Consider the following 57,671-nt stretch of genomic DNA (forward strand, 5'->3'; position numbering starts at 1 on the left):
TTTACAAAAGCTTAATCTAAACGACATATAGCCTTAATAAACCGTGTTTAATATTGTTAAACAATTAAATGGTGGAAGATTTTACCAGCTAACCAAAATTGTGGATAACTTTTTTGTTATAAAATTGTTAGTGATTATAAACTTTTGTTTAATTTAACTAAATAATTGCAGGGTTTGTGGTTAAATGTTCGGTTAGTGGTTTGCAGCTTGCTTTTGGAGAAATACCAATAACTATAATAAATAGAACTAACTAATAAAAATTATGAGACTGATCCCTAAACCGGGTGGAAAAGTCCTGCTTTTCCTTCTTATATCTATTGGTGCAGCAATGAGCGTACTGGCTCAGGATTCTCTGAGAGTAGACAGCATGATCTTATCCAACCGAAGCGGGCTGGAGAACATTTTACAGGGAAACATAGCCGGATTAAGGGTAAAGAACTGGTCGGGTACGCCGGGCGTCCAATCCACGCTTAATCTTCGCGGATTAAGCCTTGATCCAACTGATCAATCCACAATGCCCCTTATCCTTATTAATGGAATCCCTGTCATTGCCAGCCCTTCAAATGTAACAGGTATCAACCCCCTTAGTTATTTTTCGCCCGAACAGGTAGATCGCATCGAAATTATCAAAGATATTGACCGCCTGGCGGCTTATGGAGTGCAGGCGCCTAACGGGGCGCTCAATATTATTATGAAGGAGGGGCAGCCCGGATCTATTCATGTACGCGGTAGCGCATTTGCCGGCGTTAATTTTCTGCAGAATATGGACTACCGGAAGGATGCCTTTTACAACTTTAATACCAGGGGCCGCAGGGAGGTGTATGGCAGCGGAGCAATGATTCACGAACAAAATGTGATGGTTGATGGCGCCGGTACTTACGGCTCATACCTGTTTGGGTTAACGAATCACGGAGATAAAGGCATCATAAAAAATACAGGATTTGGCCGCCAATCTTTGTTTCTGAATGCCACATATAATATTACCGAACGGTTATCAGCACATTTCTATAATAACCTGGCGCTCGCAAACCGGAACGGGCGCTATGCCGGAGAGTATAGCCGGGATATTACCCTTCCGGTTATTGCCGATGAAAGTTTCTTTATGGACAAGAACCGGAATATCGGGCTTGTTTCATCCATGGGTCTTACCTACCAGCTCGGATCCGGCTTCAAAATCAGCTCTGTTGCCGGCTTGTCTTATGAAGGTGCAAGCCGCGATGTATATATTCCTTCAGACGTGCTGGACGGAAATATTTATGCATCAAGTGCAGCCTATAAAAGACAACTGATTACAGTAAATACCTCCTTAAATTATTTGCGTGATTTTTCAGACGCATTGCAATTAGATATGACGCTTGGCAATGAGCTTAGAAATACAGATGACAGGCTGACCTCGGTGAGTGGGCAACGCAGTATGGAAAACGGAGGATCGAACTATGTAAAAGTGGTTACAGGGTATAATGCTAATCAAACTGATGCTTTATCAGATCATGAAAAGGAAAAGCTGCTATCTTTTTACGGCATCTGGAAATGGAAGTATAAGAAAGATCTTGGGGTAAATATGGTGCTTCGCGCAGATGGAAGTTCATTGTACAAAAATAAATGGGCGTTTTACCCGGCATTAGGTGTTCATTATGAGCTGAAAAACAGCCTGAAAATACCGGTAACAGTTAATGCTTCCATCGGAAGAACGGGTGTGTTAAGCAGACCGGAAGTTTACCGCGGGGTATTAGACGCTTATGGAGATTATTATGGTGGGAATTACCTGGGTGTAGGACAGCTTTATCCTGCCTTTGGCGGTGCAAAAAGCATTGGCGTTACCCAGATAGATGCAGGATTGTCTTTTGCTATTCTTCCCTCGCTGAATCTTTCTGTTGATTACTTCAATAAAACGTACAGGAATTTCACCTATCAAAGATTCCTGCCCAATATTAGCGGCATTGGCTACGAATATGAAACCGGAGGAGCACTTGGGCTGTCGGGGGTTGAAATAAGCCTCGATGCAACCTGGGTTCAAACAAAACACTTTACCTGGACAGGTAACCTGAATATGGCGCTCTACAAAAATAAAGTGAAGGAACTGCCTGATGATGTTGAAAATACCAGCCTTGCATACCTCGGTTCGCTTTCAAAAGGAACGGCTGTAACATCGCTAATTGCCTGGGAAGGCAAGCAGCCAAAAGTTATAGGGAACAGTGAGCCTAAGGCTTTTGGAGGTTTGAGTAACACCTTTAGATACAGGAATATTTCTGCCAGCATAATCCTGACCTATGCCTGGGGAGCGAATATTGTAGCGGAGTCTTTCAGCAGCAGGTATTATGCAGACAGGGTAGGAAATGATTTCCCGCTTAAGAGTGCAGAAACCCCTTATTACCTGGTAAGTGCCGATGCCGATGGTCGCACCGTTTACCAGGGTATCAGAACCGTTGAAGATGGAAGTTTTCTCCGGCTGAGCCGGGCCAGTGTTTCCTGGCATTTGAATTCGGTATTCAAAAAACTGGCGCAGCTGAGCGATATAGAAGTGTTTGCTCGTGGCGACAACCTGCTCACGCTTTCCAAATACAGCGGCATTAACCCGGAGGAAAATATTACGGGTGTGCGCAGGTATGATCTGAGTTATACGGGAACACCCTTGCCTTCTTCGGTTGCGCTGGGATTAAAACTGGTTTTTTAGAATGATGATGCAAAAAATGAACAACATGAAATTTCCGAAGTTCATACTACTCGTAGCAATGACCCTCCTTTTTTCGTGCAGCAAAACCCTGACGATTGAACCGGAAAACAGAACGGTTCCGGAGGGATATTATAATTCGGCTCAACGGATCCAGCAGGCAGTTATCGGGGGATATGTAGATCTCAGGAGGGCGCTGCTGACCAATTATGCGTGGATGATGTATGGTGAGGCGCGTGTTGGGGATCTGAATGTTGTTGTTCCTTACCAGGAAATGGTGGCAAGCCAGGAACTGATGGCAGACAACCGTTACCTGGCAGAGCTTTCCGACTGGGGATATTTTTATGATGTTATCAGGGATGCCAATGATATACTGGATATTGTAGCCCAGGCAGATGATGAGGCCCTGAGTACTTATCAGGGTAATCTGTTCAAAGGCGAAGCGCTGGCGCTCAAGTCAATGGCATATTTCTATCTTGCCCGCATCTGGGGAGCCATCCCGTCTGCTGAAAAAAATGACTTTGGAAAGCGACTGAGCAGCGAAGAAGCGGTAACGCAGGCCGCTTTATGGGCAGCCGAGGCCAAAGAGCTGGTACCCTGGATACTGACCAATGATGATGGTATTGAAAGTGTTGCTTTAACGGCAGTAAGGTTTAACAAAACAGCCGTTACCTCACTTCTTGCCCAGGAACAACTGTGGCTGGGTAAGGGACAAGATGCTTACGACCTGCTGAGCAATGCGTTTACAGCGGGTACTGCTGATAGCCTGTCTGGTTTTGGTTTATCCAACGGAGAAGACAGGCGTACCGATATTCCCGCGGCCCCGCTGAACGGCAGTGTTGTGCGTATGTCTTTAGACAGGCTGAATGCAATTTATCCAACAGGGGATGCACGCCGTGCAAGTATGTTTAATATCTCAACAAGTGAAAATATAGCTACGCTGATCATCAAAGACGCCAGTGTGTTAGAGTTGTTGCCGCAACGTGAAATAAACCTGCTTTTTGCAGAGGCTGCCTGGCGGTCGCAACGGCTGGAGGAGGCTAAAGAATACCTCAGCAGTGCTGCAACGGGTGCAACAGAAGATTATGCTGCTTTAACAGAAGATACATTCGGGGCTGCGCTCCTGCTTGAACGGCAACGTATGCTGGTAGGTACAGGGCAGCGTGTTTTTGACCTGATAAGATTTGGTGAAGTGAGTTCATATATACCCGGGTTTACTGAAGATGACGTAGAGAAAGGGGCGGCCTATTGGCCGCTTTCAGCAAGCAGTATGAAGGGCAATGCATTGAGCCAGAACAGTTTTTGGTCGAATCCTTAATAGCGTGTATAAAAAGTTGAATCGAAAAAAACAAATATAATGAAGGCATTAATGAGAGGAGCTTGTTTCCTTTTTGCAGTACTGATGATCTCCGTAACCGGAACTGCTCAATCGGTAATGACCGGTAAGGTAAACGATTCGGATGGTAATCCGGTGGCCGGGGCATCTATTAATATAAAAGGGAAAAATACAGGCACTACTACAGATACGACCGGTAGGTTTCGCCTGCGGCTTCAAACCGGAGATACCCTGCTTTGCTCATCTGTTGGTTTTGATTCCCGTCAGATCGTATTCAGAAAAGCCTCCGATCTCACGATCACTCTTAAAGGAGATAGCAAAACGCTGGGCGATGTGGTGGTTACCGGTTATAAAAGCCAGATCAGGCAGGAAATAACAGGCTCTGTTACGATGGTGAAAATGGACAAGATAACAGAAGGCCAGGCAGCAGAATCTTTCGGCTCATTATTACAGGGTAAAGTAGCCGGAGTAAACATCCAGTTGAACTCGGGGGAACCCGGCGCCACGCCTGCTATCATCATCAGGGGGCTGGCTGCGGTAACCCGTGGTGATGCCTCGGCTATTTCCGAGCCGCTGTATGTAATTGACGGGGTTCCCATCATTTCAAAAACGAGCAGTGATTTTGCCATCACCAGCACCAATGTGCTGGCAGACCTCAATCCCAGCGACATTGAAGACCTTGTGGTATTAAAGGATGCATCGGCAGCAGCCATTTACGGCTCAAGAGCTGCCAACGGGGTGATCCTGATTACTACCAAGAAAGGAAAAAGAGGCAAGCCTCAAATCAATCTTAATATTCGCACGGGGGTCAACTTTGTTCCGCAATTACAGGATGTGGCCGGTGGGGCCAAAGAACGGGAACAGGTGCAACGTCTTTATGATCTTTATGCTCCGTACGGCGTGTATATGCCTGCTATGTACACGGATGTAACCAATCCGTTCTATAATAATTCATCCGACTGGCAGGACTACATGTATAGAACATCACTCACCCAGGACTATAATGGTTCTATCCGGGGAGCAGGCGACTTTGGTCAGTATAGCATCAGCATGGGTTATATGGATAGTAAGGGGATTTTGTTTAATACCGGGTTCAAACGCTATAGTATTATGGCCAATACCAGCTTAAATGCTTTAAAGAATGCTTTGGTCATTAATAATACACTGGCTATTTCCCGAACAGACCAAAATAGAAATCCGGATGCCCTTTCCACCAATAATTCTACCCTGCTGCCGCTTCCCGGTGATCCGCTTGTAAAAGGTGCGGAAGTATTTCAGCCTGGTAATTATTCCAACCTCAATGACCGGATACGTTTCAGCTCCGAGGCTGCATTAAATATTACCAGAAATCTAAGTTATAAGGCCAGCTTAAGTCTTGAATACCTGCGGAGCATGGCGGATTCTTTGGTTGAATCAAGACGAACGCTGCGTGCGTCTAACAAGAGTGGCGCCGGTGAAAACCGAAACGTGCTTTTACAGAATACACTCACCTATACGCCAAAGTTTGGAAACGGGAACAGCTTAAGCGTGCTGCTCGGCCAAAGCATGGAGAAAACAGAGTCAAAAATAACCACGGTGAATAGTGTTAGCGCTGCACCTACCCTGTCGCAAACGGTGAACTGGCCAAAGGGCAACAGCATTGGCTCCAGCAACTATACCGCCAGTAGCATGTTGTCGTATTTCAGTCGTATAGATTATTCCTTTCAGCAAAAGTACCTGCTGGGCGCATCTATACGTACCGACGGATCATCAAAGTTCGGAAAGGCAAACCGCTGGGGAGTATTCCCCTCCATCTCGGCAGGCTGGAATTTTTATAAAGAAGACTTCTTTTCTAATGCAGGCTGGCTAACGAATGGTAAGATACGGGGTAGTTATGGATTGTCCGGAACAACCTGGGATAATAACTATCTCGCACTGGGCATTATGGACGGGGGGTCGTTGGACCAGTATAGTTCCCTGGTACAGATTGCTTACGGCGGCGTAGCCGGTTTTACCCCAACCTGGCTCAATGGCTTTAAGAATGATAACCTTACCTGGGTAAAAACCTCGATGGCCAATATTGGTTTAGACTTAAGTTTGTTTGGGGGAAAGGTAGAGGTTATTGTGGATGCGTATGAAAAATTAACCAAAGGCTTGCTGTTATCAACTTCCCTGCCCACTACTTCGGGGTATAACGAAGTATACCGCAATGCAGCGGATGTGCTTAACCGTGGATTGGAATTTACAGTAAGCACCAACCTGAATTTTGGCAACAGTTTTTCCTGGAATACCAACCTGAACTTTGCTTATAACAAGAACCGGGTGATCAGGCTACCCGATGGCAATGCCGATATTGTTAAAGTAAGCACTTCCGGGCAGGACTTTGGGTCTATTGTACGTACAGGCGCCCCGCTGAACGGGTTTTTCTTCTATGAATCGCAGGGTATTTACCAGGCAGAAAGCCAGATACCGGTAGATCCCAAAACAGGAAAAAAGCTGGTAGGGCTGCAAAACAAGAACCTGCAGGTGGGAGACCGTAACTTCAAAGATCAAAACGGCGATTACCGTATAGATGTTAGAGACCGTGTATATTCCGGGGATCCCAATTCAAAATGGACCGGAGGATGGACGAACGATTTCGTTTATAAAGGATTTAGCCTGAACCTGGTTTCAACTTTTGTTATTGGCAGAAGCATCGTCAATACAGTATTGCTTGAACGGCTCCAGTTGGGTAAGGGTTTTGCCGGTGGCTCCTCTTTACCCAACTTCGATAATTATGCAATCTGGGAACAGAGTGGTGATAATGCCAGGTACCCTACATTAAACCCCTGGGGCGATGCCTCACAAATCATTACATATGATTCGGAGTATATAGAAGACGGCTCTTATTTCAAGATCAAATCAGCGACTTTGTCTTACACTTTTAACAAAAGGATAATACCGCGTCTTCCATTTGAAAGAATGCGGGTGTATTGCACGGCAGACAACCTGGTTACTTTCCAGAAGTATAGCGGGCCGGATGCAGAGCTGGTTACCATTGATGGTTTTGACCTGTCCAAAGGTTACCCGATGCGCAGGATGTTGTTGTTTGGAGTTTCTTTAGCGTTATAATTCATAAAAATGATTAAGTGAATTAATATGAAAAATAAAACAATCCTTGCTGTTTGCTTAGTTGCCATAACCCTTACCGGGGAATCCTGTAAGAAGTGGCTGGATGAGTTGCCCATTAATACGGTAACAGAAGACCAGGCATGGAAGACGGGAAGTGATGCTGAGGGTGCGGTAGCGGCGGCTTTCGCTATTTTCCGCAGGGCGCTGTCGGGGTTAACCAAAGACGACACACCGGCAACTACCCGTTACGGTTCCTGGGGAGATTATTATTTCTGGGGTGATTCCCGTTCCGGAGACTGGATCACTCCCAATAATGATGGAGACTGGCAGGCAGGCTTTCAAAACCATTTGATCCAGCGAACCGAGCTGGAACCAATGACCAATTGGCGGCTTTATTACAGGACTATTGAGCAGTGTAATCTTGTGATGGAGAAAATTCTTGACATCACCACCGGGCTTACTGAAGAAAGGAAAAAGCAATTGATGGCAGAAGCACGTTTTTTAAGAGCAATGTCACACTTTTATGCTGCAAGGATCTGGGGCGATGTTCCTATTAACCTTGAAGCGCGGAATGTTGCGCCGCTGGGCAGGGAACCGCTCAATTCGGTGATGCAGATGGTGGTTGAGGAAGTTAATATGGCTATACCTGACCTGCCCTGGCAATATGAGGGAACAAGAAAAGAATCTATGTCAAGGGGTACCAAAGGTGCAGCCCTGGCACTGAAAGCCCACGCATCTATGTGGTTGAAAGATTACCAGGGTGCTTCGGATGCTATTAAAGAAATCATCAATTCCCATATTTTTAAGCTTGTGCCCATAAGTGAGTTCCGGATTTTATTTGATACCGGCTTGTCGGAAGAGATGATATTCCACATGTATTATGATATAAAGAAAGGGGAATTTGCAGATTACTATGGACACATTATGACCTATTATCTCACCAATCCTTATACAGACAGAGGAAACCTGTCGCTGGCGGTACCCAAATCAAAAATACTGGAGATCTATCCTGATTATGCAAGGGACGGATCCGACAAAAGAGTGCCGGAATTTTTTCAAAGCATAGATTTTTCTGTGAGCAGCAGTGAGCTGAGACCCATATTCCCGGATCCGCTGCAGAACGGGGAAAGAGAAATTATGTTTGCCAAATTCAGGAAGGTAAAAGACCGGAGCTATAACCTGATGGAAGGACCGGTTCCGGTTTTCAGATATGCCGATTTGTTACTTTTAAAAGCTGAGGCCGATGCAAGACTGGGCAATGTGGGTGATGCGCTGGAAAATCTGAATGCAGTTCGTGCCCGCGCAGGTATTCCGCTTTTCACAAGAGACGATCAGCCAACAGTAATTGAAGAAGTGCTGGAAGAAAGGCGGAGAGAGCTGATTGGCGAGTTTCACCGTGTGTATGACCTGGTTCGCCTGGGGCGTCTTCACGAGTTCAATCCTTACATTACAGCGCAGGGAGAAAAGGATGGCGCGGGATTTTTCCCGGTAAGTGATGAGGCTTTTGCAAACAATCCCAATATGGAACAAACTTATTACTGGCAGTTTAATCAATAAAAGGCATGCGAATGAAATTCATTAAAATAATAGGGATAGTAGCTGTTCTCTTTACTTCAGGATGCAGCCGTGATTATTTTGCCGATGGTGGTACTTTGAATATGGAGGAAACAAGTGTATTAGGCGTATCTACAATGGATTACCTGAAAAGCCGCCCTGAAGTGTTTGATACACTAACCGCGCTGATCACGCTGAGCGGGCTGGAACCGGTGGTTAATGCAAGCGGATCAACTTTTCTGGCTCCGCAGAATTATTCCATACGTAATTATTTTAACCTGGTATTTCCGGATCCGGAGAAAAGGCCGGCAACATTTGGCGACATTCCCCAGGATGAGATGGATAAGATCACAGAGATCCTAAAAAATTATATTATTCCCGATCAGGAGATCGTTCGTGCCGGATTAGCTACAACCTATAGTTATGCAACAACTTACGGTGATAAAAAAGCACGCTTTAATCTGGTACAGGGTGATTACTTAGGCAATGTAAATATGGGAGCTAAGTACATTATCTTTTCCCTGAACATGAGTGAACCGGGTCAAAAGGAGCAATATCAGTCTGTACAGATAATATCCTCAGATCTGCGGTCTACCAACGGGATCGTTCAGGTGCTGAATGCTGACACACATATTTTTGGATTTAATTAGGCTATGAAGATGAAATACAACAGAAATATTTGCTGGTTTTTAACGGCAGTTTTTGCGTGCGCAACGCTCCTGATGGGTGGCTGCACCAAAATACCCCAGGAAGGGAGCATCGCCCCGGATATTAATTACAAAAACAGGAAGCAGTATGCTATTTCGGGGTTGGGCCAAAATATTGGCGACTTTAACGCATCAACTTCAACGCTACCCCTGAAGTTCGAAATTGTTAACATCCGGGAGCCCAACGGAAAAACCGTGGCGGCTTTAAATAACGAGTTGCCGGTTATTCGTTATAAAGAAGCGATCGTAGGCAACGAGAGCACGGAAGAGCTTCTTCTGAAGTCAGATACGGTGATGGTTCCGGCCGTGAGCATCAATGAGCATACCGGTAAGCTGGAAATACTGGAAGGAAACCTCATTCCTGCCGGGGAATATCATTTTGACATCCAGGTATCGAACCTGTCGGGAAGCAAGTTGCTGACAGACGCTCTTGTTGTGGAATTTAAAGAGTTTGATGTAACGGAATGGTCATCGGGAATGGCCAAACAACCGGAAATAGAGCGTGTTGGCGATGCGCCCAATCAAATTCGTTTTGTGGGATACTTAGATGATCAACCCCTCTCCGGTGATTTTATAGATTTTACCAAAAACCGTTCTGCAGGATTCAAAGGCACCTTTGTGAATGATACCGATGACGGAGAAATCTGGAGTGTAAAGTTCCCCGTAAAAGAATCGGATACGTATTGCACCTGGAAAATAGTGGAAATGGTAAACGGAGTAGAGGAGGTAAGCTATGAATCATTCAATTTCAAATTTGTTATTGGACTTCCCGGCAGCTATGTGGTTCGATTATATAAATAAAAAAATACGTGAATGAAACACTTTTTTAAATATCTCTGTCTGGCTTCGGCTTTATTAATGATGATGGGTCAGGTTGCTGCACAAAATGAAAAAAGCAAAAAGGTGCTGCTGATAGGTGTTGACGGCATTATTAATACCGCTATAGATTATGCTTCCACACCGGGCATAGACAGGCTCAAGGCAAATGCCTCTTATAGTATGAATGGTTACGGAGGCGTTCCGGCATATTCAAGCTCAGGCTGGTCAACCATGCTCACCGGTGTTTCGGCGGATAAGCATGGTGTAACGGCAAATAAATCTTTTTCGGGAAACAATTTTATGCAATATCCATCCGTGGTAAGCCGTATCAAGTCTGCCATTCCTTCTATCAAGATGGCATCCGTTGTGCGTACTCCGGAAGTCAATACACTCCTGAACCAGTCTGCAGACTATACGTTTCAGTATGCTTCCGATGAAGAAGTGTATAATAAGTCGGTAGAGCTCCTTAATCAAACCGATATGGGAGCGGTATTTGTGCAATTCAGCAGTCCGGCCGAAGTGGGGGAAGATGTAGGATTCCAGCTTCGCCAGGCACAGTACGTGCTGGCTATTCAAAAGATTGATCAATATGTTGCAGGCTTACAGGCAGCTATTCAGTCACGCGCAGGTTATGCTGATGAAGACTGGAATATCTTCCTGGCTTCCACGCATGGAGGAACAGAGTCTGGTATTCCACAGAGCACAACACCGGAAGAGTTTAATGTGCCCGTTATTTTGTCGGGAGCTGAAATGGATAAAAAAGAGCTGATTGGTACAGCTCTGGCTCCCAGGGAAAATTCGGACAATATTTTAACGATCAATAAAGCGTCCTCGGGCGATAAAACATACGTACGTATTCCCGTCAATGGAACAGCTTTACAGGGGATGCGAAAATACACCATTGAGTTTTGGGTGAAAGCTGGTGATAACAGCAGTGATCCTGCTATCATGGGAGATAAGGACTGGGATTCGGGAGGCAATCCCGGTTTTGTAATCTGCAGAAGCGGTTCAACCTGGAAGATCAATTTTGCCAATGATAAACGTACACGTTACGATATCGGTTCAACCAAACCGCTGGAAGATGGTAACTGGCATCACCTGGCTATTACGTTTGATATGACAAAACAATGCAATGTTTATCAGGATGGAGAATTAGTAGCAGCATCGGCGCTGACTTATAAAGATGCAGACAACATGCTCTCGCCTTTTAATTACATCTGCCTGGCACAGGAGGGAACGCAGGGATATGGCGGCGGGGCGCCTAACTGGGCCGGTACTTTCAATGAAGTGAGGATATGGACGGATGTGCTGTCTGCCGGAACGATCCGGGACTATATGTACCTCCGCAATATTGAAAACAGCAGTCATCCTAACAAGGCGTCATTAAACCTTTATCTGAAAATGGATGAGGTAAGAGGTAACATAATAAAAGACTATAGTGGTAAAGGAAATGACGGGGAACTGGTTGGACCTGCCAGCGAGCGCCATCCATACTATCCGATTGGACTTACTGACGTGGCTGTTAATGTGCTGAGCCATTTTGGAATACGTGCAGACGGCAGCTGGGGGCTTGAAGGAAGCGTGTTGAAGTCGAATGTTCCATTCCGTTTGTTTAAAGTGCCCAACTAACAAAAAAATGATATGGTAATGAGATTGAATGTAAAATTTTTTTTAATCCTGCTTATTGCAGGTATTATGGGGATAGCTTCCTGTACAAAGGAAAAGTTGAAACGTGAGGTTCCTGATAAGGAACAGCTTATCTCGGGCCGGTTATCCGGTACCTGGGCAACCCCCGGTAATATTGTTACGCCCGAAAATGTGCCGGCAGAAGTGTTTGGTACGATGCGCCTGGTATTTACTACGGATGAAACCGGTAATCCATCGAAATTCCTGGCTCAGGGCTGCCCGATCATATTTGGTAATGCCGGCGCCGGCACATGGACGGTTGCCGGAACTGACGACAGCGCGAAGGTGAATTTGACAGGTGTTGATCCCGTGGATGAATTTAATGTCAGCGTTACATCATCTACCCTCACGATCTCCTTTTACATGGGATGGGAGAACACCGATACTAAAGCAACAGGAAAAGGGAACTTCCAGGTAACCCTCACCCGTCAATAAAAAAATCAAAAAATAAAGGGATGAAAAAAATTAATAGTAAGCTATTCGTTTTGCCGGTTTCGATGATTATGCTGGGCATAGTGCTGTTCATGTCGTGCAAAGAAAAATTCGACCATACCATTGATTCCACCAATCCGGTAATTGTCAGTTATAACCCTGCATCGGCAGTAGAAGGCATTGCCGTGAGCAGTGATCTGGTATTAACTTTTGACAAAAATATTAAGAAAGGAGTTGGGGATATTGTTATTATCAGTAAGTCAGATACCCAGCATATAGATGTTACCTCGGATGCTGTTGCTGTTGGACAGGACAAGCGGGTGCTGACCATTAACCCACCGGTTGATCTTGAGGCAGACGAAACGTATACCATTACACTGGAAAGAGGAGTTGTTACCGACCTGCTCGGAAACCAGTATATGGGAACGCCGGATGGATTTTCATGGACTTTTAAAACAGTTGGGGCAAGTGGTTTGGCTGTAACTTCCATTAACCCTATTCCGGGCAGCGCGGATGCATCCCTGTTTAAATTCGAACTGACTTTTGCCGTAAATGTAAAGAAGGGTACCGGAAATATTGCCGTGTATAAAACTTCCGGGGATGCAAAGGTAGCCGAAATACCGGTTTCAGGTCAGTCGGTAACAGTAGACGGTAAAAAGGTAACAGTGCGGCTGGGTACACCGCTGGAATTTGCCAGCGAATATTACGTGATAGCAGATGCGGGAACCATTGTGGATGATGCTGGTAAAGCATTCGAAGGATTTTTAACGCCTGCCTCCTGGAGTTTCACAACTACAAGCGGCAGCGGAAACAGCCTGCTTGTTTACCTGCCAATGGACAATGATCTGTATGATGTTAGCGGCAACCGGTTTGATGCCATGCAGGGTGAATTTGCTACGGCCGATGTTACTTTTGTAACCGATCCGCAACGTGGAAGAGTAGCTTTATTTAATGCAGGCTCCTATGCTGTACTTCCAAAACATGATTTATTAAGGCCGGGTCTTTCACAAAACTTCAGTTTTAGTTTCTGGACTAAACTGCCACCGATAGGTTCCGATCCTGTGCTATTCGCCAATTCTGACTGGGATAGTGGCGGTAATCCCGGATTTATTTTCTGTCTTGACGGAGCGCTCAGCTATACAGGGCCAGGGTCATCAGGCAGAGGCTGGTTACTTAAAATTGCTGATGGAGCAGAAGGAGGAAGTACCCGTTTTGACTGGAGGGCAAATGAAGCAACTCCTCAGGCGCCTGCTTTGGCTGATGAACAGTGGCACATGGTAACTGCTGTGGTTGACCAGACCGCCAAGCGGCTGAGGGTCTACCTTGATGGAGTGGAATATCCCAGAGGTACACCTTTTGACCTGAACCTTTTCAAGGCTTCATTGTGGGATAGAACCAATGATTATCCCTTCACAATATGGGAAGATGGCACCGGAAAGTACAATGCAGGAAGTGATACAAGAAAAGCGCTTAGCGGGTTTGTAGATGATCTGAGAGTTTACACTAAAGCATTGAGCGCTGAAGAAGTAAGCGGTATTTATATAGCCGATCAAAAATGATATGAGGGGGTAGCTGTTGCCGGCTGGATATATTGAATATAGTAAAACGAAAGGTTATCGAAATGGTTTCGGTAACCTTTTGTCGTGCCGGAGTCTGCCCGCCGATAAGAAACGCTGAGTAATATCCGGCGAGACAGAAACACTCCCAGGGAGGAAAATTATGAGTATTTTTATAATATGGAATTAAGAGAGCCTGCAGTAGCTTACGGTAAGCAAAAGTTTACTATCGAAGAATACCTGGCGATGGAAGAGGCTGCTGTTGAAAAGCATGAATATTACAGGGGAGAGATATTTGCTATGTCGGGAGCCAAACTGCCTCACAATACCATTTCCGGTAACCTGTTCGCCGAACTGGCTGTTAAACTGAAAGGGAAAAAGTGCAGACCTTATGGTAGCGATCAACGCATACATATTGAATCCAACACACTTTTCACTTACCCGGATATTTCGATTATTTGTGGCGAACCAATAACGCTTAACAATGATGAATGGAATGTTTTAAATCCTGCTGTAATAATAGAAATCCTTTCACCCTCTACTAAAAACTATGACCGTGGCGAAAAATTCATGCTTTACCGTCATATACCCACTTTGCAGGAATATATACTGGTTGATTCGGAAAGTATTCATATTGAGATATTCCGTCTGAACGCAGCTCATCGCTGGGAACTGGAAGAGCATAATTCAATAGAAGACCAGCTTCGTATAAAAGCAATTAATGAAACAATAGCTGTTGCAGATATATATGCCGGCGTGAGGATGGAGGAGTAGTGGATTGTTCCCGCTAACAATGCATGCATGCTGATTTTGCATACTTTATTTCAGTATACAATTTTTTCCCTAATTTACCTCCATGAATAACAACCCTTACACCGCTGTATGTTTTGGAGAAATTTTATGGGATATTCTTCCGGATGCCAGGCTGCCGGGTGGCGCTCCAATGAATGTAGCTTATCACCTTAACCAGTTGCAGGTGCCCACAGCTATGATCAGCAGAATTGGAAATGATCCCCTGGGGGAAGAGCTCCTGCAATTTATTTCGTCAAAAGGGGTGGATACATCCTTTATACAAAATGATGAAATATACGATACGGGAACGGTGCTCGCTACCCTGAACGGTAATAATGCGAGCTATGAGATCATTCAGCCGGTGGCCTGGGATTTCATCCAGTACAGCATGCAGGTACAAAAGCTGGTGTCGTTGGCGCAGTATTTTATTTTTGGCAGCCTCGTGGCCAGAAATGAAAAATCGGCACAAACCCTTTTTGAACTATTGGAAACCGCTCCATATAAAATTTTAGATATCAACCTGCGCAAACCGCATTACGAAAAAAAAGTGCTGGAATACCTCATGCAGCATGCCGACATGCTGAAGTTAAATACAGATGAGTTACAATTGCTGGGCGCCTGGTACGAGCTTTCAGGTAGTGAAAATGAGCAGATGCAGGCTTTGCAGCAAAAATTTCATTTAAATACGATCATTACCACCCGGGGTGACAAAGGAGCATCCATTTTACATGACGGAACCTATTTTGAGCATCCCGGTTTTAAAGTGCAGGTAGCCGATACCATTGGAAGCGGCGATGCTTTTTTAGCGGGATTCCTTTCCCGTTTCATTCTCCGGGCTGGTATACCGGAGGCGCTGGAATTTGCCTGCAAAATGGGCGCATTTGTGGCCGGCCGGCATGGAGCCTGTCCGCATTATAACGCTGCGGATGTGGGATTGCTGGCATAATTCTTATGGTATTACGTTCCTGTTCCAAAATCCCGGATCAATTTATTTTTGTATTTATAGCTCAGAATACTTGTTTGCCTGTTACAGTTTTATTATTTTAGTATTTATAAACAAAGGATACATTAGATAAACATGTATTGCTTTTCATGCCCGCAATACATAATGTGGCTCAAACAATAAAAAAATATACGTGCCGGCAATATTAAAAAAAGCAGATGTGTTGGTAATAGGAGGCGGCATATTTGGATGCGCCATTGCCTATTACTATACACGTAATCATCCCGGGAAAAAGATTATTGTACTTGAACGTAACGAAATATGTAACGCGGCTACCAGCAGGGCTGCCGCACTAATGACGATCGTAAGGCCAAAACAGGCTTATATACCGCTTACCCTCGAAACATACCAGGCGGTAGTGCAGATGGAAAAGCAGCTTGGGGAATCACTTAACATGAAGAAGGCAGGAATGATGCATGTTGCAGCAAGCGATGCCACGGTGAAGGATCTGGAGCAGCTAATGGATATTGCGCAAAAGTTCAATCAACCATACAGCTACCTCAGTAATAATGAGGCGCAACGCATGTGTCCCTGGCTCAATACAAACGAAGCCCTGCGCATCGGTTTCGTACCCGGCGAAGCTTACTGTGATCCCTACCTGCTGGGAACTTTTTTTGCACGGTGCGCAAAACAGCAGGGAGCTGAAATTCTCCAGGGTTGTGCGGTTACCGGAGTAATATTTGAAGAAGGCTCCGTAACGGGAGTAAACACCTCCCTCGGAACAATTGAAGCGGATGTGGTAATAGATGCTGCGGGAGCATGGGCGCCTATATGGGCCATGCACACCGGAACAGGAATTCCCATGGCTCCCGTAAGAAGCCAGTACTGGATTACAGATAAGGCTGCTATTTTTCCTGAACATGCACCTATGGTATTGTTGCCCGATGCACAGGCCTACGCGCGGCCGGAAGGAGGTGCGTTATTGTTTGGGGTACGTGAGCAAAAATTATTATACGCCTCACCAGACAAAATACCTGACGATATCAGTCATTTCGTTTTCAGTGAGGACAAGGGGATGAATGACCTTGCAGAAAATGGTGGGAGGCTCGCAAGATTTTTTCCTGCTTTTTACGAAACCGGTATTAAGTATTATGTAGCCGGGTTTTCGGGTTATACGCCGGATGGTCAACTGGTAATGGGTAAAGTGCCGGGTGTTGATAATTTCCTGCTGGCATCAGGTTGCTGTGGAGCGGGTATTGCCGTAAGCGGTGGCGTTGGACTGGCGCTTGCAGCATTGGCTGCAGGAAACAATTCACCCTTTGATCTTTCCGAATTTAGCGCGGTGAGGTTCGGCAATATTGACCCATTCAGTACAGCATGGCTGGAGAAATGTGCCATGGCCCGATCCCTGAAACGCAGCGGATAAAAAATAATATAGCAATATAATGTAAGCAGTATGTGGCAACGTCGCAATTTCATAAAAACACTGGCAGCAGCCGGCACGGGCAACCTGTTGCATTCGCGTGTATTTGCGCTTCCCGCAAACAGCAGTAACAATAGAAAGGCAGTGAGCTTTGGTATTATATCGGATCTGCACCACCTGCAATTTAAGAATAAGGAAGAGCCGAGGATGAAAGCGTTTATGGATGAGGTACTGAAAGTATCGCCGGATTTTATAGTGCAATGCGGTGATTTCTGCAGGCCGCAGCAGTCTGAAGGTATTATGGCAGAATGGAACAGGTTCAAAGGTCCAAAATACCATGTGCTGGGTAACCATGATATGGATGTATGTAATAAGGGAACCATCATGGCACTATGGGGCATGACTCAACCCTATTATTCCTATGATTTTGGCGGCTATCATTTTGTAGTAATGGACAGGAATTTTTTAAAGAAAGAAGATAATTCCCTGGTACATTATGATAACTCCAACTGGGGCCCTTTTTCATCGCCCTTCCGGAGCTTACCGATCATCTGCAATTGGAGTGGTTAAAAAAGGATCTGTTTGCCAACGATAAACCCGTGATCGTTTTTATGCACCAGCCGGTTTTTCTTAGTGATTATGCTGATGAACTGGGAAACGCGGATGAGATACTGGATATTTTCGACAATGTAAACTTTGCTGCGCAAACCAGTCAGCACAATGGAAAGGTGGTTGCCGTATTTATGGGGCATGATCACGACGACCGGTACGGCATTCGTAATAATGTTCACTATTTTATGATCAACAGCGCCACCTATGTATATTATGAGGGCCCTCATTATTTCAAAGATTCTATTTTTGCGTTTGTAACACTAAGCAGCGGAAAACTCACTATACAGGGCCGCAGAACCATTTACAGAGATCCTGTTCCGGAGCAGATAAGAAAACGATTTCCTACCACCATCAGCGATAGAAAACTATGGCTGTAACTTTTTACATAAAAATAAGCTGATGAAAAAAATAATACTGTTTTTTCTCCTTTGCACCGTGGGGGTGTTGCAGTTAAAATCACAGGTAAAGAAAATCAGGCACGTAGTGCTCATCGGCATTGATGGATTTGGCGCATACGCAGTTCCTGACGCCGATATGCCGGTATTAAAACAATTAATGTCAACAGGATCCTGGAGCCTGAAGGCGCGCAGCGTATTGCCCTCCTCCAGCGCTGTTAACTGGGCATCTATGCTAATGGGCGCCGGCCCCACCCTGCATGGGTATACGGAGTGGGATAGTAAAGCGCCTGAGATACCTTCTGCCACAACAAATGAGTACAACGTTTTTCCGGGCATTTTCGGCTTGCTGAAGCAGCAAAAGCCACAGTACAAATCGGCAGTCATTTATAACTGGGGAGGGATTGGTTATCTTTTTGAAAAAAAAGCAGTTGACATTGTGATACATGATGAAGAAGCCGGTGGTGATTTTTTTGCAGACACGGCAGCATCTGTTATTAAAAAGGAAAAGCCGAATTTAACTTTTATCCATCTTAGCGAGCCAGACGGCGTTGGACACAATATTGGGCACAGAACACCTGAATACTATGAAGAATTGAAAAGGGTGGATCGCAGGATTGGAACGATCGTTCAGTCCGTTAAAGATGCCGGCATCGAAAATGAAACCATCATTATTATTAGTGCCGACCATGGCGGCAAGGGGAAAGGGCATGGCGGTAAGTCGCCGGACGAAGTTTTAATACCCTGGATCATTAATGGACCTAAAGTACAAAGCGGAAATGAGATAACTGATGTAATTATTACGTATGATACCGCCGCAACACTTGCTTACATTTTCGGGCTAAAAGTTCCGCAGGCATGGCGTGGCAAACCTGTTGTGTCTGTATTTAGGTAGCGTTTTTCTGAAATACCAGGCGCTTACTCACATTTGCTTCAGCCGTATAGAAAAATGAAACGGAGGAAGTGTCAAATATATTATTTTTTTTAATATAAAAATGTTGCTGGGTTTATTTTTTCACATTTTGATCACGCATTCAAAAAAACAGGTTAAATTTTAAAAAAACTTGTTATAATGCCTATATTCTGTACCTTTGCACTCCTTAAATTGGGCCTGATACAATTTGACTTTTCAATTGAATTATAAGTGACTGATTCCTAATTCCTTCTGTTTCTAACGCAATAGGAGCATGCGGGTATTTGTCATTGAACCAAATAAAAAGCGCTTTTTATACTATGTCTTCAACAAAAGTTGCTACACACAATAGAATTGATTTCGGCAAAATCAAGCATTTAGCGGAAACGCCGGACTTATTAGAAATCCAGATCCAGTCTTTTAAAGAGTTCTTCCAGCTGGAAACAACGCCGGATAAACGGAATGTTGAAGGGCTGTTTAAAGTGTTCAAGGAAAACTTCCCGATTACGGATACCCGGAACATTTTCGTGCTGGAGTTCCTGGATTATTTTATTGATCCGCCACGATACAGCATTGAAGAATGTATGGAGCGTGGATTAACCTACGCCGTTCCCTTAAAAGCCAAGTTGCGTTTAAGCTGTAACGATGAGGAGCATGTGGATTTCCAAACCATTGTGCAGGATGTGTTTTTGGGTAATATCCCTTATATGACGCCACGCGGCACCTTTGTGATCAATGGCGCCGAAAGGGTGGTAGTTTCCCAGTTGCACCGCTCACCGGGGGTGTTCTTCGGACAATCGCTCCACCCCAACGGTACAAAAATATACTCCGCAAGGGTAATTCCTTTTAAAGGAGCGTGGATGGAGTTTGCTACAGACATTAATAATGTAATGTATGCATACATTGACCGGAAGAAGAAATTTCCGGTAACCACCTTATTGCGTTCCATAGGATTTGAGACCGATAAGGACATACTCGAACTATTCGGAATGGCCGATGAGGTAAAAGCCGACAAAAAAGCATTAACGCCCTATATTGGCAAGCGTTTAGCCGCCCGTGTGTTAAGAACCTGGGTAGAGGATTTTGTGGATGAAGATACCGGTGAAGTGGTTTCTATAGAAAGAAACGAAGTGGTGCTGGAACGCGATACAGTTTTAGATGCCGAAGCAGTAGACCTGATATCGGAAATGGATGCAAAAGGGGTATTTATCCAGAAAGAAGAAGTGAGCGGCGATTATGCCATTATATATAATACCCTTAACAAGGATAGTGCAAATTCTGAGCTGGAAGCGGTTCAGCATATTTACCGCCAGTTGCGCGGCGCCGATGCCCCGGATAATGAAACAGCCCGTGGTATTATTGATAAGCTCTTCTTCTCCGATAAGCGGTACGACCTGGGAGAAGTAGGACGCTATAAGATCAACCGCAAATTGAATCTTAACCAGCCGCTTGATCAGAAAACATTAACCAAGGAGGATATTATCGAGATCATCAAATATCTCGTTCGTTTAACCAACGCCAAAGCGGAAATAGATGATATTGATCACCTCAGCAACCGCCGTGTACGTACCGTAGGCGAGCAGTTGTTTGCGCAGTTTGGCGTGGGACTGGCGCGTATGGCCAGAACCATCCGTGAAAGAATGAATGTGCGTGATAATGAAGTGTTTACTCCCGTAGACCTGATCAATGCCAGAACATTGTCTTCTGTGATCAATTCATTCTTTGGCACATCGCAGTTGTCGCAGTTTCTTGATCAAACAAACCCGCTGAGCGAGATCACGCATAAACGCCGTATTTCCGCACTCGGACCCGGAGGTTTAAGCCGTGAGCGTGCAGGTTTTGAGGTGCGCGACGTACACTATTCCCACTATGGCCGCCTGTGTACTATTGAAACACCGGAAGGTCCTAATATCGGGTTGATCTCTACTTTATGTGTGCATGCCAAGATCAACGAAATGGGCTTTATTGAAACGCCCTATCGCAGAGTGCATAACGGAAAGGTAGACATGAAAGACCTGTCGTACCTGAGCGCTGAAGAAGAAGATGAAGCAAAGATTGCACAGGCAAATGCGCCTTTAGACAGTACCGGAACCTTTGTGGAAGATATGATAAGATCGCGTCAAACAGGCGACTTCCCTATCCTGGAAAGAACAGATGTGGAGTTTATGGACGTGGCGCCTAACCAGATCGTGGGACTGAGCGCATCGCTTATTCCTTTCCTGGAGCATGACGATGCCAATCGTGCGCTGATGGGATCGAACATGCAACGCCAGGCCGTTCCGCTTATCGTTCCGCAGGCGCCTTTTGTGGGCACCGGGCTGGAAGGAAAAGCGGCAAGAGACGCCCGTATACAGATACATGCCGATGGCGAGGGTGTGGTAGAGTTTGTGGATGCCAACGAAATACATGTACGTTATGAAAGAGACGAAGCGCAGAAATTAGTGAGCTTTGAAGACGACCTGAGGATATACCGCCTTACCAAGTTCATGAAAACAAACCAGGAAACCTGTATTAACCTGCGCCCGGCGGTGAAAAAAGGACAACGCGTTAAAAATGGCGATTTCCTTACCGAAGGATACGCAACAAAAGATGGCGAACTGGCTTTGGGACGTAACCTTAAAGTGGCTTTCATGCCCTGGAAGGGTTACAACTTTGAAGATGCTATTGTGATCAGTGAAAAAGTGGCCCGCGAAGACCTGTTTACTTCTATCCATATTTCTGAATATGAACTGGAAGTACGGGATACCAAGCTGGGAGAAGAAGAGCTTACTCCTGATATCCCCAATGTATCTGAAGAAGCTACCAAAGACCTGGATCAGCATGGTATTATCCGCATAGGCGCACAGGTTAAAGAAGGTGATATTATTATTGGTAAGATCACACCTAAAGGAGAAAGTGATCCTACACCCGAAGAAAAACTGCTTAGAGCCATTTTTGGCGATAAGGCGGGAGACGCCAAGGATGCCTCTTTGAAGGCGCCCAGCGGTACCGAAGGTGTGGTAATTGATAAGAAGCTGTTCCAGCGCGCCAAGAAAGACAAGAACATGAAGGTGCGTGAAAAGGCGGCTATTGATAAGCTGGAAAAAGTACATGAGCAGAACGAAAAAGACCTGCTTGATGTGCTGATCAGTAAGCTGCAGGTGCTGTTGAACAATAAAACTTCTGCCGGCGTAACCAATAATTTTGGTGAGATGCAGATAGGCAGAAGCGCCAAATTCAACGCTAAAAACCTCAGCGGACTCGATTATCAGAATATTAATCCTTTAGGCTGGACGGGTGATGCGCATATTGATAACCAGGTTAACATTTTGCTGCACAACTATAACATTAAGTTTAACGAAGAGCTGGGAAGGTATAAAAGAGAGAAATTCAATATCTCTATTGGTGATGAACTGCCTGCCGGTGTATTGAAGCTGGCTAAAGTATATCTTGCTGTTAAGCGCAAGCTGAAAGTGGGAGATAAGATGGCAGGCCGCCACGGCAATAAAGGTATTGTAGCTAAAATTGTTCGTGCAGAAGATATGCCTTTCTTAGAAGACGGCACACCTGTAGATATTGTGCTGAATCCGCTGGGTGTACCGAGCCGTATGAACCTTGGGCAGATCTACGAAACCGTGCTGGGATGGGCCGCAGAAAAATTAAATGTAAAATTCGCCACGCCTATTTTTGATGGGGCTTCCGTTGAAGAAATTGCAGGCTATATTGAAAAAGCCGGGTTACCTTCTTTCGGACATACCTACCTGTACGATGGTGAAACCGGCGACCGGTTCGATCAGAAAGCTACCGTGGGCATCATTTATATGATCAAGCTGCACCACATGGTGGATGATAAGATGCACGCAAGAAGCATCGGGCCCTACAGCTTAATCACGCAGCAGCCGCTGGGTGGTAAGGCACAGTTTGGCGGACAGCGTTTTGGTGAAATGGAAGTATGGGCATTAGAAGCTTATGGTGCATCCAACATTTTACAGGAGCTGCTTACCCTCAAATCGGATGATATTATTGGCCGTGCAAAAACCTATGAGGCTATTGTAAAAGGCGATAATATTCCGAGAGCAGGATTGCCCGAATCATTTAACGTGTTAGTGCACGAATTAAGAGGATTAGGATTAGAGTTGAAATTTGAATAGAGAGGGTGAATAGTGAATGGTGAATAGGCAATAAACGGAACGCTCTGTTCATGCAACAACAAATAACAAACTACAAATTATAAACGCTATATGGCTATCAAAAAAGATAATCGCCCCAAATCAAATTTTTCCAAGATCACGATCAGCCTGGCTTCTCCTGATGCCATCCTGGAAAGATCTTATGGTGAGGTTTTGAAGCCTGAAACCATTAACTACCGTACCTATAAGCCCGAAAGGGATGGCTTGTTCTGCGAGCGGATCTTTGGGCCGGTAAAAGATTATGAATGCGCCTGTGGTAAGTATAAGCGTATCCGTTATAAGGGTATCGTTTGCGATCGCTGCGGTGTGGAAGTTACAGAGAAGAAAGTGCGTCGCGAAAGAATGGGTCATATTAAGCTGGTAGTACCCGTAGTTCATATCTGGTATTTCAAAAGTCTTCCCAATAAAATCGGTTACCTGCTGGGCATCAGCTCCAAAAAAATGGAAAGCATTGTATACTATGAAAGATACGTAGTTATACAGCCGGGGATACGGGAAGACCGTAACCTTAAAGTGGGAGACCTGCTGCCTGAAGAAGAATACTTGGAGATACTGGAAAACCTTCCTAAAGATAACCAGTACCTGCCGGATGATGATCCACAGAAGTTCATTGCTAAAATGGGTGCGGAAGCTATCCATGCCATGCTGGGAAGGATTGATCTTGACCAGTTAAGCTACGACCTGCGGAATGCCGCTGCTACCGAAACATCGCAGCAGCGTAAAGCGGATGCTTTAAAACGGTTAAGTGTGGTAGAATCTTTCCGCGATGCCAATGGCAGGATTGAAAATCGCCCGGAATGGATGGTAATGCAGTATATACCGGTTATTCCTCCGGAGCTTCGTCCTTTAGTTCCGTTGGATGGTGGTCGTTTCGCATCATCCGACCTCAATGATTTATATCGTCGTGTTATTATCCGTAATAATCGCTTAAAACGTTTGCTGGAGATCAAAGCGCCGGAAGTGATCCTGCGTAATGAAAAACGTATGCTCCAGGAAGCGATAGATTCACTTTTTGATAACTCCCGTAAATCCAATGCGGTTAAAGCAGAAGGCGGACGTGCGTTAAAATCGCTGAGCGATGTGCTGAAAGGAAAGCAGGGTCGCTTCCGTCAGAACCTGCTGGGTAAACGTGTTGACTATTCAGGCCGTTCTGTAATTGTGGTAGGACCTGATTTGAAGCTGCATGAATGCGGCTTACCCAAAGATATGGGTGCCGAATTGTTTAAACCGTTCATCATCCGCAAGCTTATTGAAAGAGGTATTGTGAAAACGGTAAAGAGCGCTCGGAAGCTCGTAGACCGTAAGGAAGCTATTGTTTGGGATATCCTTGAAAACATTCTTAAAGGCCATCCCATCATGCTCAACCGTGCCCCCACGCTGCACCGTTTATCAATTCAGGCATTTCAGCCAAAATTAGTGGAAGGCAAAGCCATACAATTACACCCGCTGGTATGTTCCGCGTTCAACGCCGACTTTGACGGTGACCAGATGGCGGTTCACGTTCCGCTGAGCAGTGCGGCTATTTTGGAAGCACAACTGCTGATGTTGTCTTCACACAACATCCTCAACCCGCAGAACGGCACACCTATTACGCTTCCTTCGCAGGACATGGTACTGGGTTTGTATTATATTTCAAAAGGGAAGAAATCAACCGAAACCGAAAAAATAAAGGGCGAAGGGAAAAGTTTTTACAGTGCCGAGGAGGTAATTATCGCTTATAACGAAGGCAAGGTTGACTTGCATGCTCCTATAAAAGTACGGGCTACTATCCGTAAAGATAATGGCGAGATGCTGAAGAAACTGATAGATACCACAGTAGGCCGTGTAATATTTAACCAGTTTGTTCCTGAAGAAGTAGGCTTTATCAATGCGCTGCTTACCAAAAAATCGCTCCGGGAGATCATTGGCGATATCATTAAGATCACCAATGTTCCCAAAACGGCTAAATTCCTTGATGATATCAAGCAATTAGGCTTCCGTACGGCGTTCAAGGGAGGACTTTCCTTTAATATTAATGACCTTGTTATTCCGCAGTTGAAGCAGGAGCTGGTAGATTCAGCATCAGATGAAGTGAAGGAAGTTTGGGAAAACTACAATATGGGTCTTATTACCAATAACGAACGGTATAACCAGATCATTGATATATGGTCGCGTGTGGATACCCGTGTTACGGAAACCCTTATACGTGAAATGGCAACCGATAAACAGGGATTCAACTCTGTGTATATGATGCTGGATTCGGGTGCACGTGGCAGTAAGCAACAGGTAAAACAGTTGGCAGGAATAAGAGGATTAATGGCCAAGCCGCGTAAAAGTGGCTCCTCGGGATCAGAAATTATTGAAAACCCGATCTTATCCAACTTTAAGGATGGACTGAATGTACTGGAATATTTTATCTCAACACACGGCGCCCGTAAAGGGTTGGCTGATACCGCTTTAAAAACAGCGGATGCCGGTTACCTTACCCGTCGTTTGGTTGACGTTGCCCAGGATGTAGTGATTAATGAAGAAGACTGTGGTACACTGCGTGGTATTGCGATCAGCGCTTTAAAAGACAATGAAGATGTTGTTGAGCCTTTATATGACCGGATATTAGGACGTACCTCTGTACACGATATTTACAATCCGGTAACGGATGAACTGATCCTTGGCGCCGGAGAACAAATTACAGAAGATATTGCGAAGACCATTGAAGAAAGCGGGATAGAAACGGTAGAGATACGCTCGGTATTAACATGCGAAAGTAAGCGTGGTGTGTGTGTAAAATGCTATGGACTTAACCTGGCAACGGGTTATCTTACACAGAGAGGAGATGCGGTAGGTATAATTGCCGCTCAGTCTATTGGCGAACCGGGTACCCAGTTAACCCTGCGTACCTTCCACGTGGGTGGTGTGGCAGGTTCCGCTTCGGTGGATTCACAGTTAGCCGCTAAGTTCGATGGTACAGTGCAGTTTGACGGGTTACGTACCGTAACTGCCGACAATAACCAGGGAGAGAAGGTACAGATTGTAATTGGCCGTACAGGTGAGATGAGGATCATTGATGTAAAAAATGACAGGCTGCTGATCACTAATAATATTCCTTACGGCGCTACCTTAAATGTAAAAGATGGCCAGAAAGTAGAAAAAGGGGATATCATTTGCTCATGGGATCCGTTCAATAATGTTATTGTTTCTGAACAGGCCGGTACCATTAAATTTGACAGCGTACTGGAAGGATTTACTTATCGTGAAGAAGCAGATGAGCAAACAGGGCATCGTGAAAAAGTAGTAATAGAAACAAAAGATAAGACCAAGATACCTATGCTTATAGTGGAAGGAAAGGAAGTTAAAACCTATAACCTTCCCGTAGGTTCGCATATTGTGGTGGATGAAACCGAAGAGGTTCGTGCCGGTCAGGTGTTGGTAAAAATTCCGCGTGTACTGGGCAAGCTGCGTGATATTACCGGTGGCTTACCGCGTGTAACGGAATTGTTTGAAGCACGTAACCCGGGCAATCCTGCCATTGTTTCCGAAATTGACGGGGTTGTTTCTTTTGGTGTGGTAAAACGGGGTAACCGCGAAATCATTATCGAAGCTAAGGACGGCGTAGTTAAAAAATACCTGGTTCCGCTTACCAGGCAGATTCTTGTACAGGACGGCGACTTTGTAAGAGCGGGCACACCTTTATCTGACGGTCAGATAGCGCCTGCAGATATCCTTAATATTAAAGGACCATTTGCCGTACAGGAATACGTGGTGAATGAGATCCAGGAAGTATACCGCTTACAGGGCGTACGCATCAATGATAAGCACATTGAGGTAATTGTGAGGCAGATGATGAAGAAAATTGAAATTGTTGAGCCGGGCGATACCAAGTTCCTGGAAGAAGACCTGGAAGACCGCTTTGAATTTATTGAAGAGAACGACTGGATATACGATAAAAAGGTAGTAACAGAGCCGGGCGATTCTGCTAAGCTGCGTGCGGGACAGATCGTAAGCTTGCGCGAGCTGCGGGAAGAAAACTCTATCCTTCGCAGGAGCGATAAGAAGCTGGCAGAATACAGAGACGCTAATCCTGCTACTTCCAAGCCCGTATTACTGGGTATTACCAAGGCGTCACTGGGTACGCATAGCTGGATTTCCGCAGCATCGTTCCAGGAAACCACCAAGGTGCTGAGTTCGGCTGCCATACAGGGTAAGGCTGATGATATGCTGGGATTGAAGGAAAACGTAATTACCGGCCACCCCATACCTGCAGGTACAGGGTTGCGTGAATTCGACAATGTGATCGTAGGCAGCAAGGAAGAATACGAATTATTGCAAACTACCCGCGAAGCCATGAGCTTTGATGAAGAAGAATAGTTTGTTAAAATAATATAACAGGAGCAGAGCTGCAGGCTTCTGCTCCTTTTTTATTCCATAATTTGCAAAAAAATACGCATGAAGTATCTTTCCATAGTATTGAGCTCAATCGCTTTAATCCTTGCGGGTATATTATTTTACCAGTATCAAACACAAAACACAAAGTTGCGCGGACTGGTTACTGAGGTGCGTTCCGGGGATACAGCACAGGCAAAAGTGTTAAAGATCGCTTATGTTGACTTAGATTCTATAGACGCGAGATTTGAGTTTTATAAAGGTAAAATTGAAGCTTTTGAAAAGAAGAAAGACGGGTTAGACCGCCAGTTGAACGGCGCCTATCAGCAATTGGATAAACGACGGATAGATTTCCTGCAAAAGGGAAACGCCATTACCCAGGCTGAAGCGGATGCTTTTAAGAAGGAATACGACCAGCAATTGCAATACCTCGAAAATCAGCGCCGCAAAACGGAGCAGGATGTACAGCAGGAAGCGATGATCATGCGCGACGACATTTTTAAAAAGATCAATGATTATTTATCGGGCTACTGTAAAGAACGGGGTTATACTTATGTTTTTTCGTATTCGAGAAACGCGAATATCTTTTTGTATGAAGACCCTGTATTTAATATTACGGAAGATGTGATTGCCGGGTTGAACACGATGTATAAAAACGAAGACAAGAAAAAATAGCAGGCAGGAGCGGCAGAATGTATTATCTTCAAATCCCGGAAAGTTCCGGGATTTTTTATGGCAGAAAATACCTCAAAGCAGTTTAAACCCACGCTGGGTTTACTGGATGCTACCATGCTGGTGGCCGGGTCAATGATTGGATCGGGCATATTTATCGTGAGCGCCGAAATTGCCCGTAATGTGGGGAGCGCAGGCGTTTTGGTGATGATGTGGATACTGACGGGTATTATTACTTCAATTGCCGCGCTGAGTTATGGCGAGCTGTCGGGCATGTTTCCCCGGGCCGGCGGACAATATGTTTACCTGCGGGAAGCGTATAATCCCTTCGTAGCTTTTTTATTCGGATGGACGCAGTTTGGCGTAATTCAAACCGGCACCATTGCCGCGGTGGCAGTTGCCTTTGCTAAATTCACCGCGTATCTTATTCCGGCCTTCGGTGAACAAAATATTGTACTTAGCATTGGCCGCTTTACCATTTCCGGCGCACAGGTACTGGCCATTACTTCTATTGTGTTACTTACCTATGTAAACAGCCGTGGCGTTAAAAACGGCAAGATCATTCAAACCAGCTTTACCTTAATCAAAATCCTGTCATTAGTAGGGCTAACCGTATTTGGCTTTTTAATGGGCGCCAAAGCGGAAGTGTGGAATGCCAACTGGCAGCATGCATGGACGTTCAGCAGTATGGCTAATGTAAACGGACAAACGGTTACTACGCTGCTGTCTGGACTGGCGCTGTTCGGTGCTGTTGCTGTTTCCATGAAAGGCACTTTGTTCAGCAGTGATGCGTGGAATAATGTAACCTTTATTGCAGCAGAAATTAAATCGCCCCAAAAAAATATAGGCAGGGCATTATTCCTCGGAACAAGCATTGTTACCATTATTTACGTAGCTACCAACCTCATGTATCTGGCGGTGCTTCCTTTTAATGAAATTGCGTTTGCCGTTAACGACAGGGTGGGTGTGGCGGCAGCCGAAAAAATATTTGGCGGCAGCGGTTCGCTTATTGTGGCGGTAATGATCATGATCTCCACCTTCGGTTGTAACAACGGACTCATATTGGCGGGTGCCCGTATTTATTATACCATGGCAAAGGATGGATTATTTTTTAAGAAGGCAGGTAATTTGAATAAATACAGTGTTCCGGGCCGCGGACTGTGGATACAATGCATATGGGCTTCAGCGTTATGCCTTACAGGCAGCTATAACGATTTGCTGGCCATGGTGATATTTGGCGTGCTGGTGTTTTATGTGCTTACCATAGCGGGTATTTATATATTGCGCAAAAAACAGCCTGGCATTCCGCGCAGCTATAAAGCATTCGGCTACCCGGTACTGCCCATGGTATATATACTGGCTGCCACTGCGTTGGCCATATTGCTGCTGATTTTTGAAAGCAACTATACCATTCCGGGTTTGGGTATTATTTTGCTGGGCATTCCGGTGTATTATTTAGCGAGACGAAGGTTGAGCATTTGAGCAGTTGAGAATGTGAGAAATGTGAGAATGTGAAAATGTGGTGCAGGTTACAAGTTGCATGTTGCAGGGAGAAATGCAAAGCACTAAAAGACAAGAACCAAAGAAATCTCAAATATGAAATCCGAAATCTTAAGCTTGAAATCCGAAGAGCACAACAAAAAATTAAAAACCATAAACTTCCGAAATTCCAAATCTGAGGTCTGAGAGCTAATAGCTGATCGCCATCTCAAATTTAAAATCCGTTAAGGCATGAACGATGTAGCAAACCTTTTTGAGTCCTTTAAAAATATAAAAGTGGGCATAGTGGGCGATGTGATGCTGGATACCTATATGTGGGGGAAGGTAGACCGTATATCACCCGAAGCACCCGTGCCCGTTGTGGCTGTAAATAAAAAAGAATACCGTATTGGTGGTGCAGGCAATGTGGCGCTGAACATTTGCTCGCTGGGTGGCAAGGCATCGGTGATATCGGTAACGGGCAACGATGATGATGGGAATGCCCTGCAGAAAATGTTTACGGAGCAGGGCATTGATACCACGTTTTTATTGCAAAGCGATAAGCGGATCACTACCAATAAGATCCGCGTTATTGGCCGCAACCAGCAAATGATGCGGTTAGACCAGGAAGTTACCGGTAACCTGGGCTATGAAGACGAGAACCGGCTGATACTGGCCGTGCAGCATTATATAGCTCAGGAAAAGCCGCAGGTAATTATCATAGAAGATTACAATAAGGGGGTGCTTACGGAACTGGCGATACAAAAAATAATTGACCTGTGCCGGCACAACCACATTATTACCGCAGTTGATCCCAAGCGAAAAAATTTTTTCGCGTATAAAGGAGTGGATATTTTTAAGCCCAATTTAAAGGAAGCGATGGAAGGGCTTAACATCATTGCCGGCAATGTGGATGAACAATTGCTGGAGGATATTCATGCGGCATTAGTAGAAAAGCTACAACACCACATTTCTTTCATTACGCTTTCTGAAAAGGGAGTGTTTTACAGGCAGGGTAACGCCGGGGGTATAGTGCCATCGCATATCCGTAATATAGCCGATGTGAGCGGCGCGGGCGATACAGTGATAGCCGTTGCCTCCCTGGTATATGCCGCCACACGAAACGTGAAGCTGATGGCGGAAACCGCTAATATTGCCGGTGGGCTGGTATGCGAAATAGTAGGTACCGCGGCTATTAATAAAGAAGCGTTATTGAAGGAATGTCGGCTGCTGTTGCACTGATTTTTGCAAATACCAAAAATTGTAAAGCCCCTGTACGGGGAATCACAGGCTTTTTCCGTGGGAGGTAAAAATTTCTGAAAGTCACCGGTGTCCCCCAAAGTCTCACTATGTAACAGGTTACTGCTTATTTCTTTTATTAATCCTTGGCACTTGTCATTTAGATTGGGTTGGCAAAAAATTTCATTGGCTGAGAAATGGCTTTAGATTGAATATAGTGGATTCTCGTTCGATTATTTTTCCTATAAGATTCACAGTCATTGGGATGTGATTATTGTTTTTTATACGTCTTATCGCCAATTCAATACTGATACTCGCCATTTCTTCACAAGGCTGAATATATGTGGTAAGGGGATATTTAAGATGTTGGGAATATTTCATATTATCAAAACCGCATATTAAACAATCCGAAGTAATCTTAACATCAATCTTTTCTAATGATGATAACAACAAAGCGGCAGTTGAATCATTGGCGCAAATAATACCCGTTTTGCCTTTTTCAATTTTAAGTGTTTTTATATAATCGATATCAGAAGGATCTACGCAGTATATATTCTCGTCTGTAAATTTTAAATGGATTAAAACAAGAGGAATATTTACACTGGTAATTTTATTAAATATTCTATAAATGAAAGGATATTTGACCCTCCGGTAATTAGCAATAGTTGTTAGCTTGTAATTGGATGTTGTTACCGGTCGTAAAGCCCGATGTGATAATCTGGCTTTAATATCTCTTTTATTACGGATTTATTGATTTGTATAAATTTAAAAAATGTTTCATGAGGGTATTACTATCTTATTTTTTGGTTGGATCGTTACTGTATGCGTCGTGTAACAACAAGCCTGCCAATACAGGCGCAGTAGCCGTATGGTCTTTTGCCGGCTTAAACGATGAGGCCGGACTCAATAGCAAGTTACAGGAGCAAGGTGCAGTAAAGTTCGTAACCAGCGCTGGTGATGAAAAGCTGGAAACAAAAGGAAGAACGCATGATGGTAAAGCCGTATATCTTGATGGTACATCCTGGTTAAGTGCAGGGCAGGGAGCAGATGGAGAATTGAATATTGGTGGGAGAGGCATTACCTTATTTGCAAAAGTAAAACTGGATTCCTTAAAAGAATACAGTCCGGTGTTAGGCAAATCGGGCAATGATCAAAGTGTTGCGTACAAAATTGTATTACGCAGGCACGATGGGGAAGGAACCTTCATAGAAGCAATGATCGGGAGCGACGATATTGCGGGAACGCACCTGCTGAAGCATAAAATACCTGAGAATGAAGTACTCAACTGGCAGGCCATTATGTTCCGTTTTAACGGCAAAAAATCTGAGTTGTATGTAAACGGTATTTTACGTGACGAAGAAATTACGGAAGGAGACTTGCGACAATGGAACAATCATCCGGTATTGATTGGAGCCGAATTTAAGGAACCATATATTAATGGAGACAATGCAAAAAACATACTCAAGGCTACATTTAAAGGATGGATTGACGGAATTGCCGTTTATAATAAATACCTGGAAGATGATGAGTCTGCGGCTTTGTTTGGTGTGGCAGCCTTGCAGAGCGATGGATTACCTGAGTACTATAATGAAAAATACAGACCGCAGTTTCACTTTTCTGCAAAGAAAAACTGGATAAACGATCCCAATGGATTGGTGTATTATGATGGAACCTACCATTTATTTTTTCAGTACATGCCGCCACACCGCCCTGGTGCTTACAAGGACTGGGGACATGCTGTCAGCAAAGACCTGATACATTGGGAGCAACTTCCCTCTCACATAACACCCCACAAAGTTTGGGCAGGCTGTTGGTCAGGTTCTGCCGTGGTAGACGAACATAATGTATCCGGGTTTCAGACGGGAAAAGAGAAGCCGATCCTGGCATTTATTACCAATGGAGGCAGGCCCAATGAAGGGTTAGGCCCCAAGTGTACGCAGTGCATTGCATATAGTACAGATGGCGGAAAATCATTTACATATTACGATCAAAACCCGGTAATCAAGAATATTCATAATGAGAACAGAGATCCTAAAGTAGTGTGGGATGAAGATTCAGAGAAATGGATCATGTCTATCTATATGGATAAAGGTTATGAGTTTGCACTATTCTCTTCTTCTAATCTGCGTGATTGGGAGCAAATATCAACATTGACGCTCGATCGTATTGCAGAATGTCCGGGGTTTGAACCTTTCCCGCTTGATGGTAATAAGAACATTAAAAAATGGGTGTTTTCAGGCGCCAATGGTAATTACGTAGTAGGCACATTTAATGGCATAACATTCAAACCTGAAACAGGGACGATCGTTGGCGATTATGGCAATAATTTATATGCGCCGCAAATTTGGAATAACGCTCCGGAGGCGCGTAAGATCCAGATAGCCTGGTTGTCCACCAACAAATATCCGGGTATGCCTTTCGAGCAACAGATGAACTTTCCTACTGAACTACAGTTAAAGACCACCCCTGAGGGAATTCGTTTGTTGAGAACGCCTGTAAGAGAGATCAAAGATCTTTATGACGCTGAAATCAAATTTCAAAAATCGCTTAGTGGTCAGGCTGAGAATCCTTTGAGTGAACTTAAAGGAGACCTATATGATTTTGATTTGGAGATAGATCTTAAAAAGTCCAGCTCTTTCGAGTTGGGTGTAAGAGGTGCTACCATCCATTACGATGCAGTTAAAAATATACTTCGATGCGGCGGCCAGGCAGAAAAAAGCGGCTTTCCACCAGATCATTGGAAGGCTTTTGTTAGAACAAACGTGAACGAAACCAACAATATGGGCGAAGCGAAGCTGGCAGCCGTTGATGGAAAAATCAAATTAAGAGTATTGGTAGACAGAACTACGGTGGAGATATACGCAAATGATGGACTAGTGGTAATGACTTCTTGCTTTAGGCCAGACGAAACCAGGTTCTACTCTTTATCATCTAATGGAGAAGTCAATGTAAATGCATCTATTCACGCTTTAAAATCGGCCTGGGCAGCCAGCAAAAAATAATAGCTGGCATACCATGTATCACAGTAAATAAACTTCTAATTCACATTATCAGCCAAAAATCATCACAATGAAGAGCATTTTTTCGATTGTACTTGCCGGTTTGTGCTTACTGCAAACAGGATTTGCACAAAAAAAACATGTGTCTGCAAAGCTGCACACACTCAGTCCCTACTTTACTTTTACTGCCCGGGCTGCACCTTATACCACATTGAGTGTAAGCGAGCCTAAGGGTGTGATAGCTACTGAAAATAGCAAACATGAAAGTTTTACCATTAAAATGTCGGTAAATCTGCAGCCCTTTACCGGGGAGCAAATGTTACTGGAAGTTCCGGGGCTGATATCTGTTAAGTTGAGGCAGGCAGATCCCCAAAAACGCGACGGCCAAAACTATCCGGCTTCCGTAATGCCCGATGGCTCTTTGCCGGTGTTGGAAGCGGGTGTAACACTCCACTCGCCAGGGAGCAACATTTTCTCCCGCAATCTGGAGGTGGGTCACCCGCTGGCTGCATTGAAAAATCCCTGGGGAAAACATGAAGTAGTAGTACACTTTACGAAATCACATTGGACTTTGTATGTAGACAATGAACTGATGGATAACGATTTTGTTATCGGATATCCGCATTGGTGGCATAGGCGCTCATGGAATATCAACCCTGCAGTAGTAAGTGAAGCAAGCATTTATTTGCCAGGTATGATTGTAGAAAGGGATAACAATAGAAATATTGATAAAATGCCCGGACTGTTATATTGGACGCCCCGTGGGCACAATAGCTGGGTGGGGGATGTGGCTACTATTTTCCACGATGGCCGCTATCATGTATTCTATCTTTATGATAGACGACATCACGCCAGTAAACTGGGTGTGGGCGGTCACTATTTTGAACACTTTTCTACTAAAGATTTTATTACCTGGACAGAACATGAAGCGGCAACTCCTATCGAAGAGCAGTGGGAAACTTTTGGAACCGGTACACCATTCGTTTACAACGGCAAACTCCATCTTTCTTACGGGTTGCATACATCGCGTATTTATCCGGATTCGCTTACGACCTATCCTGCCATCGCGGCGTACTTTAATCAGTACAAAAGAACAGGGTATTTCAAGGCAGATCCAAAAACATCTTTTCCCGCAGGAGCTACCTACTCTGTAAGTGAAGACAATGTCAGCAATTTCAAAAAGAGTGGTTTAATTTTTCACTACAGTGAAAACCCAAGTGTATTTACCACGCCGGAAGGGAAGTTGAAAATGTATGGAAACTTCAGGTCTAAAGGAACCTGGGAGTCGCCAGCGCTTGATAGTGGCTGGTATTGCACAGACCCGGAATTTCCATTAGGTGGCGATTGTACGTTCGATTTTAAGTGGGGTAAATATGAATACGTTGTAGGTGGCTTCACCTCGTTATGGAGAAGACCGATAGGAAAAAATGAACCCTGGATAGATGTGGTTGCACAGGGAAAAGATTTTTATAACGGTGTAAACGTTCCTTCGGTTTCGCCCATTGGTGATAGCCGTTATGTAATGGCAGGCTGGATGCCCATCAGTGGATGGGGTGGCCCATTCCTGATTCATGAACTTATACAGTATCCTGATGGGAGAGTTGGAACGAAATGGATGAAAGAGGTAATTCCAACTACCGGTGATGCAGTAGTGTTGGCTAAAAATGCTGAATCAAAATTAAAATTCCCACTGCAGGACGAAAATTTCATTATCACTTTCGACGTAGTTCCGCAAAAAAAGAAAAATGGTAAACTGGCAGTTTCGTTTTTGCCGGCTTCTGGCAGCGATCAGAAAGGATGCGAGATGCAAATTAATACAGCGGCTTTAACAGCGCATTATGCCGATGCGGTGAGCGATGGTTTTTCTGAAGGGCAAAAATCTATCAGAATGGGAGGAAATCCCAGCGTGGTTCACAACTACGCCATTGAAAACATCATGGGTGTTGACAAACCTTTTACAGTTCGGATACTGGTTAAAGCAAATGCAAAACTGGGCGGCACTATTATCGACACCGAAATAGCCGGACAGAATACTCTGGTGTCTTATCGTAATCAACTTGATGTTAAAAGTTTTGCTTTAAACCTGAGTGAAATCGGAGTACGCAATGTTAAGATCTCAAAAGTTATCGATTAATTGAATAACGAATTGCACAAATAAATCCTGAAAATATTAACGATGAAACAAGCTATGTTATTACCGCCCGGAAGTATAGAGATTAGAAATGTTCCCGTTCCTGGAGCAGCGGGCATTTGTTCATACACAAACAAGGATAAGGGAACGAGAGATGTTTAAATTTACATTTTTCTTTCTAAAGTCTGCATTTTGGGGTCTCGCTAAAGCCCCATTATGCATTCAATAGTAAGCTATGATGACCCGCCGGGAAAATAATTATCTGAAGATTGATTGTGGAGAACTTTTGATTTCAACTAAATAATAATCAGTCTGTAGAGTAAATAAATGGTTGAAACTCACCGGCCTTTTCGTGGCACACGGCGTCTCGCGGGACAAAAATTATGATAATAGATTGTGTATGCCTTGCACCAAAAAATAAACAAACTCATTATCAATCTTTACAGATCAACAAAAAACCTTAGCTTAACGACTATGATTTTGCACGAGTAAGCAGCTATCCTTTTGTTTTGATCACCCGCACCTTCCATTCTTCGGGTCCCTTCTGAAGGTATTCCCATTTAAAAGGCTCCTTGCTTTCTGCTTCCATCTGGTAATAAAGCGGTTTCGGATCATGGTCGTTGATGAATTCAAAAGCTTCACCTGGTTTTATATCGGCAAAGGCTTTATAAAACATTTCATGACGTTCTGTTGGTGGAAAGGGCCGGATGTCAAACTCATTGACTACCGAGAAACCATCTTCTCCCAGGCCGCTCTTTACCTTTTTTGTAATGTGCACAACGTATTCACCGGGTTCCTGCTTTTTGTATATCCAGGAATGCTTTCCTTCAAACTTATTAACGAAAATGCCATGAATGTCTTTAGGGTCTTTCTCAGCGATGAGCTCCATCGTATCGCCCTGCTCCATCATGCCATAGCGATGGAATACAATTTGTTTCCACTCCCCTTCACGGGCTTTCCGAAGGTCGAGCAGGGTAGATATGTCCGTAAATGTCCTGCCCTGCGAAGCTTCTGTACGGGTAACTTTCACCTTCCATTCTCTTCCACCCCGGTTGAGGTATTCCCATCCTACCACATCTCCATAAATGGAGCGGAATTCATAATAAAGTGGTAGAGGATCATGATCGTTGATAAAGACAAAGCTATCGCCAACAGGCAGTTCCCTGAAGCGTTGTATTAACGTTTTATGCCTTTCAATAGGAATAAGCACCCGCACATCCAGCTCTCCGGCTTCTGATTTGTTATCCATGATGAATTGATTTTTATTAACGGTTACTATTTACTGCTATCAATGGCAATATTACCATTATATGGGGATGCATGTTTACTAAAAGTGGAAATTCATCAGTACACGAAATATCCCGGAACGTAAAATATCGGGGTGCTGTTGATGCAAGTTGAATAGGAAGCCAGGGAGAAGAAGCAACATGCGGAGCATTCAGCCTTTCCATTTTCGCAACTGCTGCAGAAAGGCGCGCATATCTTTTGGAAGTGGCGCTTCAAGCAAACGCTTTTGCTTTTTAGCATCCGTGAATTGCAATTGTTCAGCATGAAGCGCTAAGCGGTTAAACAATGGCTTTTCTTCGTCCTCTTTCTTTGAAAGATTGAATTTCTTTTTGATTGCCGACAACATTACAGGCTCACCATTTCCATATAAGGGATCACATACTATGGGGTTGCCTATGTGCTTCATATGTACCCGTATCTGGTGCGTACGACCCGTGTGTATGCGAAACCGCATTAATGAAAAATTGCCAAAGCTTTCGGTGAGCGTATAGTCTGTAAGCGCAGGCTTGCCTTTTTTATTGGTTACCATCAGTCCCCTTTTTACAGGGTGCTCCATGATGGCGGCATCAACCGAACCGCTTTCGGCAGAAGGAATACCATGCACCAGGCCGGTATAATATTTTTCTACTTCCCTACCTTCAAACTGCTTCGATAAAAACTTATGGCTAACCTCATCTTTGGCAAATACAATGATGCCACTCGTATCTTTATCTAAGCGGTGCACCGTCCATATCTGGCCGTATTTCTGTTGCAATAATTGTTTTAAGGCGATTTCTTTTCCTTCCCTGTCGGGTACCGACAATAAGCCAGACGGTTTGTTGACTACAACAATAGCCTCATCTTCAAAAATAATTTCGGGTTTTAATTTTTGCACAGCAGGTCAGGAAGTTTTTTTGTTGCCGAAAGAAGTATTCAGGTGCTTTAGTAAGCGGATCTCTTTTTCCGTAAGCAGACGCCACTTGCCCCTGTCTACATTTTTTTTGGTGAAGATGCCATACATCACCCTGTCGAGGTTTTTTACTTTAAATCCTAAGTGTTCAAAAATACGTCTCACGATCCGGTTTTTGCCGCTGTGAATTTCTATGCCTACGATGCTTTTATCTTTTGAGTCGGCGTAAGCTACAGCATCCGGCTGAATAAATCCGTCTTCCAGCGTAATACCACTGGCAATTTTATCCAACTGCGCCTTAGTAACAGGTTTGTCTACCCGAACTTCATAAATTTTCTTTACCTCATATTTCGGATGGGTGAGCCGTTGTGCCAGTTCTCCGTCATTGGTAAGCAATAGCACGCCAGTTGTATTCCTGTCTAAGCGTCCTACCGGGAATACTCGTTCCTCAGTTGCCCGTTTTACCAGGTCCATTACGGTTTTACGTCCTTCAGGATCATCAGTGGTGGTAATATAATCCTTAGGTTTATTAAGCAGGATGTACACCAGGTTTTTTTGTATGGCTATTTTCTTGCCATTTACCTTAATATTGTCGCTTTGACTTACCCTGAAAGGCGGCTCCTTAATAACCTGGTTATTTACGATCACCTTGCCGGCTTTAATCAGGCCGGCCGCTTCCCGCCTGCCACAAACCCCGCTCCACGCTATGAATTTGTTTAATGGCATTTGATCTTTGGCCGCATCGCCTGGTGAAGGTTGCTTATTACCGGGTATAGATTTTTTCGGGGCCTGTATCGTTTTTTTATGGATAGATTTTGCTGTACGATCCGTGCTATCGCGGCGACCGTCATCATGCTTCCGTATCCCGGAGGCTCTGCCCTGTTCTTTATTGCCTGAAATCCGTTCCCCGGTGCCTGCTTTTGCTTCCCGGGCCTTATTTACTACAACTTGCTTTCCGCTTCCGTGCTCTTCTCTTCCTTCCTTCCTGTAACCTGTATGCTGTATCCTGGAACTTGTATCCTGAAACCTGTAACCTTTATGCTCTCTTTTATCCCCTGAATGCTGTTCTCCGGAACTTGTTGTTGTTCTTCCCCCTTTTTTTAAGCCGGGCTTATGCTTTATATCCCCGTTTCTGCTGCCCGCTTTTCGCACCCCGGAAACATTGCTTTGTGGTGTTTCGTTCTTTTTACCCTCAACCCTCAACCCTCTACCCTTAACCTTGTAATCTGTACCCTGTTCCCTGTCCCCTGCAACCTGTGTCCTGCCTCCGGCCCTTCTTTCACGCGCTAATTTTTTTTGCTCATCAAAATACGCGTTCTTCTCAGCTCTGATCTTCTTTTTCTCCTGGCGTATTCTTTCTTTTTTCTTTGCGCCACTCTCCACCTTGTTAATGAACTTATCGAATGGTTTTTTACTCATGTTAAAAAGTTTACCGTACAATACGGTAATAGTTGTGAAAGATCAATGGTTTTCTTTATTTGCTAATTGCCCGCACGCCGCGTCAATATCCTTTCCCCTGCTTCTTCTCAGCCTTGCATTCACCCTGTTCCTTTCAAGATACTGCATGAAATTTTCAGTAGTAGCTTCATCGGGCTTTGAAAAACTGGCGAGGTCTATAGGATTATATTCAATAATATTTACTAAATCCGCCGGTATCTGCCGGTATACTTTTACCAGCTCATCCGCATCCTGCAGCGAATCATTAAAATCCTTAAAGAGAATGTATTCTAAGGTAATTTCATTGTGCGTTTGCTTATAAAAGTAATTCAGCGCATCTATTAACGATTTAATATTGTTGGTATCATTGATAGGCATGATCTCGTGCCGCTTTTTATCATTAGCGGCATGTAAGGAAAGCGCCAGCTTAAATTTTACCTGGTCGTCTCCCAGTTGCCTGATCATTTTGGCCACACCGGCAGTAGAAACAGTAATACGCCTGGGACTCATTCCCAGTCCATCGGGCGATGAAATACGTTCAATGGCTTTTAATACGTTTTTATAATTGAGCAGTGGTTCGCCCATTCCCATAAAAACAATATTGCTCAGTTTCTTTTGATATGTTTTTTCCGCCTGCTGATGGATTAATACCACTTCATCATAGATCTCGTCAAAATGGAGGTTACGCTTCCGGTCCATATAGCCGGTAGCACAGAATTTACAACTCAGGCTGCAGCCAATCTGGGAAGATACACAGGCCGTTTGTCTTGATTCGGTTGGAATAAGCACGCCCTCCACCAGGTGGCCATCAACCGTTTTGAAACGGCTTTTAATAGTGCCATCTGCCGAAAACTGGGAGGCGTCTACGGTTAAGGCAGGCAAATTGAAATCTTCGCTTAGCTTGATCCTCAGGGCTTTACTCAAATTAGTCATTGCCTCAAAGCTATGAGCGTGTTTTTGCCAAAGCCATTCATATACCTGGTTGGCCCTGAATTTTTTATCCCCCGCTTTTTCGAAATATTGCTGTATCTCCTCCAGGCTTAGATCACGAATATTTGTTTTTTTTGCCGGCTGCATCTTGCAAAGATATACAAAGGTTTACGGTTGATGAATTTGCTTCCGGTAAACAAACCATGCGGTAGTAAAAGTGGCCGCTATAAAATAAAGGATCAGCAGGGCATTGATGACCATATTGCCATCCCCGGCGCCAAACCAGCCACCCTGCCGGTAAAGAATGGTGATACCAAAAATATTTTTCAGGCTTTCCCATACCAGTGCGGATACGTTCCCGTCGGCCAAATCGGTAAAAGCATACACATGCAGGAAAATAAATAACCCGTAAATGAAAATTCCCGGGCTGCCTATGGAGGCGATGTTGGCAAATAAATAAGATACAAAAGCAAGCAGCACTAACAATTGCACCCAGCTCCAGGCCTGCAATGCCGTTGAACTGGCAGGGTTATATTTTTCAAAATGATACACATCTTCAATTTTGTATACCGGGTACTTTTCATTTACATCGGCAGGGCGCCAGCCGGTAGGCATTAGCCAGATGCGCCATTTGTCTTTCATGCTTTTGGTTCGCCAGGCGTCTGTAATGAGCAGCCAAAGGTGCTGAAAATTAATTTTAACAGGATTCCAGGTTTGTGCCGGCCGGGTAATGCCGTATACGGGCGGAACATCCGGCAGTTCGGGCTGGTAGGTGCCAAACCATTTATCCCATAAAATGAAGATCTGTCCGTAGTTCTTATCTATGTATTCCTTATTAATGGCATGGTGTACCCTGTGATGCGAAGGGGTAACAATAATTTTTTCTAAGAAACCCATTTTGCCGATATGCTGTGTATGGTACCAGAATTGAGCAAACAGGTGCAGGGGCGCCACTATAGCAATTACCTGCCCGGGTACGCCCAATAGCGCCGCGGGTAAAAGAAAAATGACGAAAATGCTTATAATCCCTGAAATGCTCTGGCGCAGAGCACAGGCCAAATTAAACTCCTCGCTGCTATGGTGGATGATATGATTGTTCCAGAAGAAATTGTATTCATGCGCGATGCGGTGCGTCCAGTAGCCCGAAAAATCCAGCGCAATAAAAGCGATAGCATAGGTAAGCACCGCGTTTTTTACGTGCACTACTGCCAGTTGGTCGTACATCCATTCGTAGGAGATAACAATAATGCTCAGTCCCAGCACATCTTTGGTAACATTGGTAACGCCGCTGCTCAGGCTGCTGATCATATCCATATTGCGCACGGTGTCATTACCTTTTTTCCAGCCGTACCATTTTTCAAACAATACCAGTATCAAAAACGCCGGCATGGCAACCAGTAATATCTTTCCATACGTTTCCATCGGCTATTGCAGATTCAATAAAGTTACAGATCATTTAAAAATTCATGCCTTAATAATAACACTTAATTTGCAGGTAAATTGTTATTTAAGTAAAGCATTGGAGCGATTCATGGGCAGCCCTTTATTCAACTGGCGGAAAACAGCACCCCTTTTATTTTTTTTGAGGTACTACCTTTTTTGGGTACTTGTTTTTTTCCTGCAGCGCCTTGTATTTGTATTGTATTACTACAGCCAGTTTCGGGAAGCCGGACCGGAGAAAATGCTGCAGGCTTTTGTATATGGATTACGGCTCGACCTGTCCATGACCGGCTATTTTGCAGCTATTCCGCTGCTTTTATTCATTGCCCAGCAGTTTACTAAAACTTTGTTCTTTAAAAAGGCATTAAAAATTTATACCTGGCTATTGCTTTTGACAACTACGCTTATTTCCGGTGGCGATCTGGGTATATATGAGAACTGGGGCGTAAAGCTCAATTACCGCGCCGTTTCTATGCTGGCGCACCCTGCCGAAGCTTTTGAAACCAGCAAATCTGCCCCGCTGCTGGTTCTCCTGCTGATCATGCTGGCTCAGCTTGTTGCTGCGGGCATTATATACCGGCTGTTGGTAAACAAAATGAAGATACCGGCAGGAAAATTACTGAGCCATGAAAAGATCGCATATTCCGTTCAGCTGCTGCTGATACCTGTATTCATTTTTCTAAGCATCCGTGGTGGCTGGCAGCAAATACCGGTCAATGAAAGCGTGGCTTATTTCAGCGCTTACCCGGTAGCCAATCATGCCGCAGTAAATACTCCGTGGCATCTCAGCAGTAGTGTTTTAAAGAACCGCCATAGCGGGCAAAAAAACATATACACGTATTTACCCGCTGGTGAAGCGGCTGAAAGAGTTGGTCATTTATACCAAAAGTATAGTGATGATTCAACCCGGTTTATATTAACGCAGCAAAGGCCTAACATCGTTTTTATCCAGTTAGAGAGCTTTACTGCCGGTGTTATACAGGAGCTTGGAGGAGATAGCGGTGTGGCGCCTAATATGAGTAAGCTGATCGGGGAAGGGATTTTATTTACAGATATATACGCGAGTGGCGTACGCACCGACCAGGGCATTATTGCTTTGCTGGGCGGGTTTCCTGCACAACCCCAAACCAATATTGTTAATCAGCCCGAAAAGCTAGAGCAGATGCCCTTCCTTTCCCTTATGCTTAAAAAAGAAAATTATTATAATGCATTTTATTACGGTGGTGAGCTGAGCTTCGGTCGTTTTAATGCCATCGCCCATCGTGCGGGCTTTGATCAGATCGTGGGTTTAGAAGATTTTTCGGATGCCGGATTGTTCAATAAATGGGGAGCCGATGATAAGAGCCTGTTAGATAAATATGTAGCAGAAATGCAGCATCCTGCACAGCCGTTTTTTTCCTACATCATTACTTCAAGCAGTCATGAGCCCTTTACCGTACCCATGCCCACTGTTTTTGCGGGCGATTCCCATAATGAGCAGTTTAAGAACGCCTGCTATTTTACCGACCATTCGCTGGGGGTGTTTTTTGAAGCGGCAAAGAAAATGGACTGGTATAAAAACACGCTCTTTGTTTTAGTGGCCGATCATGGGCACCATCTCCCCGGAGACAGGAAGTTTAATGAACCTGCGCGGTATCATATTCCACTTATTTTTTTCGGAGAGGTGCTGAAGGAAGCGTACCGGGGGCAAAAGATCGCCGGCATGGGTTCACAAACCGACATCGCCACTACCCTGCTTAAACAGTTGCAGATAACAGATACCGCTTTTAAATGGGGAAATGACTTATTGAATCCCAGCAGGAAGCCCTTTGCATTCTATACCTTCGATGACGGCTTTGCCTGGCTAACGGCAAAAGACACGCTGATATTTGATAACCGGGCAAAGCGGCTGCTGTACCCGTTAGAAAAATCCTTTGGTCAGCCCGACAGCCTGCTCACTACCGGTAAGGCCTACATGCAAATACTGTACGAAGCTTTTTTAAACTATTAATACCGGCAGGTTATACACCAGCCTGTTTTGGAACAGGCTTTGGAATAACGATAAGGCATCGTTGTGTTAGTCAACAAAAATGCCGGCGATAGACATCACCGGCCTGTGCTTACCTCTGAAACCACAAAAAGAAAAAGTTGATATGCAGGTTGCATTAATAAATACAAAACATTTTGATTTGTTACCCATTGCTCAGATCAGCAAACGGGTTGCAATCCATATTGAATACGGTATAGAATTTGACTGTAAAAAATATCAGATTTTAAAAAACGGAGACTGGACAATAATGAGCGGAAGATTGGATATTAATACCAGTGTTAATCAGTGTAATCTCTTATGCAAAAGTAAATGATTGTATTAATATTTCAAATAAAAGTTGAATGTGTTTCCTGCTATAGGTCCATTTTTCCTTTCCGTAGCTTAACCGGTTTCATTTAAGCTTTTGCTTCCTGCATTGCCTTTTGTGCGGCAGCCATGGCCTTTTCTTTCTTAAGATCATCCCACCATACCGGAGCGGTTTTTTTTAAAAGGGTATCTATATTACGCATGCCAATTAAGTTCCATGCGCCTCTTATCTTACCGCCTACACCTTGCTGGAGTGCCCTGAGGCTCATGGCAAAGCCGCTTTCCAAATATTCCATATGATGCCAGTAACCGGCCGGCATAAATAAAGTATCGCCATGCTCCAGCGTTACCTCATAGCCTTTGGCCAGCTTTAAGGCAGGAAACTTTTCATAATCGGGCGTGCCATTGTGCCTGTAATAATGGGAAAAGTCGGCCAGGCTTAAAACTTCGTAAGGCTTCCTGTATAGTTTGTGCTGCTCTTCATAGGGGAACAGCAAAACCTTTTTCCGGCCTATGAATTGTGTATGCATAATATGCGAAAGATCCATATCAAAATGCAGGTGCGTAACGGAACTCGCTCCTCCAACAAAAAGCATAGGGAAGCGCTTTAGAAACCCATTCATTAAGTCGTCCGGCCATTCAAAATCGTGGGTCAGTTGAGGTGCATGATCAAAAATATTAAACAAAAAAATGCGCCAGCCTGCCGGCCCTTTCCGGATCATATCAACATAGGCGCTAAAAGTGGTATAGTCATCGGCCCTGTTCACCGGGGTATAGGCATCACCCTTGTTATTATTATAAATGCCCACCCGTTTATCTCCTGCTACCTCTTTAAAATAGTCCCATGTCCATTTATGATATGCCGGCCAATCTTTTGCTATGCTTTTTATTACTAAAGGTTTTCGCGGCTCATAATATTGCTTTCTAAAAATGGCGGGTGTAATGGTGTCTATAGTTTCAACAGGTTGTAACAGCATATATCCATATTTAGTACCTGCAAAAATAATTCTTCCCAGGTAACCAGTTGTTAAAGGCTTAATAATATGAGAAATATAAAAATGAGGCTAAATGCCGGTATTATCTTACATTAGAAAGATGTAATGCTTGCCGTCATGGCTTTACTTACCATCTATATCTTCATCAGCACATATGAACTATCTCGCTCATGCCTGTTTGTCGTTTCGTCAGCCGGAAATACTGGTGGGGAATATGATCAGTGATTTTGTGAAAGGCAAAAAGAAAGAAAATTATCCCGGGCTTATTCAGAAGGGGATCATGCTGCACCGGGCCATTGACGCTTTTACAGATACGCATGAAGCTACAAGGCAGGCGAAACGATTTTTTAGTCCGTATTACCGCCTGTATGCAGGCGCCTTTGTGGATGTGGTATACGATCACTTCCTTGCCAATGACAACAATGAATTTAACCAGGGCCAGCTAATGGAATTTTCGCAGGAAACCTACACCCTGCTTAACCGGTTTACTGCTCAGCTTCCTGCTCCCTTCGCCGCCATGCTCCCCTATATGGAAAAGCAGAACTGGCTGTATAACTACCGGTACCGGTGGGGAATCCAAAACAGCTTTGGAGGATTAGTGCACCGCGCTGCATATTTAACGGAAAGCGCGCCGGCTTTTGCCATTTTTGAAAAGCACTATTATGAGCTTCATGAATGCTATGCCGCTTTTTTCCCCACCCTAAAACAGATGGCCTGGCAGCATTTCCAGTCTCTTTTTCCTGCCTCATAAGCACCGGGATAGATCATTATTAGCTTTTTCGTAAACATCCAAACCTGTACATTTGTTGCATTATAAAAGACCGGGCTTGGCATATGACTCATTCGCGCTGCAATTTGTATGGCATCGTTATTATATTTATTATATTGTTGTGTACGGTGCTCTGTGCCTGCCATACTAACCCGCAATCGCAAACAACCCCGGCAGATTCCACCGTTTTGCCCGTTCCCCGGCAGGAAGGCGGCAATACATTATCCCTGTTAGATAAATCACCATTAGATATTGCATATTATCCTCCGGAATATCCCAAGCTGAAGATGATAGGTAAAGCAGCATCCCTGCCCGTGTTCAGGGTAATTTACAGCCGGCCGCAAAAAAACGGCAGAAAGATTTTCGGATCAGTAGTAAAATATGGCGAACACTGGCGGCTTGGAGCAAATGAAGCTACTGAAATAGAAATTTTCGGGCCCGTTATCATACAGCAAACAAAAGTTCCACCCGGCCGGTATGTGCTGTACTGTATACCCCAACCGGCAGAATGGACGCTTATTTTGAACAGCGACCTGTACAGCTGGGGACTGATAATAGATGCCGCTAAAGATATTTTTAAATTCACTGTGCCTACCATACCGGTACCCAATCCTATAGAAGCTTTCACTATAGAAACCGGAGAAAACGAAGAAGGTGCATTGCTATGGATCGGCTGGGATGATACCAAAGTTGTTCTGCCCATGCAGTTAAACAGCAAATAAAATCAAGGAGCTTCCCTCAATTCTTTCTATATTTCCAATGCAGTACCGGGTATTGCTTTATTTTTTAACCGTTAAAACGCTTGCTATGTTGCGCACAAAAATCGCGGGAATAGGAATGTATCTTCCGGAACAGGTTGTGTCTAATAATGATCTCACAAAATATATGGACACCAATGATGCATGGATACAGGAACGTACGGGTATCAAAGAAAGAAGGTATGCCGAACGTACCGGCGAAACCACCACCACTATGGGGGTAGAGGCAGCGAAAATAGCAATGGAAAGAGCCGGTACCACGGCACAGGAAATAGATTTTATCATTTTTGCCACGTTAAGCCCCGATTATTATTTTCCCGGCTGTGGCGTACTGGTGCAGCGCGCTTTGAAAATGAAAGAAGTGGGCGCATTAGACGTTCGTAACCAGTGCAGCGGATTTATATACGCCCTAAGCATAGGCGACCAGTTCATTAAATCAGGAATGTATAAGAATATTTTGGTGATAGGCAGTGAAAAACATTCGTTCGGACTGGATTTCAGCACCCGTGGACGCAATGTATCTGTTATTTTTGGAGATGGCGCCGGCGCTGTAATATTACAACCCGCAACCAATGATAACCAGGGTATATTAAGCACGCATTTGCACAGCGATGGCGAAAGTGCCGAACTGTTAGCCATGTATAATCCGGGTACACATGCCAACCACTGGACCGGTAAAAAGCTGGCGGATTTTGATGATGCGGAAATAGCAAACATGTTTATGAGCCATGCCATGATTGATCACGCGCAGAATTTTCCGTTTATGGATGGGCCCGCCGTATTTAAAAAGGCTGTGGTAAAAATGCCTGAAGTAGTAATGGAAGCGCTTACGGCTAACCGGCTTACCCCGGCCGACATCAATATGCTGATACCGCACCAGGCCAATTTGCGCATTAGCCAGTTTGTTCAGCAGCAGTTGGGGTTAAGAGACGACCAGGTATACAATAACATTCAGCAATATGGTAACACTACTGCCGCATCTATACCGATAGCCTGGTGCGAAGCCTGGGAAAAAGGCAAAATAAAAGAAGGGGATCTTGTGTGCCTGGCCTCATTTGGGAGTGGCTTTACCTGGGGCAGCGCTTTACTTCGATGGTGAGTTAGTTGTTCTGGCTTTGGCCCCCGGCAAAACATTTTTAATATCCGTGTCGCCCTGCAGGTTATTCATTTGCAATAACACCCACGGATACCGTGCCGCTACAAAACGGGAAAGCGGCTTTACGGTATACCTTACAGGATTGGGAAGCGATGAAGCGATCATGGCCGCTTCCGTTCGGGAGAGCTTCGAGGCGGGTTTCTTAAAATAATACTGTGCGGCAGCTTCAATGCCAAATACGCCCTTACCCATTTCCACTACATTAAGATACACCTCCAGGATGCGCTCTTTGCCCCATATCCATTCAATCATAAATGTAAAATAGGTTTCCAGTCCCTTACGCAACCAGTTACGGCGCTGCCATAAGAAAACATTTTTTGCTGTTTGCTGGCTAATGGTTGATGCGCCTGCAATCCTGTTCTTCTTTTGCTGGTTCTTTTCAATCGCTTTCTGAATACTTTTCCAGTCAAATCCATTGTGATCGGTAAAAAGCTGGTCCTCCGAAGCAATTACAGCCAGGCCCGCATGGGGAGAAATTTTATCAGCGGCCACATAATCCCGTTTAAGCCCATTGCCACCCAGCAGGCTGCCTAACTGTGTAAGAGTCACAGGAGGGTTGATCCATTTCAGCATAATAATATATACAAATTGTAAAATGAAAAGGATCAGGAACAGTCTTTTACAGAACCGCCACACGCGGACCAAGAAATTTTTCACAATATGCAAATAATAAAGCTGCAAAATAAAACAAATGCAGCAGCCTTAGGGGTTATTTCACCGGCGAAGTCATTTTTATATATTCCATTGTGTACTTTTTTCCTATAGGATAATAATATTTTCGCAGCTTATGCATGGTAAAGCCCAATGCAGCAACACCGCCGGACACAAGCAGTGTTGAAGGATATATCTTTCTTTTTTGTACCAGCCCGTTAAACGTATGAAGGAAAGCGTATCCGCCGCCGCCGATCATCAGGAGCGTGCCATTGCGTACAAACTCAAATGCTTTAGGCGGCCGGGGTATGGCTGCTATTTCAGTATAATGAAACCGCAGATCATAGTGACCCACCGTATCCTGCACCCTTGTTCCCCAGGGAGTAGGAAGCATTCTTACATCATACTGCTTAATATATATGGTATCATTATACACTTTTTCAATGATGCCGTTTACACCCGATCCGTTGAGGTGAATGAATGCAATAGGCATCCCTTTAAAATAGCTTTTGATGGTGCGGTCTTTTTTCCTGAAGGATAAAAAATCATTTTGCTGTCCGAAAGAGAAAAAAGAAATTAAAAAACATGCCGGGAGCAGTATAAATTTATGCATGATGTAGTAGTTAGGATACAAATAACTGTTAAGGTAAGATACCGGCAGCTATTTGAGTTGTTGAAGTGATGTTAATTTGCTTGGTGAATAGTGAGCACCTTATACCCTACACCTTATACCTTATACCCTGCAACCTCTCCCAAAGTTAAACAAGGTTAAATAATTTATTGCTTTCCGTTATAAATCAGCGTATCGCGCCGGTTAAGCCTTTTGTGATTAAACTTCGGAAAAAACAAAGGGTCTATCCAGTATCACTAAAAACAATTCATACATGAAAAAGATTGCAATAGGAATACTGGCACTTGCATTAGCCTTCCCGGCTGTTTATGCACAGGAAAAAGCAAACAAACAGGTTAACAAAGAAAACAGGGCATACCGCCACCATCCCGGTAAACATAAAAGTCCGCACAATGCCGGGTATAAAAAACTGAACCTTACAAAGGAGCAGCAGGATCAGTTGGCTGTAATCAATAAAGACTACCGGACAGGCATAGCCGATCTTAAAAAGCAGGAAGCCACTATTACAATGAAAGATTATAAAGCGCAGATGCAGACCTTGAATAATAAACGCCGCAGCGAATCAGACAAGGTTTTTACCAAAGAACAGAAAGAACAGCTGCAGCAGATGAGAACGGGTAAAAAAGGTAAATTTACTGCCGGAAACAGGTCGCAGCAAATGAAGACCACATTAGGATTAACAGACGATCAGTCGGACCGGATGAAGGCGTTAAGGGAGTATACGCAAAAAAAGATAAAAGGCATTCGTGAAGATGCTGCTTTGACGGAAGATCAGAAAAAAGCACAGCTTACGGCAACGTTTAAACAACAGCGTGAAGACATGAAGCTCATTCTTACGCCCGAACAAATAAAAAAGATGGAAGGATTTAAAAGAGGTGCAAACCGTAGCAGAATGTCTAAATAAAAACAGGTAACAAAAGGGTATAGCGTGTAACCGGTGTCATACAACGCCGGTTACTTTTTTGTATAGAAAGCTTTCCTGTTAATTTATTCCCTTTTCCTTTAAGATGGTATTCAGCCAGCGAAGCATGGCAAAACAGGCTGCGGCAGCGGCAATTAATAAAGCAAAATTGAGCCAGAAATAATTTGCCTTATGATCATAGTCATCCCACATGGTTGCCAGCACTCCCGATAGTTTATTACCTATTGAAGTAGAGAGAAACCATCCCCCCATCATTAATGCGGTTATGCGGGCAGGACTTAGCTTGGAAACAATGGATAATCCCATAGGGCTTAAAAACAGTTCACCAATCGTAATTACCCCATAGCTTACGATCAGCCACCAGGTACTGGCCTTTTCTGTGCCGTTATTACTTGCATACACAGCTCCTACCATCACCAGTGCCGACAGCGCGGAGATAAAAAGACCCCATGTGATCTTTGTTGCTGTTGAAGGTTCCCGGTTCCTTTTCCGGAGCCAGGTAAAAAAAGCAAGAATCAGCGGCGTAAAAATAATCACCCATCCCGGGTTAATAGACTGGCTGAGGTTAGTGGCCCATACGCTGATGCTGCTGCCTGGTTCGGGTAGCGATTCCGGTTTCATATTTTTAAAATAGGATGAGTAATCATAAGTACGGATGATCTTTCCATCTTTCTTTTGTAAACGAAACTGTTCATCATATAAGGGCACGGAATCTTTTGTGTAAGCTATTTGCTGTGAAAACCTTAATGTTTCAAAAACCTTTTCCGGTGTGCCTTTAACCTCCCGGTTGGTATAGCGGTCGGCCCAGGTATTCAGTGCAGAGCCGTTCTGTTTAAATACCGCCCAAAATAAGATCACTACTGCAAATATGGCCAACAAAGCAAGAATAGGTCGCTTTTCTTCTTTTGCGGCTTTAGCATATAGAGAGGTATAAAAATAAATAACCGGTATGCAGGCAAAAATAAATGCATCGGTAGAAGGTGAGCCGAATAAAGTGCTGTTCCATATTAATCCCGGCAGCATCCACCCTGCTGCGCCGGCAATAACAGAGGGCAAAAGAATAAGCAAAACAATGCGGGTAAAAGACATATCGGTTGGCTGCAGCTCTTTTTTGATATCAAAAGCAGCATAGTGTTTCGTGCCTGTCAGAAACACCACCACACCAATGAACATGCCTATACCGGCTGCAATAAAAGCGTAGCTCCATCCCATCATAACATAGAGCGCCGCTCCAAAAAAATTACAGACAAAGGCGCCTATGTTGATGCCCATATAAAAGATGTTGTAGCCTTCATCCTTCCGTGCTTTGTAAACCGGAGTAGAGTATACATTACCCAGGAGGGTAGAGATATTGGGCTTAAAAAAGCCATTACCCGCAATAACCAGGGTCATGGAAACGTAAAGCATTGTTATATCATGAACGGCCATCAGGCAGTAGCCGGTTCCCATCATTAAACCGCCGGTGATAATGGATTTCCTGTAACCCAGGTAGCGGTCGGCTATCAGTCCGCCCAGGAACGGTGTAAAAAATACAAGCGCTATAAAAGTTCCGTATAAGTCGGCCGATTCGGCCTCCGTCATGCCATAACCCGTTTTTACATCCTTAAGGTATAAAGTAAAAATGCCGATCATGAGGTAATAACCAAAACGCTCCCACATTTCAGAAAAAAATAAGAACGGGAGTGCTTTAGGATGATTTTTCCACATACGCTCAGGTTGAAGTTCGTGAAATCAGGTATAAAAAAGGAGATTATTTATCCTGATGCATCATATATTGTAATCTCTTGGTGAGGAAAAATAACAGCAAAGATGCTATACCTGCCATGAATACAAACAGCATAAAAAAGTCGTGCATATCATGCATTTGATAACCTAAAAAAGAAGTGGTTCTTCCGGCTTCCGGATACAGGGCGCTTAACACTCCGGCCAGCTTATTGGCAGCGGCATTGGCCAAAAACCATACCGCCATTAATAAAGAAGCGAATTTAAAAGGCGCTAATTTATTTACCAGCGACAAGCCTATAGGCGACAGGCACAATTCGCCCCATGTATGCAACAGATACATGCCTGTAAGCCATATCATACTAACTTTAATACCGGGCTGTACGTTTTTTACCCCAAAAGCTATCCATAAATAACCCAGTGCCAGTAAGGCTAATCCTATCGCCATTTTGGTAGGTGAGGCAGGATCTTTTTTACCAAGCCTGAGCCAGAGCCATGCAAACAGCGGGGCAAATGCAATTACAAAAATGGAATTAAGCGATTGAAAAAAGCTGGCCGGAATTACAAAAAAGCCCAGATCCCTTTGTGTTTGTTCCTCCGCAAAAAAAGTAAGGGAAGCCCCGGCCTGCTCAAATGCGCTCCAGAAAAAGATAACGAAAAATGCGGTAATGAAAATTACGCCTATGCGCTGCTTTTCAATACCATTTAACGTTTTGTCGGAAAAAATAACAAATGCAATAAACGATACGGCGGCAATAAGTAAATAAGTAAGATAATTGACTATTTTGGCATCTACATAAAGCAGCCCTATCATTAAAAAAGACAGCACAATCAGTCCTCCAACAACCACAAAAGGCTTAGTGGCAATTTTGGGCGACTCTTTTGGCACCAGCCCCAGCACTTCCCCCCTGGGATCCAATACATATTTGTGATGAAATAGCTTCTGAACAATTACACTCAAAAGCATCCCGATACCTGCAATCAGGAATGCCCATTTAAAGTCGGCAGGATTTCCCGTATCACCTGCCAGTCCGCATATAAATGGCCCAATAGCCCCGCCTACATTAATACCCATATAGAAAATGGTATATGCTGCATCAATCCTCCTGTCTCCTTTAGGATATAACTGCCCTACAAGAGAAGAAATATTGGGCTTGAAGAAACCATTACCGGCTATCATGAAGCCAAGCCCTGAAAAAAACAGGAAAGACGAAAGCTGCGGGGAGCTTTCATACAAATGACCACAAAAGAATAATATGAACTCACCGGCAGCCATTACTAATCCGCCTGCGATAATAGACATTCTGTTACCCCAGTAACGGTCGGCAATATAGCCGCCCAGCAAAGGGGTTAAATACACAAGGCTCGTGTAGCTTCCATACAGGTTGGAAGCAAAGGCTTTATCAAAAAGCAGGGCTTTAGTCATGAACAGTACTAAAATGGCCCTCATGCCATAATAATTAAACCGCTCCCACATTTCAGTAGCAAACAAAACGTATAATCCTTTGGAATGTCCTTTTGAAGCTGTTTGATTCATTCAGTGATGGTTTTTATGGAGGTATGCCTCTGATCTGCCCCCAATATAATGCATATTTTAAGACAGCAATTACTTAATGCGGTTCCGTTTGTAAAAAAAATGAAGTTTTAAATCACTATCGTTCTATTTTCGCAACTCTTTATTATAAGTTTACTGATATGAATATTTTACTATTAGGCTCGGGCGGACGCGAACACGCTTTTGCCTGGAAGCTCACCCAAAGCAGCCGGTGCACCCGGCTATTTATTGCTCCCGGCAATGCAGGTACCAGCCTGTGCGGAACAAATGTGGATCTGGCCGTTACAGATTTCGACGGGATAAAACAATTTTGTGTTGAGCATAACATTGGAATGGTGGTGGTGGGCCCGGAAGAGCCCTTAGTAAAGGGCATTTATGATTACTTTAAAAATGATCCTGCTATCCGGCATATCCCGGTAATCGGACCTTCAAAAGCAGGTGCCAATTTAGAAGGCAGTAAGGCTTTTGCCAAGGCATTTATGCAGCGGCATGGCATTCCTTCTGCTGCTTATAAAGAATTTGATGCAGGCAACTATGAAGAGGGCATCAGCTACCTGCAGTTGCATGCCACACCTATTGTGCTGAAAGCCGATGGGCTGGCAGCAGGTAAAGGCGTAATCATTTGCCAGAATCACGTGGAGGCAATGGCGGAATTTGAGCTGATGATCCAGCAGGCTAAATTTGGCGATGCCAGTAAAAAAGTGGTGGTAGAGGATTTTCTTTCGGGCATAGAGCTAAGCGTATTTGTACTAACCGATGGGGAAAATTACGTGCTGCTGCCGGAAGCCAAAGATTACAAACGCATAGATGAAGGGGATAAAGGCCTCAATACCGGTGGTATGGGCGCTATCAGCCCGGTGCCTTTTGCGGATGAAACCTTTATGCAGAAAGTGATCAGCACCATCATTGATCCTACGATCAGCGGACTGAAAAAAGAGCAGATTGAATATGCCGGGTTTATCTTTTTCGGGATAATTAAAGTAAACGATGAACCTTGTGTTATTGAATATAATTGCCGGATGGGCGACCCCGAAACAGAGGCCGTACTGCCCCGGCTGAAAAATGACCTGGTAGCCCTGTTTGAGGCAACGGCCGGGAAGCGGTTGCATGAAATAAAGCTGGAAACCGACAGCAGGCAAACGGTAACGATAGTGGCGGTAAGCGGTGGATACCCGGGTGAATATGAAAAGGGCCTGCTTATTGATGGACTGGATCTGGTGCAGGAAGATGATGCTATAGTGTTTCATGCCGGCACCCTGCAGGAAGACGATAAAACGGTTACCAACGGCGGAAGAGTGCTGGCGGTAACTTCTTTTGGAAATACTTTGCAGAAGGCGGTTGAAAAATCAAAAGCTATCCTCGATATTGTTCAGTTCGATGGCATGCATTTTCGTTCGGATATTGGATACGAATTTTATTAAAGCCGCATTGCCTGGCGGCTGGTTACGTACATAAGCCGCCACAGGGCAACATTATGGCCGGCAAATGCCAATTACCCGGCAACAGCCGCAAATATGAAAAAAAATTATTTCCCTCAAAGTCAATAAAAATCAAGGTTTTGCCGTTGTATTTCAAATTATTTACAACAACTTTGCAAACATTATTTTAGAACCACATTTCTCCAATATCAATTATGGGTCTTTTCAACTGGTTTACACAGGAAATTGCTATAGATCTGGGAACGGCTAATACCCTTATTATTCATAATGATGAAATAGTAGTAAATGAACCTTCTATTATAGCATTGGACAGGAACAATCCTAAAAATGTACTTGCGGTGGGCAAAAAGGCATTGATGATGCATGAAAAAACCCATGAAAGTATACGCACGATACGTCCTTTAAAAGATGGCGTGATAGCCGATTTTAATGCGGCGGAGCTGATGATAAGGGAGCTGATCAAAATGATCTATCCCAAGAAGCCCCTTTTTCCTCCAAGCTGGCGGATGATGATCTGCATTCCTTCGAGCATTACCGAAGTAGAAAAACGTGCGGTAAGAGACAGCTCGGAACAGGCGGGCGCCAAGGAAGTATATTTATTGCATGAGCCTATGGCCGCCGCGCTGGGCATTGGTATAGACGTGGAAGAGCCGGTAGGAAATATGATCGTTGATATTGGTGGCGGAACTACAGGTATTACGGTTATTGCCCTGGCAGGTATTGTTTGCGATCAGTCTATCCGTATTGCCGGCGATGAATTTACCGCCGATATTATGGAAGCGCTGCGCCGTTACCATAGCCTGCTGATCGGTGAAAGAACAGCAGAACAGATAAAGATACAGATAGGGGCTGCTATGAAAGACTTAGACAATCCGCCAGATGACCTTCCGGTTAATGGGCGCGACCTGGTAACGGGCATACCCAAGCAAATTATGGTAAGCTACCAGGAAGTGGCAGAAGCTTTGGATAAAAGTATTTTCAAGATTGAGGAAGCTATCCTTAAAGCACTGGAAACCACTCCTCCTGAGCTGGCGTCCGATATTTACCGCAGGGGAATTTATATTACCGGTGGCGGGGCGCTTCTGCGTGGATTAGATAAGCGGTTAAGCCAAAAAATTAAATTACCCGTGCATGTAGCTGATGATCCTTTAAAAAGTGTGGTAAGGGGAACGGGAATTGCCCTTAAGAATTATCAGCGCTACCCCTTTGTAATGAGATAAATAACACTATTGGTGATTCTACATCCCCCGCTGCAAAAAGATTTCCGGCGGCATTTAAATGTAGAATTGTAAAAACACAACGAAGTGCGAAATGTTTTTCTTTTTGTCAGACGTTATTTTAATTTCCTCTTCTTCATTATAATGCAGGCGGTTGCCCTGTATATGCTGTTTCATTACAACAGGTTTCACGAAGCCGCATTTATGAGTGTGGCGGGCGAAGTGACCGGTAAAATAAGCAAACAATACAATACGGTTGAGTATTATTTTCAGCTCAAAAAAACCAATGCATTGCTTGTTGAAGAAAATCAGACGCTGCGTAATTTATTAAAAAATGATTTTCTTCCGGCAGATACTACTACCGAATTTGTAGTAGACTCTATAAAAGTAGATTCCCTTGAGCGATACCGGCGTTATTTATATTTTCCTGCCAAGGTTATTAATAACTCCGTGACTTCCCAAACCAATTATTTAACGATCAGCAGGGGCTTCAACCAGGGACTCAGCAAAGATATGGCAGTGGTAAGCCCATCCGGCATTATCGGAACCATCGTTAATGTAAGTGCCAATATGGCTACTGTAATGAGCCTGCTGCACCGGCAAAGCCGGGTAAGCGCCAGTTTGTTAAAAACCGGTGAAACCGGCAGTGTGGAATGGGATGGTAAAGATCCGCAACTGCTTACTTTCAGGAATATTCCTAAATCGGCGGTGGCAAAAAAGGGTGACACTGTTATAACCAGCAGGTATTCTAGTTTCCCCCCGGGCCAAATGATAGGTATTATTGAGGGTGTTGAAAGCCAGGACGGCAGTAATTTTTATGTGCTGAAAATAAAGCCTTCTACTAATTTTTTTAATATTCAATTTGTATACGCGGTAAAAAATTTGCAAAAGGAAGAACAGGATGCTTTGGAAAAAGCAACACACAAACAGGAGTAAAGATGAGCGAACTGCTGAAAAATATTATCCGTTTTATCATTTTTATTTTATTCCAGGTGTTTATCCTGAATAAAATACCACCGTTACATCAGTTCATTACGCCCTACCTCTATTTTCTTTTTATATTATGGCTGCCCTTTAAAATACCACGGCTATCCTTAACCATAGTAGGTTTTGTATTTGGGCTTTGTCTTGATTTCTTTACCAAAACACCCGGTTTGCATGCTGCTGCCTGCACCTTACTGGCTTATATGCGCCCCTTTATGATCAATATCCTTATTTCAAAAGAAGATTCAGACTTTAACTATGTTGCTCCCGCGCCTTCCAGCATGGGATGGTCTCCATATATCGTTTATGTATTGATACTGGCTTTTGTCCATAATGTTTATCTTGTTTTCCTGGAATGGCTGCAATTTGCAAATTTTTGGTACTTCTTAGGCAAGGTAATAGCTACTACAGGCGTTAGCTTTTTATTGATAATGATCACAGAAATATTATTTTACAGGAAACAGAAGTTCAGGACAAATATATAGGGGGTTATTATGCCTGCGTTCAATCAATCACGACAAACCATTATAAGACTCATTTTTGGGGCCACATTTTTAATTATTGTGGTTCGCTTATT

The 57,671-nt window shown here is 44.2% G+C and carries 43 protein-coding genes (1 of these 43 running past the window's edge); 32 read left to right on the forward strand and 11 right to left on the reverse strand.

Features of this window, described 5'->3' with window-relative positions:
• Nucleotides 1-262: 262 nt before the first annotated feature.
• From PLE34_RS13300 to PLE34_RS13395, 20 genes are all read left to right on the forward strand, one after another.
• A complete protein-coding gene (locus tag PLE34_RS13300; protein WP_324557738.1) occupies nt 263-2,674 on the forward strand; it encodes a TonB-dependent receptor plug domain-containing protein in 2,412 nt (803 codons plus the stop codon).
• Nucleotides 2,675-2,699: 25 nt separating this feature from the next.
• The gene (locus tag PLE34_RS13305) at nt 2,700-3,989 is read left to right on the forward strand and encodes a RagB/SusD family nutrient uptake outer membrane protein (protein ID WP_324557740.1); all 1,290 of its coding nucleotides are present in this window, start codon (nt 2,700-2,702) and stop codon (nt 3,987-3,989) included.
• A 39-nt stretch (nt 3,990-4,028) separates the two neighbouring features.
• The gene (locus PLE34_RS13310) at nt 4,029-7,097 is read left to right on the forward strand and encodes a SusC/RagA family TonB-linked outer membrane protein (RefSeq protein ID WP_324557741.1); all 3,069 of its coding nucleotides are present in this window, start codon (nt 4,029-4,031) and stop codon (nt 7,095-7,097) included.
• 27 nt (nt 7,098-7,124) lie between these two features.
• The gene (locus PLE34_RS13315; protein ID WP_324557743.1) at nt 7,125-8,654 is read left to right on the forward strand and encodes a RagB/SusD family nutrient uptake outer membrane protein; all 1,530 of its coding nucleotides are present in this window, start codon (nt 7,125-7,127) and stop codon (nt 8,652-8,654) included.
• Nucleotides 8,655-8,665: 11 nt separating this feature from the next.
• Nucleotides 8,666-9,301, forward strand: coding sequence for a fasciclin domain-containing protein (locus PLE34_RS13320; RefSeq protein WP_324557744.1), 636 nt, complete (start codon nt 8,666-8,668; stop codon nt 9,299-9,301).
• A 9-nt stretch (nt 9,302-9,310) separates the two neighbouring features.
• On the forward strand, nt 9,311-10,159 hold the full coding sequence (locus PLE34_RS13325) for a DUF5007 domain-containing protein (protein ID WP_324557746.1): 849 nt from the start codon (nt 9,311-9,313) through the stop codon (nt 10,157-10,159).
• 12 nt (nt 10,160-10,171) lie between these two features.
• Nucleotides 10,172-11,806, forward strand: coding sequence for a LamG-like jellyroll fold domain-containing protein (locus tag PLE34_RS13330; RefSeq protein ID WP_324557748.1), 1,635 nt, complete (start codon nt 10,172-10,174; stop codon nt 11,804-11,806).
• Nucleotides 11,807-11,824: 18 nt separating this feature from the next.
• Nucleotides 11,825-12,298 (forward strand): hypothetical protein, encoded by a 474-nt coding sequence (locus tag PLE34_RS13335; RefSeq protein ID WP_324557750.1) that lies wholly within the window; start codon nt 11,825-11,827, stop codon nt 12,296-12,298.
• Nucleotides 12,299-12,318: 20 nt separating this feature from the next.
• Entirely contained in the window at nt 12,319-13,854 is a 1,536-nt protein-coding gene (locus PLE34_RS13340; RefSeq protein ID WP_324557751.1) for an Ig-like domain-containing protein, read from the forward strand.
• 177 nt (nt 13,855-14,031) lie between these two features.
• Nucleotides 14,032-14,625 (forward strand): Uma2 family endonuclease, encoded by a 594-nt coding sequence (locus PLE34_RS13345; protein ID WP_324557753.1) that lies wholly within the window; start codon nt 14,032-14,034, stop codon nt 14,623-14,625.
• A gap of 82 nt (nt 14,626-14,707) precedes the next feature.
• Nucleotides 14,708-15,589, forward strand: coding sequence for a carbohydrate kinase family protein (locus PLE34_RS13350; RefSeq protein ID WP_324557755.1), 882 nt, complete (start codon nt 14,708-14,710; stop codon nt 15,587-15,589).
• Between the two features lie 190 nt (nt 15,590-15,779).
• Nucleotides 15,780-17,012 carry an NAD(P)/FAD-dependent oxidoreductase gene (locus PLE34_RS13355; RefSeq protein WP_324557756.1) on the forward strand — a complete coding sequence of 411 codons (1,233 nt, stop codon included), beginning with the start codon at nt 15,780-15,782 and terminating at the stop codon, nt 17,010-17,012.
• A 30-nt stretch (nt 17,013-17,042) separates the two neighbouring features.
• Nucleotides 17,043-17,579, forward strand: a complete 537-nt coding sequence (locus PLE34_RS13360) for a metallophosphoesterase family protein (RefSeq protein WP_324557758.1) — start codon at nt 17,043-17,045, stop codon at nt 17,577-17,579.
• Nucleotides 17,567-17,998: a metallophosphoesterase family protein gene (locus PLE34_RS13365; RefSeq protein ID WP_324557759.1), complete on the forward strand. Its 432-nt coding sequence runs from the start codon at nt 17,567-17,569 to the stop codon at nt 17,996-17,998. The genes PLE34_RS13360 and PLE34_RS13365 overlap by 13 nt, the downstream gene beginning before the upstream one ends.
• Before the next feature lie 22 nt (nt 17,999-18,020).
• Complete coding sequence (locus tag PLE34_RS13370; RefSeq protein ID WP_324557760.1) at nt 18,021-18,911, forward strand: alkaline phosphatase family protein; 891 nt, start codon at nt 18,021-18,023, stop codon at nt 18,909-18,911.
• A 338-nt stretch (nt 18,912-19,249) separates the two neighbouring features.
• Nucleotides 19,250-23,059, forward strand: a complete 3,810-nt coding sequence (rpoB, locus tag PLE34_RS13375; RefSeq protein ID WP_324557761.1) for a DNA-directed RNA polymerase subunit beta — start codon at nt 19,250-19,252, stop codon at nt 23,057-23,059.
• Between the two features lie 90 nt (nt 23,060-23,149).
• Nucleotides 23,150-27,442, forward strand: coding sequence for a DNA-directed RNA polymerase subunit beta' (rpoC, locus tag PLE34_RS13380; protein WP_324557762.1), 4,293 nt, complete (start codon nt 23,150-23,152; stop codon nt 27,440-27,442).
• Nucleotides 27,443-27,520: 78 nt separating this feature from the next.
• A complete protein-coding gene (locus tag PLE34_RS13385) occupies nt 27,521-28,132 on the forward strand; it encodes an OmpH/Skp family outer membrane protein (protein ID WP_324557763.1) in 612 nt (203 codons plus the stop codon).
• A gap of 57 nt (nt 28,133-28,189) precedes the next feature.
• Entirely contained in the window at nt 28,190-29,611 is a 1,422-nt protein-coding gene (locus PLE34_RS13390) for an APC family permease (RefSeq protein ID WP_324557765.1), read from the forward strand.
• Between the two features lie 249 nt (nt 29,612-29,860).
• Nucleotides 29,861-30,850: a bifunctional heptose 7-phosphate kinase/heptose 1-phosphate adenyltransferase gene (locus PLE34_RS13395; protein ID WP_324557766.1), complete on the forward strand. Its 990-nt coding sequence runs from the start codon at nt 29,861-29,863 to the stop codon at nt 30,848-30,850.
• Nucleotides 30,851-31,030: 180 nt separating this feature from the next.
• Here PLE34_RS13395 and PLE34_RS21885 read toward each other — a convergent pair whose 3' ends face one another.
• Nucleotides 31,031-31,594, reverse strand: coding sequence for a substrate-binding domain-containing protein (locus PLE34_RS21885; protein WP_502875878.1), 564 nt, complete (start codon nt 31,592-31,594; stop codon nt 31,031-31,033).
• Nucleotides 31,595-31,626: 32 nt separating this feature from the next.
• On the opposite strand from PLE34_RS21885, the gene PLE34_RS13400 reads away from it, so the two are divergent.
• Nucleotides 31,627-33,849 carry a glycoside hydrolase family 32 protein gene (locus tag PLE34_RS13400; protein ID WP_324557768.1) on the forward strand — a complete coding sequence of 741 codons (2,223 nt, stop codon included), beginning with the start codon at nt 31,627-31,629 and terminating at the stop codon, nt 33,847-33,849.
• A 67-nt stretch (nt 33,850-33,916) separates the two neighbouring features.
• Nucleotides 33,917-35,980, forward strand: a complete 2,064-nt coding sequence (locus PLE34_RS13405) for a glycoside hydrolase family protein (RefSeq protein ID WP_324557770.1) — start codon at nt 33,917-33,919, stop codon at nt 35,978-35,980.
• 493 nt (nt 35,981-36,473) lie between these two features.
• On the opposite strand, the gene PLE34_RS13410 is transcribed toward PLE34_RS13405, so the two are convergent.
• From PLE34_RS13410 to PLE34_RS13430, 5 genes are all read right to left on the reverse strand, one after another.
• Complete coding sequence (locus PLE34_RS13410) at nt 36,474-37,226, reverse strand: DUF2249 domain-containing protein (RefSeq protein ID WP_324557772.1); 753 nt, start codon at nt 37,224-37,226, stop codon at nt 36,474-36,476.
• A 189-nt stretch (nt 37,227-37,415) separates the two neighbouring features.
• Nucleotides 37,416-38,138 carry an RluA family pseudouridine synthase gene (locus PLE34_RS13415; RefSeq protein ID WP_324557773.1) on the reverse strand — a complete coding sequence of 241 codons (723 nt, stop codon included), beginning with the start codon at nt 38,136-38,138 and terminating at the stop codon, nt 37,416-37,418.
• A gap of 6 nt (nt 38,139-38,144) precedes the next feature.
• The gene (locus PLE34_RS13420) at nt 38,145-39,572 is read right to left on the reverse strand and encodes a pseudouridine synthase (protein WP_324557774.1); all 1,428 of its coding nucleotides are present in this window, start codon (nt 39,570-39,572) and stop codon (nt 38,145-38,147) included.
• Nucleotides 39,573-39,614: 42 nt separating this feature from the next.
• The gene (gene rlmN / locus PLE34_RS13425) at nt 39,615-40,667 is read right to left on the reverse strand and encodes a dual-specificity RNA methyltransferase RlmN (RefSeq protein ID WP_324557776.1); all 1,053 of its coding nucleotides are present in this window, start codon (nt 40,665-40,667) and stop codon (nt 39,615-39,617) included.
• 21 nt (nt 40,668-40,688) lie between these two features.
• Entirely contained in the window at nt 40,689-41,942 is a 1,254-nt protein-coding gene (locus PLE34_RS13430; protein ID WP_324557778.1) for a sterol desaturase family protein, read from the reverse strand.
• Between PLE34_RS13430 and PLE34_RS13435 the strand changes: the two genes are divergently transcribed.
• Nucleotides 41,908-43,950 (forward strand): LTA synthase family protein, encoded by a 2,043-nt coding sequence (locus tag PLE34_RS13435; protein WP_324557780.1) that lies wholly within the window; start codon nt 41,908-41,910, stop codon nt 43,948-43,950. The two genes, PLE34_RS13430 and PLE34_RS13435, sit on opposite strands and share 35 nt — an antisense overlap.
• A 434-nt stretch (nt 43,951-44,384) precedes the next feature.
• Here the strand turns inward: PLE34_RS13435 and PLE34_RS13440 are convergent, their stop codons facing one another.
• Nucleotides 44,385-45,272, reverse strand: a complete 888-nt coding sequence (locus PLE34_RS13440) for a cupin-like domain-containing protein (RefSeq protein WP_324557782.1) — start codon at nt 45,270-45,272, stop codon at nt 44,385-44,387.
• A 172-nt stretch (nt 45,273-45,444) separates the two neighbouring features.
• On the opposite strand from PLE34_RS13440, the gene PLE34_RS13445 reads away from it, so the two are divergent.
• From PLE34_RS13445 to PLE34_RS13455, 3 genes are all read left to right on the forward strand, one after another.
• A complete protein-coding gene (locus tag PLE34_RS13445; RefSeq protein WP_324557784.1) occupies nt 45,445-46,041 on the forward strand; it encodes an acyl carrier protein phosphodiesterase in 597 nt (198 codons plus the stop codon).
• A gap of 83 nt (nt 46,042-46,124) precedes the next feature.
• Nucleotides 46,125-46,781, forward strand: coding sequence for a DUF2911 domain-containing protein (locus PLE34_RS13450; protein ID WP_324557785.1), 657 nt, complete (start codon nt 46,125-46,127; stop codon nt 46,779-46,781).
• 85 nt (nt 46,782-46,866) lie between these two features.
• Nucleotides 46,867-47,916, forward strand: a complete 1,050-nt coding sequence (locus PLE34_RS13455; protein ID WP_324557787.1) for a 3-oxoacyl-ACP synthase III family protein — start codon at nt 46,867-46,869, stop codon at nt 47,914-47,916.
• Here the strand turns inward: PLE34_RS13455 and mtgA are convergent.
• Both mtgA and PLE34_RS13465 read right to left on the reverse strand, forming a co-directional pair.
• Entirely contained in the window at nt 47,902-48,630 is a 729-nt protein-coding gene (mtgA, locus tag PLE34_RS13460) for a monofunctional biosynthetic peptidoglycan transglycosylase (RefSeq protein WP_324557789.1), read from the reverse strand. The genes PLE34_RS13455 and mtgA overlap by 15 nt on opposite strands.
• 52 nt (nt 48,631-48,682) lie before the next feature.
• Nucleotides 48,683-49,237: a hypothetical protein gene (locus PLE34_RS13465; protein ID WP_324557791.1), complete on the reverse strand. Its 555-nt coding sequence runs from the start codon at nt 49,235-49,237 to the stop codon at nt 48,683-48,685.
• 271 nt (nt 49,238-49,508) lie between these two features.
• On the opposite strand from PLE34_RS13465, the gene PLE34_RS13470 reads away from it, so the two are divergent.
• Nucleotides 49,509-50,159 (forward strand): hypothetical protein, encoded by a 651-nt coding sequence (locus PLE34_RS13470; RefSeq protein WP_324557793.1) that lies wholly within the window; start codon nt 49,509-49,511, stop codon nt 50,157-50,159.
• Nucleotides 50,160-50,237: 78 nt separating this feature from the next.
• On the opposite strand, the gene PLE34_RS13475 is transcribed toward PLE34_RS13470, so the two are convergent.
• Complete coding sequence (locus PLE34_RS13475; protein ID WP_324557795.1) at nt 50,238-51,884, reverse strand: peptide MFS transporter; 1,647 nt, start codon at nt 51,882-51,884, stop codon at nt 50,238-50,240.
• Nucleotides 51,885-51,927: 43 nt separating this feature from the next.
• Nucleotides 51,928-53,436 (reverse strand): peptide MFS transporter, encoded by a 1,509-nt coding sequence (locus PLE34_RS13480; RefSeq protein WP_324557796.1) that lies wholly within the window; start codon nt 53,434-53,436, stop codon nt 51,928-51,930.
• A gap of 158 nt (nt 53,437-53,594) precedes the next feature.
• Here PLE34_RS13480 and purD point away from each other — a divergent pair, with 158 nt between their 5' ends.
• The 5 genes from purD to mrdA all read left to right on the forward strand — a co-directional run.
• Nucleotides 53,595-54,875 (forward strand): phosphoribosylamine--glycine ligase, encoded by a 1,281-nt coding sequence (gene purD, locus PLE34_RS13485; RefSeq protein WP_324557798.1) that lies wholly within the window; start codon nt 53,595-53,597, stop codon nt 54,873-54,875.
• A gap of 212 nt (nt 54,876-55,087) precedes the next feature.
• Complete coding sequence (locus tag PLE34_RS13490) at nt 55,088-56,113, forward strand: rod shape-determining protein (RefSeq protein WP_152268270.1); 1,026 nt, start codon at nt 55,088-55,090, stop codon at nt 56,111-56,113.
• Nucleotides 56,114-56,197: 84 nt separating this feature from the next.
• Complete coding sequence (gene mreC / locus PLE34_RS13495) at nt 56,198-57,046, forward strand: rod shape-determining protein MreC (RefSeq protein ID WP_324557800.1); 849 nt, start codon at nt 56,198-56,200, stop codon at nt 57,044-57,046.
• A 2-nt stretch (nt 57,047-57,048) separates the two neighbouring features.
• Complete coding sequence (gene mreD / locus PLE34_RS13500) at nt 57,049-57,579, forward strand: rod shape-determining protein MreD (protein WP_324557802.1); 531 nt, start codon at nt 57,049-57,051, stop codon at nt 57,577-57,579.
• 9 nt (nt 57,580-57,588) lie between these two features.
• Nucleotides 57,589-57,671 carry the beginning of a penicillin-binding protein 2 gene (mrdA, locus tag PLE34_RS13505; RefSeq protein ID WP_324557804.1) on the forward strand. The gene runs 2,116 nt beyond the window's last position, so the window shows 83 of its 2,199 coding nt (coding positions 1-83); it begins with the start codon at nt 57,589-57,591; its stop codon lies off the right edge, out of view.

It is taken from the genome of Agriterribacter sp. (genome assembly GCF_035445465.1).
Lineage (GTDB): Bacteria > Bacteroidota > Bacteroidia > Chitinophagales > Chitinophagaceae > Agriterribacter.

Excerpts from the sequence above, each read along its gene's own strand:
- PLE34_RS13455 (WP_324557787.1), top strand. The coding sequence starts at position 46,867 with ATGTTGCGCACAAAAATCGCGGGAATAGGAATGTATCTTCCGGAACAG.
- PLE34_RS13370 (WP_324557760.1), top strand. The coding sequence starts at position 18,021 with ATGAAAAAAATAATACTGTTTTTTCTCCTTTGCACCGTGGGGGTGTTG.
- PLE34_RS13350 (WP_324557755.1), top strand. The coding sequence starts at position 14,708 with ATGAATAACAACCCTTACACCGCTGTATGTTTTGGAGAAATTTTATGG.
- PLE34_RS13360 (WP_324557758.1), top strand. The coding sequence starts at position 17,043 with ATGTGGCAACGTCGCAATTTCATAAAAACACTGGCAGCAGCCGGCACG.
- PLE34_RS13405 (WP_324557770.1), top strand. The coding sequence starts at position 33,917 with ATGAAGAGCATTTTTTCGATTGTACTTGCCGGTTTGTGCTTACTGCAA.
- rpoB (WP_324557761.1), top strand. The coding sequence starts at position 19,250 with ATGTCTTCAACAAAAGTTGCTACACACAATAGAATTGATTTCGGCAAA.
- PLE34_RS13345 (WP_324557753.1), top strand. The coding sequence starts at position 14,032 with ATGGAATTAAGAGAGCCTGCAGTAGCTTACGGTAAGCAAAAGTTTACT.
- PLE34_RS13480 (WP_324557796.1), bottom strand. The coding sequence starts at position 53,436 with ATGAATCAAACAGCTTCAAAAGGACATTCCAAAGGATTATACGTTTTG.
- PLE34_RS13340 (WP_324557751.1), top strand. The coding sequence starts at position 12,319 with ATGAAAAAAATTAATAGTAAGCTATTCGTTTTGCCGGTTTCGATGATT.
- PLE34_RS13300 (WP_324557738.1), top strand. The coding sequence starts at position 263 with ATGAGACTGATCCCTAAACCGGGTGGAAAAGTCCTGCTTTTCCTTCTT.
- PLE34_RS13315 (WP_324557743.1), top strand. The coding sequence starts at position 7,125 with ATGAAAAATAAAACAATCCTTGCTGTTTGCTTAGTTGCCATAACCCTT.
- PLE34_RS13330 (WP_324557748.1), top strand. The coding sequence starts at position 10,172 with ATGAAACACTTTTTTAAATATCTCTGTCTGGCTTCGGCTTTATTAATG.
- PLE34_RS13395 (WP_324557766.1), top strand. The coding sequence starts at position 29,861 with ATGAACGATGTAGCAAACCTTTTTGAGTCCTTTAAAAATATAAAAGTG.
- PLE34_RS13305 (WP_324557740.1), top strand. The coding sequence starts at position 2,700 with ATGAAATTTCCGAAGTTCATACTACTCGTAGCAATGACCCTCCTTTTT.
- PLE34_RS13320 (WP_324557744.1), top strand. The coding sequence starts at position 8,666 with ATGAAATTCATTAAAATAATAGGGATAGTAGCTGTTCTCTTTACTTCA.
- PLE34_RS13430 (WP_324557778.1), bottom strand. The coding sequence starts at position 41,942 with ATGGAAACGTATGGAAAGATATTACTGGTTGCCATGCCGGCGTTTTTG.
- PLE34_RS13450 (WP_324557785.1), top strand. The coding sequence starts at position 46,125 with ATGACTCATTCGCGCTGCAATTTGTATGGCATCGTTATTATATTTATT.
- PLE34_RS13385 (WP_324557763.1), top strand. The coding sequence starts at position 27,521 with ATGAAGTATCTTTCCATAGTATTGAGCTCAATCGCTTTAATCCTTGCG.
- PLE34_RS13400 (WP_324557768.1), top strand. The coding sequence starts at position 31,627 with ATGAGGGTATTACTATCTTATTTTTTGGTTGGATCGTTACTGTATGCG.
- PLE34_RS13465 (WP_324557791.1), bottom strand. The coding sequence starts at position 49,237 with ATGCATAAATTTATACTGCTCCCGGCATGTTTTTTAATTTCTTTTTTC.
- PLE34_RS13310 (WP_324557741.1), top strand. The coding sequence starts at position 4,029 with ATGAAGGCATTAATGAGAGGAGCTTGTTTCCTTTTTGCAGTACTGATG.
- mreD (WP_324557802.1), top strand. The coding sequence starts at position 57,049 with ATGAGCGAACTGCTGAAAAATATTATCCGTTTTATCATTTTTATTTTA.
- rpoC (WP_324557762.1), top strand. The coding sequence starts at position 23,150 with ATGGCTATCAAAAAAGATAATCGCCCCAAATCAAATTTTTCCAAGATC.
- PLE34_RS13435 (WP_324557780.1), top strand. The coding sequence starts at position 41,908 with ATGGCAACCAGTAATATCTTTCCATACGTTTCCATCGGCTATTGCAGA.
- rlmN (WP_324557776.1), bottom strand. The coding sequence starts at position 40,667 with ATGCAGCCGGCAAAAAAAACAAATATTCGTGATCTAAGCCTGGAGGAG.
- PLE34_RS13335 (WP_324557750.1), top strand. The coding sequence starts at position 11,825 with ATGAGATTGAATGTAAAATTTTTTTTAATCCTGCTTATTGCAGGTATT.
- PLE34_RS13420 (WP_324557774.1), bottom strand. The coding sequence starts at position 39,572 with ATGAGTAAAAAACCATTCGATAAGTTCATTAACAAGGTGGAGAGTGGC.
- PLE34_RS13410 (WP_324557772.1), bottom strand. The coding sequence starts at position 37,226 with ATGGATAACAAATCAGAAGCCGGAGAGCTGGATGTGCGGGTGCTTATT.
- PLE34_RS13390 (WP_324557765.1), top strand. The coding sequence starts at position 28,190 with ATGGCAGAAAATACCTCAAAGCAGTTTAAACCCACGCTGGGTTTACTG.
- purD (WP_324557798.1), top strand. The coding sequence starts at position 53,595 with ATGAATATTTTACTATTAGGCTCGGGCGGACGCGAACACGCTTTTGCC.
- PLE34_RS13325 (WP_324557746.1), top strand. The coding sequence starts at position 9,311 with ATGAAATACAACAGAAATATTTGCTGGTTTTTAACGGCAGTTTTTGCG.
- PLE34_RS13475 (WP_324557795.1), bottom strand. The coding sequence starts at position 51,884 with ATGTGGAAAAATCATCCTAAAGCACTCCCGTTCTTATTTTTTTCTGAA.
- PLE34_RS13440 (WP_324557782.1), bottom strand. The coding sequence starts at position 45,272 with ATGCTGTTACAACCTGTTGAAACTATAGACACCATTACACCCGCCATT.
- PLE34_RS13470 (WP_324557793.1), top strand. The coding sequence starts at position 49,509 with ATGAAAAAGATTGCAATAGGAATACTGGCACTTGCATTAGCCTTCCCG.
- PLE34_RS13445 (WP_324557784.1), top strand. The coding sequence starts at position 45,445 with ATGAACTATCTCGCTCATGCCTGTTTGTCGTTTCGTCAGCCGGAAATA.
- PLE34_RS13490 (WP_152268270.1), top strand. The coding sequence starts at position 55,088 with ATGGGTCTTTTCAACTGGTTTACACAGGAAATTGCTATAGATCTGGGA.